The sequence below is a fragment of the Streptomyces sp. NPDC096079 genome, from assembly GCF_040303145.1.
Lineage (GTDB): Bacteria > Actinomycetota > Actinomycetes > Streptomycetales > Streptomycetaceae > Streptomyces.
In genome coordinates this window covers 228,476-282,974 of the sequence record NZ_JBEOST010000008.1, presented here as the reverse complement: position 1 = coordinate 282,974, position 54,499 = coordinate 228,476, and the positions used below count along the sequence as shown (strand labels likewise).

At 73.8% G+C, this 54,499-nt stretch carries 57 protein-coding genes and 1 pseudogene (2 of these 58 cut by a window edge); 26 read left to right on the top strand and 32 right to left on the bottom strand.

Annotated elements, in window-relative coordinates; all coding sequences use genetic code 11:
- Positions 1-830, top strand: partial view of a molybdopterin cofactor-binding domain-containing protein gene (locus ABTY59_RS19120; protein ID WP_352020144.1) — the 3' portion only. Its footprint begins 1,543 nt before the window's first position; 830 of the gene's 2,373 nt are visible here — the last part of the coding sequence; the start codon falls outside the window, past its left edge; its stop codon occupies positions 828-830.
- A 14-nt stretch (positions 831-844) separates the two neighbouring features.
- Positions 845-1,324 carry a (2Fe-2S)-binding protein gene (locus tag ABTY59_RS19115; protein WP_352020143.1) on the top strand — a complete coding sequence of 160 codons (480 nt, stop codon included), beginning with the start codon at positions 845-847 and terminating at the stop codon, positions 1,322-1,324.
- Positions 1,325-1,472: 148 nt separating this feature from the next.
- On the opposite strand, the gene ABTY59_RS19110 is transcribed toward ABTY59_RS19115, so the two are convergent.
- Positions 1,473-2,165 carry a FadR/GntR family transcriptional regulator gene (locus tag ABTY59_RS19110; protein WP_352020142.1) on the bottom strand — a complete coding sequence of 231 codons (693 nt, stop codon included), beginning with the start codon at positions 2,163-2,165 and terminating at the stop codon, positions 1,473-1,475.
- 153 nt (positions 2,166-2,318) lie between these two features.
- Here ABTY59_RS19110 and leuA point away from each other — a divergent pair, with 153 nt between their 5' ends.
- Positions 2,319-4,052, top strand: coding sequence for a 2-isopropylmalate synthase (gene leuA / locus ABTY59_RS19105; protein ID WP_352020141.1), 1,734 nt, complete (start codon positions 2,319-2,321; stop codon positions 4,050-4,052).
- A complete protein-coding gene (locus ABTY59_RS19100) occupies positions 4,049-5,023 on the top strand; it encodes an ABC transporter ATP-binding protein (RefSeq protein WP_352020140.1) in 975 nt (324 codons plus the stop codon). The genes leuA and ABTY59_RS19100 overlap by 4 nt, the downstream gene beginning before the upstream one ends.
- Here the strand turns inward: ABTY59_RS19100 and ABTY59_RS19095 are convergent.
- Entirely contained in the window at positions 4,947-5,327 is a 381-nt protein-coding gene (locus ABTY59_RS19095; protein WP_352020139.1) for a MerR family transcriptional regulator, read from the bottom strand. The two genes, ABTY59_RS19100 and ABTY59_RS19095, sit on opposite strands and share 77 nt — an antisense overlap.
- Positions 5,328-5,390: 63 nt before the next feature.
- Between ABTY59_RS19095 and ABTY59_RS19090 the strand changes: the two genes are divergently transcribed.
- Positions 5,391-6,611: an MFS transporter gene (locus ABTY59_RS19090; RefSeq protein WP_352020138.1), complete on the top strand. Its 1,221-nt coding sequence runs from the start codon at positions 5,391-5,393 to the stop codon at positions 6,609-6,611.
- Between the two features lie 79 nt (positions 6,612-6,690).
- Here ABTY59_RS19090 and ABTY59_RS19085 read toward each other — a convergent pair whose 3' ends face one another.
- From ABTY59_RS19085 to ABTY59_RS19060, 6 genes are all read right to left on the bottom strand, one after another.
- On the bottom strand, positions 6,691-7,518 hold the full coding sequence (locus ABTY59_RS19085) for a hypothetical protein (RefSeq protein ID WP_352020137.1): 828 nt from the start codon (positions 7,516-7,518) through the stop codon (positions 6,691-6,693).
- Entirely contained in the window at positions 7,518-8,792 is a 1,275-nt protein-coding gene (locus ABTY59_RS19080; RefSeq protein ID WP_352020136.1) for a VWA domain-containing protein, read from the bottom strand. The genes ABTY59_RS19085 and ABTY59_RS19080 overlap by 1 nt, the downstream gene beginning before the upstream one ends.
- A 131-nt stretch (positions 8,793-8,923) precedes the next feature.
- The gene (locus ABTY59_RS19075) at positions 8,924-9,481 is read right to left on the bottom strand and encodes a hypothetical protein (protein ID WP_352020135.1); all 558 of its coding nucleotides are present in this window, start codon (positions 9,479-9,481) and stop codon (positions 8,924-8,926) included.
- A gap of 121 nt (positions 9,482-9,602) precedes the next feature.
- The gene (locus tag ABTY59_RS19070) at positions 9,603-10,328 is read right to left on the bottom strand and encodes a flavodoxin family protein (protein ID WP_352020134.1); all 726 of its coding nucleotides are present in this window, start codon (positions 10,326-10,328) and stop codon (positions 9,603-9,605) included.
- A gap of 119 nt (positions 10,329-10,447) precedes the next feature.
- Positions 10,448-10,705, bottom strand: a complete 258-nt coding sequence (locus ABTY59_RS19065; protein ID WP_352020133.1) for a DUF6296 family protein — start codon at positions 10,703-10,705, stop codon at positions 10,448-10,450.
- Between the two features lie 10 nt (positions 10,706-10,715).
- Entirely contained in the window at positions 10,716-11,597 is an 882-nt protein-coding gene (locus tag ABTY59_RS19060; protein WP_352020132.1) for an N-formylglutamate amidohydrolase, read from the bottom strand.
- A gap of 188 nt (positions 11,598-11,785) precedes the next feature.
- Between ABTY59_RS19060 and ABTY59_RS19055 the strand changes: the two genes are divergently transcribed.
- A complete protein-coding gene (locus ABTY59_RS19055; RefSeq protein WP_352020131.1) occupies positions 11,786-12,349 on the top strand; it encodes an HPP family protein in 564 nt (187 codons plus the stop codon).
- On the opposite strand, the gene ABTY59_RS19050 is transcribed toward ABTY59_RS19055, so the two are convergent.
- The 11 genes from ABTY59_RS19050 to ABTY59_RS19000 all read right to left on the bottom strand — a co-directional run bounded on the left by ABTY59_RS19050 (position 12,337) and on the right by ABTY59_RS19000 (position 21,152).
- Entirely contained in the window at positions 12,337-12,798 is a 462-nt protein-coding gene (locus tag ABTY59_RS19050; protein WP_352020130.1) for an ATP-binding protein, read from the bottom strand. The two genes, ABTY59_RS19055 and ABTY59_RS19050, sit on opposite strands and share 13 nt — an antisense overlap.
- A gap of 180 nt (positions 12,799-12,978) precedes the next feature.
- On the bottom strand, positions 12,979-13,815 hold the full coding sequence (ehuA, locus tag ABTY59_RS19045) for an ectoine/hydroxyectoine ABC transporter ATP-binding protein EhuA (protein ID WP_502995385.1): 837 nt from the start codon (positions 13,813-13,815) through the stop codon (positions 12,979-12,981).
- A gap of 13 nt (positions 13,816-13,828) precedes the next feature.
- Positions 13,829-14,464, bottom strand: coding sequence for an ectoine/hydroxyectoine ABC transporter permease subunit EhuD (gene ehuD / locus ABTY59_RS19040; RefSeq protein WP_352020129.1), 636 nt, complete (start codon positions 14,462-14,464; stop codon positions 13,829-13,831).
- Positions 14,464-15,201: an ectoine/hydroxyectoine ABC transporter permease subunit EhuC gene (ehuC, locus tag ABTY59_RS19035; RefSeq protein ID WP_352020128.1), complete on the bottom strand. Its 738-nt coding sequence runs from the start codon at positions 15,199-15,201 to the stop codon at positions 14,464-14,466. Before ehuC ends, ehuD begins: the two co-directional genes overlap by 1 nt.
- 12 nt (positions 15,202-15,213) lie before the next feature.
- Entirely contained in the window at positions 15,214-16,131 is a 918-nt protein-coding gene (gene ehuB / locus ABTY59_RS19030) for an ectoine/hydroxyectoine ABC transporter substrate-binding protein EhuB (protein WP_352020127.1), read from the bottom strand.
- The gene (gene thpD, locus ABTY59_RS19025) at positions 16,128-17,024 is read right to left on the bottom strand and encodes an ectoine hydroxylase (RefSeq protein ID WP_352020126.1); all 897 of its coding nucleotides are present in this window, start codon (positions 17,022-17,024) and stop codon (positions 16,128-16,130) included. Before thpD ends, ehuB begins: the two co-directional genes overlap by 4 nt.
- A gap of 46 nt (positions 17,025-17,070) precedes the next feature.
- On the bottom strand, positions 17,071-17,475 hold the full coding sequence (locus tag ABTY59_RS19020) for an ectoine synthase (RefSeq protein ID WP_352020125.1): 405 nt from the start codon (positions 17,473-17,475) through the stop codon (positions 17,071-17,073).
- Positions 17,476-17,500: 25 nt separating this feature from the next.
- Complete coding sequence (ectB, locus tag ABTY59_RS19015) at positions 17,501-18,784, bottom strand: diaminobutyrate--2-oxoglutarate transaminase (protein WP_352020124.1); 1,284 nt, start codon at positions 18,782-18,784, stop codon at positions 17,501-17,503.
- Between the two features lie 49 nt (positions 18,785-18,833).
- Positions 18,834-19,364 carry a diaminobutyrate acetyltransferase gene (gene ectA / locus ABTY59_RS19010; protein ID WP_352020123.1) on the bottom strand — a complete coding sequence of 177 codons (531 nt, stop codon included), beginning with the start codon at positions 19,362-19,364 and terminating at the stop codon, positions 18,834-18,836.
- Between the two features lie 331 nt (positions 19,365-19,695).
- Positions 19,696-20,499 (bottom strand): endonuclease I family protein, encoded by an 804-nt coding sequence (locus ABTY59_RS19005; RefSeq protein ID WP_352020122.1) that lies wholly within the window; start codon positions 20,497-20,499, stop codon positions 19,696-19,698.
- Positions 20,500-20,687: 188 nt separating this feature from the next.
- Positions 20,688-21,152 (bottom strand): Lrp/AsnC family transcriptional regulator, encoded by a 465-nt coding sequence (locus ABTY59_RS19000; protein ID WP_352020121.1) that lies wholly within the window; start codon positions 21,150-21,152, stop codon positions 20,688-20,690.
- A gap of 118 nt (positions 21,153-21,270) precedes the next feature.
- On the opposite strand from ABTY59_RS19000, the gene ABTY59_RS18995 reads away from it, so the two are divergent.
- The 3 genes from ABTY59_RS18995 (at position 21,271) to ABTY59_RS18985 (ending at position 25,998) form a co-directional block, all read left to right on the top strand.
- Positions 21,271-22,377 carry an asparaginase gene (locus ABTY59_RS18995; RefSeq protein WP_352020120.1) on the top strand — a complete coding sequence of 369 codons (1,107 nt, stop codon included), beginning with the start codon at positions 21,271-21,273 and terminating at the stop codon, positions 22,375-22,377.
- 351 nt (positions 22,378-22,728) lie between these two features.
- Entirely contained in the window at positions 22,729-24,186 is a 1,458-nt protein-coding gene (locus ABTY59_RS18990) for an aspartate ammonia-lyase (protein WP_352020119.1), read from the top strand.
- Positions 24,187-24,348: 162 nt separating this feature from the next.
- Positions 24,349-25,998 carry a GMC oxidoreductase gene (locus ABTY59_RS18985; protein ID WP_352020118.1) on the top strand — a complete coding sequence of 550 codons (1,650 nt, stop codon included), beginning with the start codon at positions 24,349-24,351 and terminating at the stop codon, positions 25,996-25,998.
- A 79-nt stretch (positions 25,999-26,077) separates the two neighbouring features.
- Here the strand turns inward: ABTY59_RS18985 and ABTY59_RS18980 are convergent, their stop codons facing one another.
- From ABTY59_RS18980 to ABTY59_RS18970, 3 genes are all read right to left on the bottom strand, one after another.
- On the bottom strand, positions 26,078-26,566 hold the full coding sequence (locus ABTY59_RS18980) for a carboxymuconolactone decarboxylase family protein (RefSeq protein ID WP_352020117.1): 489 nt from the start codon (positions 26,564-26,566) through the stop codon (positions 26,078-26,080).
- The gene (locus ABTY59_RS18975; RefSeq protein ID WP_352020116.1) at positions 26,563-27,642 is read right to left on the bottom strand and encodes an NAD(P)H-dependent amine dehydrogenase family protein; all 1,080 of its coding nucleotides are present in this window, start codon (positions 27,640-27,642) and stop codon (positions 26,563-26,565) included. Before ABTY59_RS18975 ends, ABTY59_RS18980 begins: the two co-directional genes overlap by 4 nt.
- A 79-nt stretch (positions 27,643-27,721) precedes the next feature.
- Positions 27,722-28,162, bottom strand: coding sequence for a GNAT family N-acetyltransferase (locus ABTY59_RS18970; protein ID WP_352020115.1), 441 nt, complete (start codon positions 28,160-28,162; stop codon positions 27,722-27,724).
- A 155-nt stretch (positions 28,163-28,317) separates the two neighbouring features.
- Between ABTY59_RS18970 and ABTY59_RS18965 the strand changes: the two genes are divergently transcribed.
- On the top strand, positions 28,318-29,124 hold the full coding sequence (locus ABTY59_RS18965) for a hypothetical protein (RefSeq protein ID WP_352020114.1): 807 nt from the start codon (positions 28,318-28,320) through the stop codon (positions 29,122-29,124).
- Between the two features lie 159 nt (positions 29,125-29,283).
- Here ABTY59_RS18965 and ABTY59_RS18960 read toward each other — a convergent pair whose 3' ends face one another.
- Complete coding sequence (locus ABTY59_RS18960) at positions 29,284-30,666, bottom strand: NAD(P)/FAD-dependent oxidoreductase (RefSeq protein ID WP_352020113.1); 1,383 nt, start codon at positions 30,664-30,666, stop codon at positions 29,284-29,286.
- A gap of 124 nt (positions 30,667-30,790) precedes the next feature.
- On the opposite strand from ABTY59_RS18960, the gene ABTY59_RS18955 reads away from it, so the two are divergent.
- The gene (locus tag ABTY59_RS18955) at positions 30,791-31,363 is read left to right on the top strand and encodes an NADPH-dependent FMN reductase (protein ID WP_352020112.1); all 573 of its coding nucleotides are present in this window, start codon (positions 30,791-30,793) and stop codon (positions 31,361-31,363) included.
- A 21-nt stretch (positions 31,364-31,384) separates the two neighbouring features.
- Here ABTY59_RS18955 and ABTY59_RS18950 read toward each other — a convergent pair whose 3' ends face one another.
- The 3 genes from ABTY59_RS18950 to ABTY59_RS18940 form a co-directional block, all read right to left on the bottom strand.
- A complete protein-coding gene (locus ABTY59_RS18950) occupies positions 31,385-32,578 on the bottom strand; it encodes a YncE family protein (RefSeq protein ID WP_352020111.1) in 1,194 nt (397 codons plus the stop codon).
- Between the two features lie 170 nt (positions 32,579-32,748).
- A complete protein-coding gene (locus tag ABTY59_RS18945) occupies positions 32,749-33,330 on the bottom strand; it encodes a dienelactone hydrolase family protein (RefSeq protein WP_352020110.1) in 582 nt (193 codons plus the stop codon).
- Between the two features lie 256 nt (positions 33,331-33,586).
- Positions 33,587-33,913, bottom strand: a complete 327-nt coding sequence (locus ABTY59_RS18940; RefSeq protein WP_352020109.1) for a hypothetical protein — start codon at positions 33,911-33,913, stop codon at positions 33,587-33,589.
- Between the two features lie 192 nt (positions 33,914-34,105).
- On the opposite strand from ABTY59_RS18940, the gene ABTY59_RS18935 reads away from it, so the two are divergent.
- The 6 genes from ABTY59_RS18935 to ABTY59_RS18910 all read left to right on the top strand — a co-directional run bounded on the left by ABTY59_RS18935 (position 34,106) and on the right by ABTY59_RS18910 (position 40,120).
- On the top strand, positions 34,106-35,314 hold the full coding sequence (locus tag ABTY59_RS18935; RefSeq protein WP_352020108.1) for an RNA ligase: 1,209 nt from the start codon (positions 34,106-34,108) through the stop codon (positions 35,312-35,314).
- Between the two features lie 3 nt (positions 35,315-35,317).
- Complete coding sequence (locus tag ABTY59_RS18930) at positions 35,318-36,235, top strand: phosphatase domain-containing protein (protein WP_352020107.1); 918 nt, start codon at positions 35,318-35,320, stop codon at positions 36,233-36,235.
- Between the two features lie 72 nt (positions 36,236-36,307).
- Entirely contained in the window at positions 36,308-37,009 is a 702-nt protein-coding gene (locus tag ABTY59_RS18925; protein WP_352020106.1) for a ribonuclease H family protein, read from the top strand.
- 287 nt (positions 37,010-37,296) lie between these two features.
- Positions 37,297-37,980: a GNAT family N-acetyltransferase gene (locus ABTY59_RS18920; RefSeq protein WP_352020105.1), complete on the top strand. Its 684-nt coding sequence runs from the start codon at positions 37,297-37,299 to the stop codon at positions 37,978-37,980.
- A gap of 125 nt (positions 37,981-38,105) precedes the next feature.
- Positions 38,106-39,200 carry an enoyl-CoA hydratase/isomerase family protein gene (locus ABTY59_RS18915; protein WP_502995381.1) on the top strand — a complete coding sequence of 365 codons (1,095 nt, stop codon included), beginning with the start codon at positions 38,106-38,108 and terminating at the stop codon, positions 39,198-39,200.
- Positions 39,197-40,120, top strand: a complete 924-nt coding sequence (locus ABTY59_RS18910; protein ID WP_352020103.1) for a glutaminase — start codon at positions 39,197-39,199, stop codon at positions 40,118-40,120. Before ABTY59_RS18915 ends, ABTY59_RS18910 begins: the two co-directional genes overlap by 4 nt.
- Positions 40,121-40,154: 34 nt before the next feature.
- On the opposite strand, the gene ABTY59_RS18905 is transcribed toward ABTY59_RS18910, so the two are convergent.
- Positions 40,155-40,763 carry a TetR/AcrR family transcriptional regulator gene (locus ABTY59_RS18905; RefSeq protein WP_352020102.1) on the bottom strand — a complete coding sequence of 203 codons (609 nt, stop codon included), beginning with the start codon at positions 40,761-40,763 and terminating at the stop codon, positions 40,155-40,157.
- A gap of 95 nt (positions 40,764-40,858) precedes the next feature.
- On the opposite strand from ABTY59_RS18905, the gene ABTY59_RS18900 reads away from it, so the two are divergent.
- The gene (locus ABTY59_RS18900) at positions 40,859-41,263 is read left to right on the top strand and encodes a DUF4345 domain-containing protein (RefSeq protein ID WP_352020101.1); all 405 of its coding nucleotides are present in this window, start codon (positions 40,859-40,861) and stop codon (positions 41,261-41,263) included.
- A gap of 10 nt (positions 41,264-41,273) precedes the next feature.
- On the opposite strand, the gene ABTY59_RS18895 is transcribed toward ABTY59_RS18900, so the two are convergent.
- A complete protein-coding gene (locus ABTY59_RS18895) occupies positions 41,274-41,945 on the bottom strand; it encodes a lysophospholipid acyltransferase family protein (RefSeq protein WP_352020100.1) in 672 nt (223 codons plus the stop codon).
- Positions 41,946-42,119: 174 nt separating this feature from the next.
- Here ABTY59_RS18895 and ABTY59_RS18890 point away from each other — a divergent pair, with 174 nt between their 5' ends.
- Both ABTY59_RS18890 and secD read left to right on the top strand, forming a co-directional pair.
- On the top strand, positions 42,120-42,536 hold the full coding sequence (locus tag ABTY59_RS18890; RefSeq protein WP_352020099.1) for a hypothetical protein: 417 nt from the start codon (positions 42,120-42,122) through the stop codon (positions 42,534-42,536).
- Positions 42,537-42,682: 146 nt separating this feature from the next.
- On the top strand, positions 42,683-44,965 hold the full coding sequence (gene secD, locus ABTY59_RS18885; protein ID WP_352020098.1) for a protein translocase subunit SecD: 2,283 nt from the start codon (positions 42,683-42,685) through the stop codon (positions 44,963-44,965).
- Between the two features lie 54 nt (positions 44,966-45,019).
- On the opposite strand, the gene ABTY59_RS18880 is transcribed toward secD, so the two are convergent.
- Together ABTY59_RS18880 and mgt are read right to left on the bottom strand one after the other, a co-directional pair.
- The gene (locus ABTY59_RS18880; protein ID WP_352020097.1) at positions 45,020-45,418 is read right to left on the bottom strand and encodes a nuclear transport factor 2 family protein; all 399 of its coding nucleotides are present in this window, start codon (positions 45,416-45,418) and stop codon (positions 45,020-45,022) included.
- Positions 45,405-46,665: pseudogene (gene mgt / locus ABTY59_RS18875) on the bottom strand (macrolide-inactivating glycosyltransferase); the annotation flags it as partial. The pseudogene mgt and the gene ABTY59_RS18880, both read right to left, overlap by 14 nt.
- A gap of 99 nt (positions 46,666-46,764) precedes the next feature.
- Between mgt and ABTY59_RS18870 the strand changes: the two are divergent.
- The 3 genes from ABTY59_RS18870 to ABTY59_RS18860 all read left to right on the top strand — a co-directional run bounded on the left by ABTY59_RS18870 (position 46,765) and on the right by ABTY59_RS18860 (position 50,175).
- Positions 46,765-47,532, top strand: a complete 768-nt coding sequence (locus tag ABTY59_RS18870; protein ID WP_352020095.1) for an NPP1 family protein — start codon at positions 46,765-46,767, stop codon at positions 47,530-47,532.
- Between the two features lie 239 nt (positions 47,533-47,771).
- Positions 47,772-49,619 (top strand): CASTOR/POLLUX-related putative ion channel, encoded by a 1,848-nt coding sequence (locus tag ABTY59_RS18865; RefSeq protein WP_502995384.1) that lies wholly within the window; start codon positions 47,772-47,774, stop codon positions 49,617-49,619.
- 10 nt (positions 49,620-49,629) lie between these two features.
- Positions 49,630-50,175 (top strand): GNAT family N-acetyltransferase, encoded by a 546-nt coding sequence (locus tag ABTY59_RS18860; protein ID WP_352020093.1) that lies wholly within the window; start codon positions 49,630-49,632, stop codon positions 50,173-50,175.
- Positions 50,176-50,188: 13 nt separating this feature from the next.
- Here the strand turns inward: ABTY59_RS18860 and ABTY59_RS18855 are convergent, their stop codons facing one another.
- Positions 50,189-50,950 carry a class I SAM-dependent methyltransferase gene (locus ABTY59_RS18855; protein ID WP_352020092.1) on the bottom strand — a complete coding sequence of 254 codons (762 nt, stop codon included), beginning with the start codon at positions 50,948-50,950 and terminating at the stop codon, positions 50,189-50,191.
- Positions 50,951-51,021: 71 nt separating this feature from the next.
- Between ABTY59_RS18855 and ABTY59_RS18850 the strand changes: the two genes are divergently transcribed.
- Positions 51,022-52,179, top strand: coding sequence for a helix-turn-helix domain-containing protein (locus ABTY59_RS18850; protein WP_352020091.1), 1,158 nt, complete (start codon positions 51,022-51,024; stop codon positions 52,177-52,179).
- Positions 52,180-52,338: 159 nt separating this feature from the next.
- A complete protein-coding gene (locus ABTY59_RS18845) occupies positions 52,339-53,541 on the top strand; it encodes an alpha-hydroxy-acid oxidizing protein (RefSeq protein WP_352020090.1) in 1,203 nt (400 codons plus the stop codon).
- On the opposite strand, the gene ABTY59_RS18840 is transcribed toward ABTY59_RS18845, so the two are convergent.
- On the bottom strand, positions 53,514-53,942 hold the full coding sequence (locus ABTY59_RS18840; RefSeq protein WP_352020089.1) for a Rieske (2Fe-2S) protein: 429 nt from the start codon (positions 53,940-53,942) through the stop codon (positions 53,514-53,516). The genes ABTY59_RS18845 and ABTY59_RS18840 overlap by 28 nt on opposite strands.
- Before the next feature lie 211 nt (positions 53,943-54,153).
- Here ABTY59_RS18840 and ABTY59_RS18835 point away from each other — a divergent pair, with 211 nt between their 5' ends.
- A protein-coding gene (locus tag ABTY59_RS18835) for a phosphatase PAP2 family protein (protein WP_502995383.1) crosses the window boundary here: on the top strand, positions 54,154-54,499 show its 5' portion. It continues 377 nt past the right edge of the window; the window shows 346 of its 723 coding nt (coding positions 1-346); it begins with the start codon at positions 54,154-54,156; its stop codon lies off the right edge, out of view.

Genomic DNA, 54,499 nt, shown 5'->3' with positions numbered 1-54,499 from the left:
CCACCTTCTCCGAGACGATGTTCCAGCTCACCCAGATCAGCCCGTACCACCTCGGCGTCACCACGCAGCTGCTCGCCGAGACCGACAAGGGCTTCAACACCGGCTCCATGCGGAACATCTACTCGCCCAACGTCCGCTGCGCCCAGGAACTCGTCCTGGACGAGCTGGCGAAGCGGATGGGCCAGGACGGCTACGCGATGCGGCGCCGGCTGCTGAAGGACAAGCGGGCGCGGGCCGTCCTCGACAAGGTCGCCGAAGCGGGGGAGTGGGGCCGGACCATGCCGGCCGGCACGGGCCAGGGCATCGCCGTCCACACCGAGTACCACTCGGCCGTCGCGATCCTCGCCGAGATCGACTGCCGGCCCGAGACCACGGGACGGAAGGTCCCGGGCGCCTACACGGGGCCGCGCGTCACCAGGGTGGTCTGTGCCGTGGACGTCGGTCTCGCGGTCAACCCGCGCGGCCTGGAGGCCCAGATGATGGGCGGCATCGCCGACGGCATCGCCGTCACCCTGACGTCCGGACTCCACCTGCGCGACGGACACTTCCTCGAAGGCAGCTGGGACCAGTACTTCTACACCCGGCAGTGGAACACCCCGCCCGAGCTGGAGATCATCGTGATGCCCCCGAGCGGCGACAAGCCGGGCGGCGCGGGCGAGCTGGCCGTCGCCGGCGCCATGGCGGCCGTCGCCTGCGCCTACGGCCGGGCCACCGGCACGATGCCGACGGTCTTCCCCGTCAACCACGCCGAGCCGCTCGCCTTCACCCCCCTGCCGACCGTTCCGCCCGTCCCGGCCTCGCCCGCCGACGGCCGCGACCGCACCATCTGAGACCTGGAGCCCCCGTGCCGCAGCACACCTTCATCCTGAACGGCAAGGCCGTCACCGCCGACGTCGAGGGCGACGTCCGGCTCCTCTGGGTCCTCCGCGACGTCCTCGGCGTCACCGGCCCGAAGTACGGCTGCGGGGTCGGCGTCTGCCGGGCCTGTACGAGCCACCTGAACGGCAAGGCGTTCACGCCCTGCGCCGTGCGCGTCGACGACGTGGCCCCGTCCGACGAGATCACCACCATCGAGGGTCTCCCGGACACCGTCGGCGCCGCACTCCACCCGATGCAGGAGGCCTGGCTCGACCTCGACGTCGCCCAGTGCGGCTTCTGCCAGCCCGGTCAGATCATGGCCGCGGTCGCCACCGTCCGCCGGGCGCGCGAGGCCGGACGCGAGGTCACCGAGGCCGACCTCGACACCATCCGCAACATCTGCCGGTGCGGCACCTACCACCGCATCCGGCAGGCCGTCCTGGAGGGTGCGCGCCGGATGCGGTGACAGCGGTTCGCACCCCGAAGGCCCACGAGGTGCCGGTGGTCTTCGTCCATCCGGAGTGAGCCGTGCGCCGGGGGCTGCGTGGCGTGCGGGTGAGGCGTGAGCAGGGGCCGGCCGCACCCGTGGTCGGGGCCCGAGCCGCCCCGTGCCGTCAGGGTGTCGACTGCAGCAGGCTCAGCGTGGACTCCAGTTCCCGGCGGGTCAGCCGGGCGGCCTCCGCCGGGTCGCCCGCCTCCACCGCCCGGACCACGTCGGCGTGGGCGTCCTCGCCGTGCCGCAGGTCGGTGCCCCGCAGTCCGAGCAGGTCGAGGAGCTCGATCAGGCCCTCGCGGAGCACCGGCGCGAACTCGCCGAACAGATCCGTGAGGACCGGATTGCGCGCCGCGGCGACGACCGCCGCGTGCAGGGCGATGTCGGCGTCCACGAACCCCGCGTCGTCGAGCGCGGCCGCCGCCACCCGTGCGGCCAGTGCCTCCCGCATCGCCGTCACGTCCTCCTCGGTCCTGCGCTCCGCCGCGAGCCGGGCCGCCTCGACCTCGACCAGCATCCGCACCTCGTACACGTCCGTCACCGCCGCCCGGCGCAGGCGGGCCGGCCAGTCCTCCGTCGGCCGCGTCGCGATCACGAAGACGCCCGCTCCCTGCCGGGGCTGGACGAGGCCCGCGCCCGCCAGGGCCCGCAGCGCCTCGCGGACCGTGGAGCGTCCCACCCCCAGCTCCTTGGCGAGGGTCGTCTCCCCGGGGAGCTTGGTGCCGACCGGCCAGTGGCCCCGGACGATCTGCTCGCGCAGCCGCTCGGCCGCCTGCTCGACCAGGGGGCTGGGACGAAGGGCGCCGAGCGACATGGGGTCACCTGTTTCTCTGAGATCCGGAGCCGCTCCGCCGCTCCGGAGGTGCGGGCGCGTCCCCCGGGTCGCGGGGGGTGCTGCCGGGAATCTACCCGAACTTGTCTGAGGAGCACTTGTCTGAGGAGCTGAGGAGTGGATACGGTACCCGCCATGATCAGCGATCCCCAGCGCCCCGGACCCATGCCGTACCACCGCTATCGCCCCTTCCAGGACCGCGTCCACGTCCCCGAGTTCGACCGCCGCTGGCCCTCCGCCCGCCTGGAGCGCGCCCCGCTCTGGGTGCCGGTCGACCTCCGGGACGGCAACCAGGCCCTCGCCGAGCCCATGGACACCGACCGCAAGCACCGCTTCTTCGACCTGCTCGTCCGCACCGGCTTCAAGGAGATCGAGGTCGGCTACCCCTCCGCCAGCCGCGCCGACTTCGACTTCGTCCGCCACCTCGCCGGACTCGTCGCCACGGGAGCCGTCCCCGAGGACGTCACCCCGGTCGTCTTCACCCCGGCCAGGCCCGAACTCGTCACCCGCACCTTCGAGGCCGTCGACGGCCTGCCCCGTGCCGTCGTCCACCTCTACATCGCGACCTCACCGGTCTGGCGCGAGACCGTCCTCGGCCGCGACCGCGAGGAGGTCCGCCGCACCGTGCACGAGGCGGCCACGCTCATGGCACGGCTCGCCGAGGCCCGTCCCGGCGCCGACATCCGCTTCCAGTTCTCCCCGGAGACCTTCAACCTCACCGAACCGGACTACGTCCTGGAGCTCTGCGACGGCCTCACCGCGCTCTGGGACGCGAGCCCCGACCGGCCCGTCACCCACAACATGCCGGCGACCGTCGAGATCGCCACCCCCAACGTGTACGCGGACCAGATCGAGTACGTGCACCGCCACCTCGCCCGCCGCGACTCCGTGATCCTCTCCGTCCACCCCCACAACGACCGGGGCACCGGAGTGGCCTGCGCCGAACTCGCCGTCCTCGCCGGCGCCCAGCGCGTCGAGGGCTGCCTCTTCGGCAACGGCGAACGCACCGGCAACGTCGACCTCGTGACCCTCGCGCTCAACCTCTACGCCCAGGGCGTCGACCCGATGCTCGACCTCTCCGACATCGACGCCGTCCGCGACGTCGTCGAGTACTGCAACCGGCTCCCGGTCCACCCCCGTCACCCCTACGCCGGCGAGCTCGTCCACACCGCCTTCTCCGGCACCCACCAGGACGCCATCAGCAAGGGGCTCGCCCGGCACGCCAAGGACGCCGCCGAAGCCGGCATCCCGCCGGAGCTGGCCCCCTGGAACGTCCCCTACCTGCCCCTCGACCCCGCCGACCTCGGCCGCGGCTACGAGGCCGTCATCCGCGTCAACTCCCAGTCCGGCAAGGGCGGAGTCGCCCATCTGCTGCGCACCCACCACGGCCTCGACCTGCCGGCGCGGATGCGCCCCGACGTCTCCCGCGCCGTCCAGACGGTGACCGACGACAGCGGCCGCGAGGCCACCCCCGAGGACCTCCACGCGCTCTTCCGCACGACCTACCTGGCACCCGGCCGGGGCGCGGGCCCCGTCGCCCTGGAGTCCTGGACCGCCGACCGCGACGCGACCGACGGTCACCGCTTCACCTGCGTCCTGCGCGTCGGCGACCGCACCGCACCGGCGGAGGGCCGGGGCAACGGCCCCCTCTCCGCCCTGGCCGACGCCCTCACCCGTGCCGGAGTCCCCGTCGACGTCCTCGACTTCGCCGAGCACGCCGTCACCACCGGCAGCGCGGGTGAGGCCGCCGCCTACGCCGAGTGCCGGGTGGGCGACCGCACCGCCTGGGGCGCGGGCGTGGACACCTCCGTCCTCACCGCCTCCGTGCAGGCCGTCGTCTCCGCCGTGAACCGGGCGTACGAGGCATGAGCCGGCCCCCGCTGCCGCCCGCGCCCGCACCCGCGCCGGCACCCGTACGAGCGTCCCCGCACGCGGTGGAACCCCCGCACACGGTGGAGCCCCCGCACCCCGCCGCGCCGCCCGTCCTCCACGCCGAGGCCGTCACCCTCGTCCGGGACGGCAACCCCCTCCTGCGCGACATCACGCTCACCGTCCGGCCCGGCGAGCACTGGGCGCTCCTGGGGGCCAACGGGGCCGGGAAGACCACCCTCCTCGGTCTGCTCGGCGCGCAGACCCATCCGACCCGCGGCCGGGTGGAGGTCCTGGGCCGCCGCCTCGGCCGGGTGGACCTCCGCGAACTGCGCACCGACATCGGGCACGTCACGCCCCGCCACCCGCTGCGCTCCGCCCTCGCCGTCCGCGACGTCGTGCTCACCGGCGCCGTCGGCTCCGTCGAGCGGCCGCCCCGCTGGACCCCGAGCCCCGCACAGGAGGCGCGGGCCGACCGTCTCATCGCCACCCTCGGACTCGCCGGGCGGCACGCCGCCCGCTGGACCACGCTCTCGCAGGGCGAGCGCGGCCGGGCCCTGATCGCCCGCGCCCTCATGCCGGAGCCCCGGCTCCTGCTGCTCGACGAGCCCGCCACCGGACTCGACCTGCCCGGCCGCGAGCAGCTCCTGGACTCGCTGGACGCCCTGGGCGCCGCGCACCCCGACCTCGCCACGGTGCTGGTCACCCATCACCTGGAGGAGCTGCCGTCCGGCACCACCCACGCCCTGCTCCTGCGGGAGGGGCGGGCCCTCGCGCGAGGGCCCGTCGGCGAGGTGCTCACCGGGGACCTGCTCGGTGCCTGCTTCGGCCTGCCGCTCGCCGTGGAGCGGCACGGCGGCCGGTTCGCCGTGCGGACCGTACGGCCCCGGCGGGCTACGCCGGCGACGGTGCCGCAGGCCTCTCCCGTACCACGGCGAGATACTCCGCCACCGCGTCCCGGTTCCGGGTGAGACAGCGGATCCGCTCGGTCATCCGGTCCCGCTCCTCCTCCAGGGTCGCCAGCATCTCCGGGGTCGCGTCGGGGAAGTGGATCACCCGCGGCTTGTCGAGGCAGGGCAGGATCTGCTTGATGATCCGGGTCGGCAGACCGGCGTCGAGCAGGCCCCGGATCTGCAACACCCGGTCCACGTTCGACTCGTCGTAGACGCGGTAGCCGTTCGGCTGCCGGTCCGCGACGATGAGACCCTGCTCCTCGTAGTAGCGCAGGAGCCTGCGCGGTGTCGCGGTGCGCTCGGACAGCTCGCCGATCCGCATGGGAAGCCCCTTCCAGGGAATCGCTTGACCTTCACACCGATGTGAGGGTTCGAGCATACGGACATGAGCCACGACACGACAGCGGCGGCCGGTTCCGTCGCCCCCGCGCAGCCCGAACCCCGCCCCGCCCGAAGCCGGTTGCCCCTCCCGGCGCTCCTCGCCCTCGCCACCGCCGTCTTCGTCACCAGCCTCACCGAGACCCTTCCCGCCGGGGTCCTGCCGGCCATGAGCGGCGACCTCGGCGTGGGCGAGGCCGCCATGGGCCAGTCGGTCACCGGCTACGCCCTGGGGACGGCCCTCACCGCCGTCCCCCTGGCCGCCCGCACCGCCGGCTGGCGCCGCAAGCGCCTGCTGCTCACCGCGACGGCCGGATTCGCCGCCGCCAACACGGTCACGGCGGTCTCCTCCTCGTACGCCCTCACCATGGGCGCGCGGTTCCTCGCCGGGGTCGCCGCGGGCGTCGCCTGGGCCCTCCTCGCCGGCTACGCCCGCCGTCTCGCCCCGGCCCGCCTCCAGGGCCGTGCCGTCGCCGTCGCGATGACCGGCATCCCGCTCGCGCTCTCCCTGGGCGTCCCGGCCGGCACCTTCCTCGGCGACGTCATGGGCTGGCGGGCCGCGTTCACCGCCATGACCGTGATCGCGGTCGTGCTCCTCGGCTGGATCGCGCTCGCCGTCCCCGACCTGCCGGGCGAACCGCGCGGCGGGCGCGCCCCGGTCGCCCGGACCCTGAGGGCCCCCGGTGTCCTCCCGGTCCTCGCCGTCACCTTCACCCTGGTCCTCGGCCACACGGTCCTCTACACCTACGTCGCCGCCTATCTGGACCACCTCGGGCTCGGCGGGTCGACCGGCCTCGTCCTGCTGGTCTTCGGCGCCGCCTCGCTGGCGGGGATCTGGTTCACGGGCCGTCACATCGACCGCCGCCTCCGGGCGCTGACCCTCGCCGGGTCCCTCCTGTTCGCCGTCGCGGCGGCCGCGCTCGCCGTCCCGGCGGCCGGCACGGCCCTGGTGCTCGTGGCGGCGGTGCTGTGGGGCTTCGGCTGGGGAGGCGCGCCGACCCTCCTGCAGACGGCCGTCGCCGAGGCCGGCGGGGACGACGCCGACACCGCGCAGACGATGCTGGTCAGCCTGTGGAACGCGGCCATGGCCGCGGGCGGCATCGCCGGCGGCCTGCTCCTCGACGGGCTCGGCGCCGGAGCCCTGCCCTGGAGCGTCCTCCTGCTGCTCGTGCCGGTGGTGGCCGTCGTGACCGGCGCCCGCGCCCACGGCTTCCCTGCCCGCGGGTGAACCCCGCCCGCCCCGCCCGACGCCCACGCACCGAGGCCCCCACCGCGCACGGTGGGGGCCTCGGTACGTCACGACGGGGTCAGACCGCCGGCGGCACCCGGGACGGGCGGCCCGTGCCGCGCGTCAGGACGTAGCCGCCGATGCCCGCGAGCGCGGCCAGCACACCGCCCGCCAGGGTCCAGAGCCAGCGGTCGGACCACCAGCCCGAGGACCAGCCGTCCTCCGGGGCGGCGGCCTCGACGGCGGTGGTCCGGCCCGCCTCCTCGTCGGCCTCCGCCTGGTCCGCGGTGGTCGCGCCGGGCACCAGCGGCGCGGCGAGCGAGCCGTCCGTGGCGTAGGCGCCGCCCTTGTCCAGGACGTCGGCCCCGATCCGCGCGGTGAACGGCTGCCCGAGGTCCTCCTCCGGCAGGCCGGTGACCGTCAGCCGGACGTAGTAGCTGCCGGGCAGCGGGTCGTTCGCCCAGGCGTCGGCCGAGGCCCGCACCGGGCGCAGCACGCACGCCAGCTCCACGCTCGCGGCCTCCTTCGCCGCCGTGCGGGACTGGGTCCCGTACATGCACGGCTGGCGCCGTCGCAGACCGTCGTACACGTCGACCCGCCAGGTGGCGGGCCCGTGACGCAGGGCCGCGTCGGGCAGCGTGACCGTGGCCCTCACGGTCGGACGCTCCCCGGTGTCCGCGGGGAACACCCAGTACAGGTAGTCGCCGGTGGCGGCCTGCGCCGTGGCCTGCTGCCCCGGGAGGAAGCGGGCGGCGGTACGGAAGGTGGTGCCGGCCTCGGTGGGACCGGCCCCCTCGGAGGGGGAGGCGGAGGCGCTGGGCGAGTCGGCCAGGGCGGCCGGGGCCGCGAGTCCGAGCAGGGCGGCGCCGGTGAGCGCGGCCGTGGCGAGCATCCGTACGGTACGCATCAGTTGGTCCTCCAGACGGCGACGCGCCAGCGGGACAGCCAGCCCCAGAGCAGTCCGGCCACGAAGCCGACGAGCACCAGCGCGCCGAGCAGCCACCAGCCGCGGCCGAGGCCGAACGAGGCGACGTCCGACGCGGTCGACGGGCCGTCGACGACGTCCACGGTCAGCTCGACCGGCATGCCCGGCGTCGTCTTGACCGACGGGGGAGCGGAGAAGGAGTTGCTGACCTGGAGGCAGACCGTCTCGGCGGCCGGCTTGGCGTCCCCGGGGCCGTCGTCGAGGTCCGGCTTCGGGTAGCGCAGCCCGGTCGAGATGACGTCCGTGCGTCCGTCGCCCGCCTCGGAGCCGCGGACGATCTCCCGGCCGTGGAGGGTGACGGCGCGCAGCAGCACGCCGTAGTCGTTGTTGACGGCCCGGTCGGCCGAGACGCTGACGGAGGCGCGGAGTTCCTGGCCGGGCAGCAGGTCGACCCGGTACCAGCGGTGCTCGCCGAAGGACTCGCGGTCCGTGTACAGGCCGGGCTTCAGCTGCGGCGCCTTCTCGCACCGGGCGGCGCCCTGGGTGGCCACGGGGGTGACCACCGGGTCGGCCGCGCGGTCGACGAGCTGCCGCACGCGGCGGGAGAGTTCGTCGGTGCGGTGGATGGAGGTGTAGGTGCCTCCGGTCGCCTCGGCGATGCAGGTGAGCTGCTGCCGGGTCTTGGCGTCCGGCACGAGGCCGAGGGTGTCGATGACGAGGTGGATGCCCTTGGCCGCGATCTCCCGCGCCACCTGGCACGGGTCGAGCGGGGCGCAGGTGTCCTCGCCGTCCGTGATGAGCACGATCCGCTTGGTCGCGCCGTCCTCGCCGAGGTCGTCGGCCGCGCCGAGCAGCGCGGGGCCGATCGGGGTCCAGCCCGTCGGGGCCAGGGTGGCCACCGCGGTCTTGGCCTCGGTCCGGTCGAGCGGGCCGACCGGGTAGAGCTGCCGGGTGTCCTTGCAGCCCCGCCCGCGGTCCTGCCCCGGGTAGTCGGCGCCCAGGGTGCGGATGCCGAGCCGCACCTCCTCGGGAACCGCGTCCAGGACCTCGTTGAAGGCCTCCTTGGCGGCGGACATGCGGGACTTGCCGTCGATGTCCTTGGCCCGCATGGAGCCGCTGACGTCGAGGACCAGCTCGACCTTGGGGGATTCCTTCGCCGCCGGCTCGTCGGCGGCCGCGCCCGTCGGCAGGAGCGCGACGCTCAGGGCGGCGAGCAGCGCGCAGGCCCCGGTCGCCAGCCGTTTTCTCGTGATCATCGCCGGATCGTATTGATGATCGTGCGACAAACCAAAACGGGGGTGGGGGCCGGGGCCTGAGAGCCGGTCAGGACGGGCGGAACCGGGTCACGCGCCCGCCTGCTCGGCCGCTCGGGACGGCCGGAACCGGGTCACGCCCCCTGGCTGTTCAGGAAGCCGATGAGGCAGGCGCCCCACCAGCCGGTCTGGCTCACGGTCGCGGCCAGGCCCGAGCGGACGAGGAGGCGGCGCGGGACGGGTCCGTCGCGGTGGGTCTCCAGGAGCTGGCCGAGCCGGTGCGCCCAGAGGCCGTTGAGGGTGACGGCGACGACGAGTCCCAGCTTGACCAGGGTCAGGGGGGAGTGGAGGTCGGGGCGGAGGAAGAGGCCGGAGACGACGAGGCCGCCGAGGCCGGCCCAGATCGGGGTCTGGAGGGCGACGGCCGTGTCGAGGACGGCGGCGAGCGGTCGCTTCCCGGAAAGCCACAGCGCGGCGAGCCAGTCGACGGCGAGCACCGAACCGAGCCCGACGACGAGGAAGGCGACGTGGAAGAAGCGGGCCACCGTCAGCAGGGAGGGGTCCGCGTGGACGTGTCCGGCGGTCCAGCACGCGGCCGCGATCCCGGCGGTGGCGACGCACCCGAGGGCGGCGAGGACCCAGGACGGGGTGAGCTCCTGCGCGGGTCTGAGCTCGTGCGCGGTTCGGGACATGAGTTGATCTTCCGGACGTATGGGCGACGTAAATTAGGTAAGGCGAAGCTAAGTGCCTCCTGTGTGCACGTCAAGCCGGTGTGGCCCATGTCCCAGCCCTCGGAAACCCCGCGCCTGCGGCTCAGCGGTGCTCCGGGTTCGGGAACTCCGGCTTGCACCCGGCGTCCCAGGCCGACCGCTGGTTGCCGTGGGCCGGGATGCCGCCCGCCCGCTTCAGGAGCCCGGCCACGTGCATCAGGTTCCAGGCCATGAACGTCGTGTTCCGGTTGGTGAAGTCGTTCTCGGGCCCGCCCGAACCCCGATCCAGGTACGAGGGCCCCGGACCCGCCTCGCCGATCCATCCCGCGTCCGCCTGTGGCGGCACCGTGTACCCCAGGTGCTGGAGGCTGTAGAGGACGTTCATCGCGCAGTGCTTCACACCGTCCTCGTTGCCCGTGATCAGACAGCCCCCGGCCCGGCCGTAGTACGCGTACTGCCCCGCCTCGTTCAACAGGCTCGAACAGGCGTAGAGCCGCTCGATCACCCGCTTCATCACGGAGCTGTTGTCCCCGAGCCAGATCGGCCCGCACAGGACCAGGATGTCCGCCGCCATCACCCGCTCGTACAGCTCGGGCCAGGCGTCCGACGCCCACCCGTGCTCCGTCATGTCGGGCCACACCCCGGTCGCGATGTCCAGGTCCACCGCCCGCACCAGCGAGGTCGAGACCCCCTGCGCCTCCATCACCGACCGGCTGCGCTCGACCAGCCCCTCGGTGTTGCTGACCTCGGGCGAGCGCTTGAGCGTGCAGTTGACGTACAGCGCGCTGAGGTCGTCGTACCGGTACGGGGGTGCTGCGGGCGCGGCCATCGGCGGGGTCTCCTCGCTCCGGGGTACGGCCCCACCCGGGGCCCGCCTCCAGCCTGGGCACGCCGCGCACCCCCGGCCAGTCCGGAGCGACCGAACGCGTGAGGGGTCCGGGGCGAGCCCTAGGGTGCGGCGGGATCCGCCGGATCGGCGTCGGGGAGCGGGCGAGCCCGCACGGTCTGGGCGGGTTCCTGGTGGCCGCCCGAGGCGAGGACGCGCACCTCGTCCTGGTCGCTGATCTCGGCCCGGATGATGCCGGTGGCGTCGGTGTAGACCGGATGGCCCCCGGACCCCGTGAGCTGCGTGCGCTCCACGATCACGACGTCCTGGGCCGAGCCCGTGCTGTCGGAGAACACCAGCTCGTAACGGAGTGGGTTCATCTCCCTGATTTTACGCTGATCGGACACGGTCACCCGTCGGGGCCACCGCGTCGACCAGAGCGGCCAGCGCCTCCCCGAGCGCCCGGACACCCGGACCCGCGGGACCGCCCGGCTCGCTCATGTAGAGGTCGCGGCGGATCTCCACCATCAGCGCGCCGACCCGCGGATCACGGCCGTAGTGCTCCAGCGGCACGTACGTCCCCGCGAAGGGGCTGTCCGTCCCGACGCCGCCGAACCCGCCGAACGCCTCCCGGGCCGCGTCGAGCAGCGCCGGCGGTGTGTGGAACGCGTCCGTGCCCAGGCAGACGGGCGGTCGCGGGCCGTCGCCGTGCAGCTCGTACGGCAGCGGCTCGGTCGGGTACGAGTGGACGTCGACGATCACCACCCGGCCGGCCACGGCCAGCCGCTCGGCCACCGCCTCCGTCATCGCCCGCGCGTACGGGGCGAAGTACCGGTCGAGCAGGGGCCCGGCGTCGAAGCCGTCGGGCCGCAGCGCCGCCCGATGGGTGGTGCGGGTGTACACCGCGCCCATCCCGACGGACAGCATCTCCTCGCGCTCGTCCGGGAAGCGCTCCGGGTCGACGACGAGCCGGGAGAGCCCGTTGACGAACCGCCAGGGCGCCGTGCCGGCCGCCGCCGCGGCGACGGCGGCGATCTCCGCCGTGTGGGCGTCCGTGATGTGGTCCAGCTCACGGGCCAGTTCCGCGTCGCCGAGCAGGATCCCCTCGCGCACGTCCGGCGGCACCAGGCGCGAGGAGTGCGGCACGTGCAGGAGGACGGGGGAGTCCGGTGCGCCGGGGATCAGCCGGAAGGACGGCGCGGAGCCGGCCGTGGCGTCGGAGGGGAGCGCGGAGTCGCTCGTGGGCCGGGAGGAGGGCACGGAGTCGGTCATGAGGCGATCTTGCCTCCGACCCCGCCCGCGCCGTGCGGAAACCGCTGGTTAGAGTGGTGCGAGGTCGCGCCGCCGCACCAGGACCAGGCGTGAGACCGGGCCGACTGTCGACCACAGGGACCCGTACGACCGCCCTCCCGTCCCCGTCCCGCCCGGCCCACGGCCGCCTGCCCCGGAATCCGCATCCCATGAGCACCGACGTCGCACCGCGTCCCGACACCGTCTCCGACACCGCCGCCCGCCGGGCGCGACGCCTGCCGTGGATCGCCGGCCGCGCCCCGGCCCGTCCCGCGCCCGGCGCCGCCGTCCACAACGTGAGCGCCGCGACCGCCGCCCTCCTCGGGCTCGTCGCCATCGGTGCCGTCATCCACGAGCCGGTGCTGATACCCCCGCTCGCCGCCAGCGCCGCGCTCGTGCACTGCGCCCCCGCCCTGCCCCTGGCCCAGCCCCGCAGCGTGGTCGTCGGCCATCTGCTCGGCGCCGCCGCCGGATACGCCGTGGCGGCCGTCGCCGCGCACGGCAGCGCCTGGGCCGCGGCGCTCGCCGCCGGAGTCACCCTGGCGCTGACGACCCTGGCCCGCACCCCGCACTCCCCGGCCTGTGCGACCGCCGTCGTCATCGTGCTCCAGGCCCCCGCGCCCGGCCGGTTCGTCCCCCTGCTGTTCGGTGCCACGGTGCTGCTCGTCCTCACCGCGTACGCCGCCTCCCGCATCCGCCGCTCCGCCCCCAGGTATCCCGCCTACTGGTGGTGAACGCCGGAGTCCGGCTCCGCTCGGCGGTGGACCGCCACCGCCGCGTGGACGGTCTTGCCGTCGGGCCGGGTGTCCACCGTCACCTCGCGGCACAGGCGCAGCACGATCGGCCACCCGTAGCCGCCGGGGCGCAGCCCCTCCCGGGGCTCGTGGCGCGGCGGCTCGCCGCTGGAGTCGGCCACGGAGACGGTGACCCGGTCGCCGCCGACGGCGATCCCGAACGAGGTGACCCCGCCGCCGTGCCGGTGGGCGTTCGTGACCAGTTCCGAGGTGACGAGCAACAGGTCGTCGACCTGGGAGGCCCGCACGGGCCCGAGGGCCGTGAGCGTGCGGCGCACCAGCTGCCGTGCCTGCGCCGGCGTGAGCAGCGACGACGGTCCGGCCCGCACGCCGGCGGCCCGGGGTGCAGCGACGGACGGACGGGCCCTGGTTTCGCTCCGGCTGTTCATCGAGGTCCCTTTCTTCCCGAAGTGTCGGAAGTCGATGGGGCCCGCATGCCCGGTCCGGCCGCACTGATGCCTGCTCCCGGGGGCCGAGCGCGCGACGACGCGGCGCTCGCCGGCCTCATCGACGGGCAGGACCCGGCGCCGGAACCCTCCGAGGCCCCCCTCCCGGTGGCCGGGCCGGTCTCACCGGACCGAGCCGAGGAACGCGCGCGTGCGGTCGTGCGCGGGCGACTCCAGGAGCTCGTCGGCCGGGCCGGACTCCACCACCCGGCCCCGGTCGAACATCAGGATCCGGTCGGAGACGTCCCGCGCGAAGCCCATCTCGTGCGTGACGCACAGCAGCGTGATGTCGGTGGACCGCGCGACGTCCCGCAGCACGTCGAGCACCTCCGCCACCAGCTCCGGATCGAGCGCGGACGTCACCTCGTCGAGCAGCAGGATCTCCGGCCGCATCGCGAGGGCCCGGGCGATGGCCACGCGCTGCTGCTGACCGCCCGAGAGCCGGGTCGGCCGCGCGTCGGCCCGGTCGCCGAGCCCGACGAGGTCGAGCAGCCCCCGCGCCCTGTGGTCCGCCTCCTCCCGGCTCTCTCCGAGCACGTGGACGGGCGCCTCGACGACGTTCTCCAGGACGCTCATGTGCGGGAAGAGGTTGAACTGCTGGAAGACCATCCCGATCCGCCGCCGGCGTGCCGCCAGATGGCGTTCGTCCGCCGGCACGAGCTTCCCGTCCGCGCCTCGCGGCATGTGGGAGAAGGGTTCGCCGTCCACGAGGATCAGGCCTTCGGTGACCCTTTCGAGGGTCATCAGGAGCCGCAGGATCGTGGTCTTCCCCGAGCCGCTCGGCCCGATCAGCGTCACCCGCTCGCCACGCCCGACCTCCAGGTCGAGTCCGTCGAGCACCGTGTGGTCCCCGTACCGCTTGGTGACCCGCTCGAAGCGGACCGCGGGGACGACGGGGGCCGCCGTGGCCGGGGAGGCCGCCGGGGCCACGGGGGCCGCCGTGGCCGTCTTCACGGTGATTTCTTCCCGGTCCTCAGTGGCCAAGGCGTGCCTCCAGGCGTCGTACGAGCACGGACGTCGGCCAGCTCGCGAGCAGGAACACCGCGGCGGCCAGGGTGAAGCTCTCCAGATAGGCGAAGTGCGTGCTGCCGAAGGTGTTCGCCTCGTGGACCATCTCGTGCACGGTGATGACCGAGAGCAGCGGTGTCTCCTTGAACATGGAGACCGCGTAGTTGCCGAGGGGCGGCAGCACGTTCCGTACGGCCTGCGGCAGCACCACCGCCCGCCACACGCGCCGGCGCGGCAGCGACAGCGCCGTACACGCCTCCCACTGGCCCTTCGGTACGGCGTCGATGCCCGTCCGGTACACCTCGGAGAGGTACGTGGCGTAGTGCGTGCCGAGGACCAGGACACCGAGCACCGGAGCGTCCAGCGAGGGCACGAGCACCCAGGCGGCGAACAGCTGCACCAGGAGCGGTGTCGAGCGGACGAACGCGGCCGCCGCCCGCACCGGCAGCGCCAGCCACGCGGGCCCGGCCCGGTGGACGACGGCGAGCGCGAGCCCGAGGACCACGGCGACGGCGAACGCCGGGACGGTCGCCAGGACCGTGACGCCGAAGCCCTCCAGCACGGCGGGCAGTGCGGCCCAGGCCGCCTCTCCGTCCCACATCAGGCACCGCCCTCCTGCCCGAGCCGGGCCTTCGCCGCCCGCTCCAGGGCGTTCATGAGGAGGCTCAGCACGACGGCCATGCCGAAGTAGAGCCCGAGGAGCAGCAGGTACGAGGCGGCCGTCGCGCCCGTCGCCGAGCGCAACTGGTCGATCTGGAAGGTGAGGTCGGGGACCGTCACCAGCGAGAGCAGCGGCGTCGCCTTGAGGAGCTGCACGAGCAGGTTCTTGAAGGGCGCGACCATCAGGGCGTGCGCCTGCGGCAGGACGACGCGCCGCAGCCGCAGGCCCGCCCCCATGCCGAGGGCGATCGCCGCCTCGGTCTGGGAGCGGGGGACCGCCGCCACCGCGCCCCGCACCACCTCGGCCCCGTAGGCCCCGTAGTTGAGGCCGAGCGCGAGCACCGCGCAGGCGAGCGGTTCCAGCCGGAATCCGACCATCGGCAGCGCGAAGAACAGCCAGAACAGCTGCACGTACAGCGAGGTGCCCCGGAAGAACTCGACGACGACCCGCGCCGCGCCCCGCACCGGCAGCCGCGCCGACCGCGAGAGCAGCCCGAGGGCGTACGCCAGGAGCAGGGCGAGCACGGCGCCGAGCACCGTGGCCTCCACCGTGACCAGGAGTCCCTCGCCGAGCCGGGGCAGCGCGCGCCGGAACGCGGGCAGGAAGCCGGCGGCGAGGGGCGGGAAGTCGCCCGCGACCGGCTGGAGACCGGATACGGGGGGCGGGAAGTCAGTCATGCCGTGCGCCCCTCACCCGGCACAGAGGTCGGCGGTCCGCAGCGAGCGGGGCGGCACCTCGCGCGCGGTGAAGCCGTACTTCCCGACGAGCCCGACGAAGCGCTCGGGGGAGCCGGTGATCTTCCGGAGCTCCCGGTCGAAGGCGTCCCGGAGCCCGTCCGCTCCCGGCCGGAACACCGCCCCGCCCGCGCCGAGCTGCCGCACGCCGCCCACGACCGGGACGAACGCACCGCCGACCGCCACCGGCGCGCCCGCGTTCGTCCGGGCGAGCCACCGCAGCGAGATGGCGGTCAGCGCGAAGGCGTCGATCCGGCCGGCCACCAGGGCGTCGAGACCGTCCTGCTGCTTGGCCAGCGTCTTCACCGATCCGTCGGGGACGCCCGCCGCCTTCGCGTAGGAGGCCTCCACGGCCGCGGTCAGCACCCCGACGGTGGCGCCCTTGGCCGCGCAGGACTCCAGGTCGCTCAGCCCCTTGGGGTTGCCCTCGCGGACCATGAGCGCGGTCGGGGAGACGAACTCCGGCTCGGAGAAGATGACCTTCGCGCAGCGCTCCGGCGTGATCGACATGCCCGCGCTCACCACGTCGAACCGGCCGGCGAGCAGTCCGGGGATCAGCGCGCCGAACTCCGTGAGCGTCGGACGCAGTTCGCGCACGCCGAGCGCGGTGAAGACCTCGCGGTGCAGCGTCGGGGCCTCGCCGGCGAGTGCGCCGCCGTCCTGGAAGCCGTACGGTGCCTCACCGGCGAAGCCCACGCGCACGAAGCCCTGTTCGCGCAGGTGCGCGAGGAGCTTCCCGTCGTCCCCGGACGCCCCCGTCCCCGGCTGGGTCCGGGTGCAGGCGGTCAGCGGTCCGGCGGCCAGGGCGAGGCCGCCGAGCAGCGACGCCCGGGTGAGGAAGCGGCGGCGGCCGAACGGCGCGGCACCGGTCACGAACGCTCCCCCGGGCGGGCGGCGATGAAGGAGGGGCGGCGGATCGGGGCGGCGAACGGGGCCTCGGGTTCGTTCTCGACGCTGTTGAAGACGAGGAACACATTGCTGCGGGGGTACGGGGTGATGTTGTCGCCCGAGCCGTGCAGGGCGTTGCAGTCGAACCAGGTGGCCGATCCCGCCGGACCGGTGAACTGCCGTATGCCGCAGGCGTCGGCGAAGGTGGTGAGCGCCTCGTGGGACGGCGTCCCGGCGTCCTGCATCCGCAGCGACTGCTTGTAGTTGTCCTTCGGCGTCTCCCCGGCGCAGCCCAGGAAGGTGCGGTGCGAGCCCGGCATGATCATCAGGCTGCCGTTGGTGGCGTGGTTAGGGGTCAGCGCGATCGACACCGAGACGGTCCGCATCCGGGGCAGGCCGTCCTCGGCGTGCCAGGTCTCGAAGTCGGAGTGCCAGTAGAAGCCGCTGGCACCGAAGCCGGGCTTGACGTTGACCCTCGACTGGTGGACGTAGACGTCGGAGCCGAGGATCTGACGGGCCCGCCCGACGATCCGGGGGTCCTCGGCCAGGCGGCGGAAGACCTCGCTGGTCCGGTGTACCTCGAAGACGGAGCGGATCTCCTGGGAGCGGGGCTCGACCACGGCCCGCTCGTCCGCCCGTACGACGGGGTCGGTGACGAGCCGGTCCAACTCGGCGCGGAGCTCGTCGACCTCGTCCGGGGTGACGAGTTCGTCCACCGTGACGAAGCCGTCCCGGTCGTACTCCTCCAGCTCCCGGGCCCAGAAGGGTCCCGGCGTGCCGGGCTCGGACCACACGACCGGGTCCTTGCGGCCGATCAGCTCCTCGCGGGAGCCGCGGGTGGGGTAGAGGTCGACGGGGCGGGTGGGTGCGGAGACCATGGGGGGATGCCTTCCTTCGCGCGTACGGATCGGGTGGGGGCGGCCGTCAGGCCTGACCGGGCTCGGTCAGGAGCGGGTAGACGCCGTTCTCGTCGTGGTCCTCGCGGCCGGTGACGGGCGGGTTGAAGACGCACAGGCAGCGGAAGTCCTGCTTGACCTTGAGCGTGTGGCGTTCGTGTCCGTCGAGCAGGTACATGGTTCCGGGCAGGATCGTGTACGTGCGCCCGGACTCGTGGTCGGTGAGCTCGGCCTCGCCGGCGGTGCAGACGACGGCCTCGACGTGGTGGGCGTACCACATGGAGGTCTCGGTCCCGGCGTAGAGCACGGTCTCGTGGAGGGAGAACCCGACCTGCTCGCGGGCGAGGACGATGCGCTTGCTCTCCCAGGTCCCGGACGCGGCCCGCACGTGCCGGTCGGTGTTCTCGAGTTCGTCGAAGGAACGGACGATCATGGTCTGAGGCCTTTCCGTGGGGTGATCAGGCGGCGCGGCGGCCGGCGGTGTGGCGGACGGAGCGGGCCAGGATCCCGAGGCCCTCGTCGAGTTCGTCGTCCGTCGCGGTCAGCGGGGGCAGCAGCTTGACCACCTCGCCGCGGGGCCCGGAGGTCTCCAGGAGCAGACCGGTCTCGAAGGCCCGGCGGCACACGGCCGCGGCGCGCTCGCCGTCGGTGAACTCCAGGCCCCAGACGAGGCCGCGGCCGCGCACGGCCAGGCCGGTGCCCTCGTCGTCGCCGCACAGGTCGAGCAGGGCGCGCTCCACCCGGTCGGCGCGGCCGAGGGTGCGCTCGCGCAGGGCCCCGTCGCGCCAGTAGGCGTCGAGGGCGGCGGTGGCGGTGACGAAGGCGGGGTTGTTGCCGCGGAAGGTGCCGTTGTGCTCGCCGGGCTCCCAGACGTCGAGCTCGGGACGGAACAGGCAGAGGGACATGGGCAGTCCGTAGCCGCTGATCGACTTGGACAGGGTGACGATGTCGGGCGTGATGCCCGCCTCCTCGAAGGAGAAGAAGTCGCCGGTGCGTCCGCAGCCCATCTGGATGTCGTCGACGATGAGGAGCATCCCGTGCCGGCGGCAGAGCTCCGCCAGCGCGCGCAGCCACTCGGCGCGTGCGACGTTGATGCCGCCCTCGCCCTGGACGGTCTCCACGATCACGGCCGCCGGGTGGTCGAGGCCGGAGCCGGCGTCGTCCAGGAGCCGCTCGAACCAGAGGAAGTCGGTGACCTGCCCGTCCAGGTAGTCGTCGAAGGGCATCCGTGCGGCGTGGTGCAGGGGGACGCCCGCCCCGGCGCGCTTCGCGGCGTTCCCGGTGACGGCCAGCGAGCCGAGCGACATGCCGTGGAAGGCGTTGGTGAAGGAGACGACCGTCTGGCGTCCCGTGACCTTGCGGGCGAGTTTGAGGGCGGCCTCCACGGCGTTGGTGCCGGTGGGGCCGGGGAACATCACCTTGTAGCGCAGGGCGCGCGGCTCCAGGACGGTCGTGCGGAAGGTCTCCAGGAAGGCGCGCTTGGCGGTCGTCGACATGTCGAGGCCGTGGGTGATGCCGTCGTCGGCCAGGTAGTCGAGGAGGGCGCGCTTGAGCACCGGGTTGTTGTGGCCGTAGTTGAGCGAGCCCGCCCCGGCGAAGAAGTCGAGGTACGGACGTCCCTGCTCGTCGTACAGCCGGCTCCCACTGGCGCGCTCGAAGACGACCGGCCAGGCGCGGCAGTAGCTGCGGACCTCGGACTCGACGGTCTCGAAGACGGAGGGGGCCATGTAGGTCAGGGTCACGGAGTCTCTTCTCCAGGGGTGTGGTGCGGGGGAGTGGGCGGGGCTCGGCTCAGGACGCCGGGAGTGCGAGGGGGCCGATGCCGTACAGCACCTCGGCCTCGTGCCCGGACACCGGGAACGAGGCGGAGGGAAAGAGGACGTCGCGCGTCACATCCGCGCCGTGCCGGCGGGCGTAGGACCGGAAGAGCCGGTCGGACGCCTGGTTCCCCGGTGTGACGGTCGCCTCCACCCGGTCGAGTCCGTGCTCGGCCGCCACTCGGGCGGACAGAGCGTCGAGCAGGGTCCCGGCTACCCCGGTTCCACGGTGCGAATCCTCGACGGCGACCTGCCAGACGAAGAGCGTCCCGGGCGCGTCGGGGCGCAGGTAGCCGGTGACGAAGCCGACGGGCCGTCCGGAGGCGTCACGGGCGACGGCGGTGGTGTCGGCGAAGTCACGGCACCACAGCAGGTAGCTGTACGGCGAGTTGAGGTCGAGTTCTCCCGAGCCGCGTGCGATCCGCCAGAGCTCGGCGCCGTCCGCGATCTCGGCCGGGCCGACGGTGACGTCGCTGGTCGGGGATGTCAGAGGGGCAGTGGTCATGGGCGCCGAAGCTACCGAGCCGTTCGGGGAACGTCCTGGGGCGATGGGGTTGTCTGCGCACGAGTGGACGTGATAGGTGCGCCGACGTCCCGCGTGACCGGAATGCGTGCTCGACCGGGTGGCAAACGGGAGTAAAGGCGATCAAAATGACCGTTTATAACGGACACATAACGCCTCGGGGTTGTCGCGGTCCGTCCATCAAAAACGTGAGACGATCTGCGATTTCGCGTTTGAAGGCGCCGGAAGCGGTCAGGTGCAGAGGCCGACATGGCGAGAGCCGGGCCGGGTGCGTCGCACCCGGCCCGGCTCCGTCACTTCCGCCGCGCCCGGACTACCAGATCGCCTCGACCCACTCGGGGTGGTCGATGAAGGGGTTCCGGTTGCCCTGGTACGTCGAGTAGATGACGTCGTTGCGACGCTCCTCGAAGGCGCTCGGCGGGTCCTGCTCGTTCCACTGCTTCAGGATCGAGAGGCGGCCGTGGAAGGGGACGCTGCCGTTCGTGGACGACTCGTTGGGCTCCAGGTCGGGGAAGCCGTCACCGCCCTCGTAGCGGACGGCCATGTAGAGGATCATGCGGGCCACGTCGCCCTTGTCGGCGTCGCGCGGCTCGAAGGAGTTGCTGTCCGTGTAGCTGCCCGGCGCGCCGCTGACCGGGCTGCCGCCGTTGTCCCAGTCCTTGTTGCCGCGGGTGCTGTTGACCTGGACGTCGGCGGCCCGCAGGTGGTGCAGGTCGGTGCCGGGGCCGGCGGAGGTGCCGAAGTTGCCGTGCGACTGCGCCCAGGTGTGCTCGCGGTTCCAGTTGCCCACGGCGCCGCCGTTGAGGGACTTGCTGCGCGAGACGCCGCTGTAGAGCAGGATCACGTTGTTGGTGTTGTTCGGGTCCTGGTCGGTGTTCTTCAGCGCGTTCCAGACCGCGTCGTACGAGATCTTGCTCTGGCTGCTGATGATGGTGTGCAGCGAGGACTTGAGGCTCGTACCGGTCTTGCCGATCGCGTCCTTGTAGTACGTGGTGTCGTACGCGGTGGTCGTGGCGCTCGCGGGAGTCGCGGTGACCGCGGGGAGCGTGACGCCGACGAGGGCGGCGGCGACGGCCGTCGCCCACACCTTCCATCTGCCGATCCGCACAACGGACATGGGGGGCCCTTTCCCGGGGACGGTACGCGGCGGACAGCGGGCGCCGGCTCAACGGAACCGCTGTCTACGCGTGTTGACTTCGTGTCATCGGGAGGGTGGCACACGTCAGGTACCTGTCATGTAACGAGGAGGAGGCTGTTCCATGACGTTCTCGCATATGGCGGAACCGCATCCGTCATCCGGGGCCCTCAGATGCCCCGGACGTCCACCGGCATCCCCTTCGGCTCCTTGATCCGCTTCATGATGATCTGCGAGTTGACCTCGGTGACCCCCGCCAGCGTCGTCAGCCGCTCGATCCACAGCCGCTCGTACGCCGCCAGGTCCGCCACCGCGATCCGCAGCAGGCAGCCGGGGCTCCCGAACAGCCGGTACGCCTCGATCACGTCCGGCACGTCCTGGAGCGCCTCCTCGAAGGCCTCCACCGTCTCCCGGTCCCGGCGCACCTCCACCGAGACGAGGACCTCGAAGCCGCGCCCCACCGCCTCCGGGTCGATGATCGCCCGGTAGCCCTGGATCACCCCGTCCTGCTCCAGCTGGCGCACCCGGCGCAGACAGGGGGAGGGGCTGAGTCCGACCCGCTGGGCCAGCTCCTGGTTGCTCAGCCGGCCGTCGCTCTGGAGCTCGCGCAAGATATGGAGATCGATTCGGTCCATGGCGCAATTGTCTACCACGATGAAACAAAGCACGGGCTGATTTCGCAATCGTCTTGCGCACTCCCTGTCCTATCGTTGCGATCGCAGGAGAAATGGGTACGGAGTAAGGACGGCAGGCATGAAGCGGACGAACGACGGGGGAGCGCGCCGGATCGTCGTCATCAGCACCGGGGGCACGATCGCCAGCCGCTGGCAGGGCACCGGATACGCGGCCGACGCCTCGGGCGACGACGTCCTGGCCACCGCGCCGCTTCCCGAGGGCGTCACCGTCGAGGTGGTCGACCTGTTCAACGTGAACAGCTCCCGCATGACCTCGGCCCACCAGCTCGCCCTCCTGCGGACCGTCCACGAGACCCTCGCCGACCCCGGCGTCGACGGCATCGTCGTCACCCACGGCACCGACACCCTGGAGGAGACCGCGTTCCTCCTGGACCTGCACCACGCCGACTCCCGCCCCGTCGTCCTCACCGGCGCCCAGCGGCCCTTCGGCACCGGTGACGGCGACGGACCGGGCAACCTCTACGACGCCCTCCAGGTCGCCTCCTCCGTCCGTGACCTCGGCGTCCTCGTCGTCTTCGACGGACGCGTCCACGCGGCGCGCGGCACCGTGAAGTCCCAGACCCTCGCCGCCGACGCCTTCTCCGACCCGTCCGCCGAGCGCCTCGGCCGCGTCGGGTTCTCCCGCGTCGACATCGAGCGGCAGCCGGAGCGCCCCGCCCCGCTGGCGCTGCCGGCCGCCGCGCGGACCGCGGACCCCGGGGTCACCGGCTCCGACGCCACCCCGCTGCCCCGGGTCGACATCATCACGCACCACTCCGACGGCGACGCCTTCCTCCTGAACGCCGCGATCTCCGCGGGCGCCCGCGGCATCGTCCTCGTCGCCACCGGAGCGGGCAACGCCACCCCCGAGATCGCCGCCGCCGTGGCGGACGCGGTGGCCCAGGGCGTCCTCGTCGCCGTGACCACCCGCGTCCCCGCCGGACCGCTCGCCGAGATATACACCGGCGGCGGCGCGGTCGACCTCGTCGCCGCCGGGGCCCTGCTGACCGGCACCCTCCGGGCCGGTCAGGCGCGCATCGCCCTCCTCGCGACGCTCCTCGCCGAGGGCGACCCCGTGCGCGGCACCGTCCTCCTGCGCCGCCTCCTCGAAGGGCCCGTCCGCGCCGAACCGGCGCTGGCCACCGGCGGCTCCCGCTCGGCCTCGGCCGTGGCCGCCCGCGTCTGACGACGCCCCGGAACCCCGGCTCGCGGACGGAGCACCCCCCGCCCGCCCGCGAGCCGGAATCAACCTCCCCTCACCGGCGCACCGAGCCGCCGCGCCCGCCCGCACCGCACGGTGGCCGCGGCGTGCCCGAAACCGGCGACGGGCACGCGCGCGCGTGAAGCCCTCCGGGCCGCGGACGGCGCGGGCCGCGCCAAGGCCCCCGCGCCCGGGGGTCCCGGGATCCCGCCGTGCCCTGCGCGCGGGGCAGCCGTCGGCTCCCGCACGCGCTCGCGTGGACCGCCGCGAGCGCCTCGGGCCCTCCCCGTACACCTCCCTCCCCACCCTCCCCACCTTCCTCAAGGACGGCCCCTGATGGTTCCCGTACCGGCCCCGCACGACCGCCCCGTCCGGCGCGAGCACGATCTGCTCGGCGACCGGGACGTGCCCGCCGACGCCTACTGGGGCGTCCACACGCTGCGCGCCACCGAGAACTTCGCGATCACCGGTACGCCCATCTCGGTGTACCCCCTCCTGATCGACGCGCTCGCGGCGGTCAAGGAGGCCGCCGCCCGCGCCAACGAGGAGCTCGGCCTGCTCCCCTCCGACAAGGCCGCCGCCATCGCCGGGGCCTGCCGGGAGATCCGTACGGGACGGCTCCACGACCAGTTCGTCGTGGACGTCGTCCAGGGCGGGGCCGGCACCTCCACCAACATGAACGCCAACGAGGTCGTCGCCAACCGGGCCCTGGAGCTCCTCGGCCACGCCAAGGGCGACTACGCGCACCTCCACCCGAACGAGGACGTCAACCTCGGCCAGTCGACCAACGACGTCTACCCGACGGCGATCCGCATCGCGGCGATCGGCGCGGCCCGTGAGCTCCTGAAGGCCATGGCCGTCCTCCAGGACGCCTTCGCCGCCAAGGCCCTGGAGTTCCGCGAGGTCGTGAAGATGGGCCGCACCCAGCTCCAGGACGCGGTGCCCATGACGCTGGGCCAGGAGTTCTCCACGTACGCCGTGATGCTGGAGGAGGACCGCGGCCGCCTCGCCGAGGCGATCGAGCTCATCCACGAGATCAACCTCGGGGCCACCGCGATCGGCACCGGCCTCAACGCCGCCCCCGGCTACGCGGAGACCGCCCGCCGCCGGCTCGCCGGGCTGACCGGTCTGCCGCTCGTGACCTCCGCCAACCTCATCGAGGCCACCCAGGACTGCGGCGCCTTCGTCCAGCTCTCCGGAGTCCTCAAGCGGATCGCGGTGAAGCTCTCCAAGACCTGCAACGACCTGCGGCTGCTCTCCTCGGGGCCGCGCGCCGGCCTCGGCGAGATCAACCTGCCGCCGGTACAGGCCGGTTCGAGCATCATGCCCGGGAAGGTCAACCCGGTGATCCCCGAGGTCGTCAACCAGGTGGCCTTCGAGGTGATCGGCAACGACATCACCATCACCATGGCCGCCGAGGGGGGACAGCTCCAGCTCAACGCCTTCGAGCCGGTCATCTTCCACGCGCTCTCCAAGAGCCTGCTCTCCCTCCGTGCCGCCTGTCTGACCCTCGCCGAGCGCTGTGTCAGCGGGATCACCGCCAACACCGAGGCGCTCCGCGCGGCCGTGGAGAACTCCATCGGCCTCGCCACCGCGCTCAACCCCCACCTCGGCTACACCGCCGCCACCGCCATCGCCCAGGAGGCGCTCGCCACCGGCCGCGGGGTCGTCGAACTCACCGTGGAGAAGGGCCTGCTGCCCGCCGACCGCCTCGCCGAGCTCCTCACCCCCGAGCGCCTCACCGGCGCCCCGGGCCCCGCCCTCGCCGACCTCCCGGGTCCCGCCCTCGCCTGACCCCCGGCCCCCGGCCGCTCCGGTGCGGTGACGCGCCCCTGTGCCCGTCACCCACCAGGAGTGGGGCCTTTCCGGCCCGAAGTTACCGGGCAGTTTCTCGTGACTTCCTCGGCGCACGGTCGTAGAACGTGTTCCCATTCACTCGCGAGTGAGGAAGATCACATGAGTGAACACCCCCTGTCCGCCCAGGGAGATCCCCGCTTCAACCGCCGCAGATTCCTCGCGGGAACAGGTTCTGTTCTCGGCGCCGCCGCCCTCGCCGGAACGATCACCACGCCCGCCCGCGCGGAGGTCCCCGGCCTGAACTGCACCCCCATCCCCGACGGCGCCCAGGTGCGCGCCCTCGTCATCGGCACCGGCTACGGCGGCTCCGTCGCCGCGCTGCGGCTCGCCCGCGCCGGTGTCGACGTCCACATGATCGAGATGGGCATGGCCTGGGACACCCCCGGGCCGGACGGCAAGATCTTCGCCAACACCACCAAGCCGGACTACCGGTCCTTCTGGCTGCGCACCCGCACCAAGCAGCCGCTGAGCCAGTTCCTCGGCTTCCCCCTCGACAAGGACGTGCCGGTCCACACCGGCATCCTCGACGCCGAGGACTTCGCCGGCATCACCGTCTACCAGGGGCGCGGGGTCGGCGGCGGCTCCCTCGTCAACGGCGGCATGGCCGTCACCCCGCTCCGGGAGCGCTTCGGGGAGATCCTCCCGACCGTCGACCCGGCCGAGATGTACGCCACCTACTACCCGCGCGCCAACGCGGGCCTGGGCGTCAGCTCGGTGGACGTCAACTGGTGGGAGAACCAGGACTGCTACCAGTACGCCCGGGTCGGCCGCAAGCACGCCCAGCGCTCCGGCTTCCCCTTCGTCTTCGTGCCCAACGTCTACGACTGGGACTACATGAAGCAGGAGGCCGCCGGGGCCGTCCAGAAGTCCGCCCTGGAGGGCGAGGTCATCTACGGCAACAACGCCGGCAAGAAGAGCCTCCAGAAGACCTACCTCGCCCAGGCCGCCGCCACCGGCCGCGTGAACGTCTCGCCGCTCCACCGGGTGACCTCCGTCAGCCCGGCGGCCACGGGCGGCTACACCGTCGTCATCGACCAGATCGACACCACCGGCGCCACCCTCGTCACCAAGACCGTCCGCGCCGACCGGGTCTTCTTCGCGGCCGGCAGCGTCGGCACCAGCAAGCTCCTCACCCGGCTGAAGGCCACCGGCGCCCTGCCCGCGCTGAACGAGCACATCGGCAAGGGCTGGGGCGACAACGGCAACGTCATGTGCGGCCGCGCCAACCACATGTGGGACCCCACCGGAAAGCTCCAGTCGTCCATGCCCACCGCCGGCATCGACAACTGGAACGCCGGCGGCGCCTTCGCCGAGGTCGCCCCGCTGCCCACCGGCATCGAGACCTACGCCTCGTTCTACCTCTCCATCACCCGCACCCCGCGCCGCGCCGAGTTCAGCTGGAACCCGGCCACCGGGAGGGTCGACCTGAGCTGGGACCGGGCCTGGAAGCAGACGTCCATCGACATGGCCAAGTCCATCTTCGACAAGATCAACAGCAAGGAGGGGACGATCTACCGGACCGACCTCTTCGGGGCGTACAAGATCTGGGGCGACCACCTCACCTACCACCCGCTCGGCGGCGCCGTCCTCGACCGGGCCACCGACAACCACGGGCGTCTCCACGGCTACCAGGGCCTCTACGCCATCGACGGCTCGCTCATCCCCGGCAACACCAGCGTCAACCCGTTCGTCACCATCACCGCCCTCGCCGAGCGCAACATCGAGCGCATCATCGCCGAGGACTTCTGACCGCCGTCACGCGAGAGAGGGGCGCCCCCCACGCGAGAGAGGGGCCGGCCGGATCACCGGCCGGCCCCTCTCCGCGCCCTCAGTGCGTCGGCAGCACGCACACCGTGTCGAGGCCGAGCACCCGGTTGAGCCGGCCGAACGCCAGCCAGGACCCCAGACTCATCGTCAGCTCCACGATCTCCGCCTGGCTGTACCGCGCCGTCATCCGCGCCCAGAACTCCTCGTCGAGTCCGTGGTGGTCGAGCGCATAGCGCTCCGCGTACTCGGCCGCGAGCCGCGTCCGCTCGTCGAAGGCCTCCGAGACCTCCGTCTCGCGCCAGGCCGCGACGAGCGCGTCGAAGCCCTCCTCGACCTTCACCCCGTCCCGGTCCGTACGCCAGTCCAGACAGAACCCGCAGCCGTTGATCTGCGCGATCCTCAGCCGGGCCGCCTCGAACTCGCGCAGCCCCAGGGTCGTGTGCGCGTACACCGACAGCGAGAAGTTCGCCGCCGCCGTCCCGATCTCCGGGACCATGTCGCCCCACACGTACCCGATCGGTTCCTGCCCCTCGGGAATGTCGATGATCACCGTGGTCTCCTTCCCAGCTTCCCGACCGCCGGCCGCAGCGGCACGTCCAGCGCGTCGTACAGTCCCGGCTCCGCCGCCGCCAGCCACTCGATCGCCCCGACGAGCCGGCCCACGGCCGTGGCGTTCCCGCCCGCCGAGCGGTTCTCGCCCTCGTCGGTCGCCGCCACCGTCACCTCGATCCGGGGACTGCCCTCGACGATCACCCGGTGCGCGCCCGCCCCGTCCGGCGGCACCGGCCAGTCCGGCGCGCACGAGGGATGGATCCGGGTGACGTGCTCGATCACGATGCGGGGCTCCCCGCCGACGATCCCCTGGACCTCGAAGCGGACCGCGCCCTGCGTCCCGGCCTCGAAGACGCCCATCGTCCGTGTCTTCACCGAGGACTCCAGCGGACGCCGCTCCAGCGTCTCCCGGATCTCGTCGACCTCGGCCCCGAGCGCGCGGGCCATCAGGCGTATCTGCCCGCCCCAGATCATGGTCGGCACCGAGGGCCACAGCATGGGCGGCTCGTACTCCAGCGGCTTGCCCATCCCGACCAGCTCCCGGACCGACTCCTCCTGCTCGTACGTCGAGTAGTCGAAGATCTCCTGACAGCGGATCACGTCCACCGTGGCGGCGAGGCCGCTCACCAGGAGCGGCAGCACGTCGTTGCCCCAGCCCGGGTCGACGCCCGACACGAAGAGCGACCCGCCGCCCCCGGCGACCGCCGCGAGCACCGGGTCCCGGAACTCGGGCGGCGCGTTGCGCTGGTCGTACAACGGATACAGGGCGGGCGTCACCACCACCGCGCCCGCCGCCACCGCCCGAGCCACGTCGGCGAGCGCCCCGTCGGGCCGGGTGTCGCCGGAGGCCGCGTACACCACCGCCCCCGGCCGCCCGTCCAGGATGGCGCCGACGTCGTCGACGGCCGCCACTCCGAGATCGCGTCCGAGCCCCGCGAGCCGGCCCGCGTCCCGGCCGACCTTGGCCGGGTCGGACACGAGCACGGCCGCGAGTTCGAGACCCGGATGGGCGTCCACGGCACGGATGGCCGCCCGCCCGACGTTTCCGGTACCCCACACCACCGTACGAATCATGCGCGGAGGGTAGCGCCGGGCACCGAAGGTTCCCAGACCCGCGACACCATGTTCTGACGGAACGTCAGAAAGTCGTCCGTCAGGCCAGCCGCAGCGCCACGAAGGGAATCGTGTCACCCGGCAGCACGTACCGCTCCACCTCCACGAAGCCGCGCGCGAGCGCGAACCGCAGCCCCTCCTCGTTCGAGGCGAGGACCACCGTCTCCACGCCCTCCTCGCTCAGCGTCCGCGCGTGCGCGAGCCCCCGCTCGTACAGCGCGGTCCCGAAACCCCGTCCCCGGTAGTCCGGCAGCGTCCGCGCGATCACGGTCGCCGCCGGGGTCTCCCCGTCCGGCGGACGCACCGTCGAGCACCCCACCGCCACGCCCCCGAGGTAGGCGACGTCCAGCCGGTTGCGACCCGCACGCTCCCGCACCTCCTCCGGGGAGAGCACCGCCGTCGGAATGATCGTGTTGTGCACGGCCCGCCAGTCGGCGAGCTGCTCCTCGGTCCGCGCCCGTTCGATACGAAGATCACTCATCCCCGCAGAAAAGCCTGCCGGAACCCGGCGGTCAAGCCCTTTCCGGAGCACGGCCCACACGTCCGTACGGGTGAGGGCGCGGTCACGAGGGCAGCGCGGCCCGCCGAACGGGTACGGATCGCCTGCACTGCCCCCGGCCAGGAGGATGCCGTCCCATGCCCGTCCGCAAGGGCGCCCCCGCGCTGCTGAGCGCAGGCACACTGTGCGCGGCCCTGTCGCTCACCGGCTGCCTGCTCACCGGCTGCGCGAGCCCCACCCCCGCACCCGCCGCCCCCACCCCCTCGTCCTCGCCCGCACAGGGCGACAGCAGGCCCGCCCCGGGCCCACCCGGCACGGCGGCGAACGACCTCGCCTCCGCCCCGGTCCCGGCGCCCCGGATCCCCGGCCTCGGCCCCACCACCCAGGCCCTCGTGCCCGACGGCACCACCCAGGCCTTCGTCGTCACCGGCTCCACCGCCGACTCCCACACGGCCACCGCCACGCTGTACCGGCGCGACCCGTCCGGCCGGTGGACCGAGGCGGCCGGACCGTGGCCCGCGCACAACGCCCTCGAAGGGTGGACCGAGGACCACAACGCCGGTGACCTGCGCACCCCCATCGGCGTCTTCGGCCTCGGCGACGCCGGAGGTCTGCTGCCCGATCCCGGCGCCCGGCTCCCGTACGACCAGGACGAGGAGTTCGCCATCAGCGGCACCGGCTTCGAGGGCGAACCCCTCGAAGGCTCCTTCGACCACGTGATCGCCATCGACTACAACCGGGTGTCCGGCCGCACCCCCCTCGACAAGGAACGCCCCCTCGGCGAGGAGAAGGGCGGCGGCGTCTGGATCCACGTCGACCACGGCGGACCCACCCAGGCCTGCATCGCCCTGGACCGGGAGGCGCTGCGCACCCTCCTGCGGGCCCTCGACCCGGCGGCGGACCCCGTCGTCGTCATGGGCCCGGTGTCGGCACTGGCCCGCTGACGGACCCGCGCGGCGCCGGGGCACGGGAGCCCGGCGCCGCGCCCCGCCGGTTCCGCGCCGGCGCCCGCGCCTCCGTCGGTTCCCGCGCCGGCCGCGCCCCGTCGGTTCCCGCGCCGGCGCCCGCGCCCCGTCGGTTCCCGCGCCGGCGCCCGCGCCCCGTCAGTTCCCGCCGCCCGACCCGACCGCCCCCCGGAACGAGCCCGTGTGCAGACGGACCTGCTCCGGCGTCAGATACGCGTCCGTGTACTCGAAGTCCCGCAGCGTCCCCGCCTTCGAGGCCAGGAACCCGGTCCGTACGTAGTCGTCGCCCGCGACCGCGTTGAGCAGCCAGTTCGTCATCACCCGGGCCTTGGCCACATTGGTCCGCAGCGCCGCCCAGTGGTAACCGCGCGCCACGGCCTGGGCGGGTGCCCCGTGCAGCTCCACGCCGAGCGGCTTCGACACCCCGTCCATCCCGCCCAGGTCCACCACGAGCCCGAGGTCCTTGTGCGTGTACGGATGCGTCCGTTCGCCCCGCAGCGTCGCGACGAGGTTGTCGGCGACGGCCTTGCCCTGCCGCATCGCGTGCTGCGCCGTCGGCGGGCAGATCGCCCCCTCCTCGCCCTTCGCGAGATCGGGGACCGCCGCCGCGTCACCGAGCGCCCACACCCCGTCGAGCCCCGGCACGTCCATCTCGGCCGAGACGACGAGCCGGTCCCTGAGGGTCTCCGCGCCGAGCGTGCCGATCAGCGGGCTCGCGGCCACGCCCGCCGTCCAGATCAGCGTCCGGCTCGGCAGCACCCGTCCGTCGGTGAGCGTCACCGCCTCGTCGTCCACCGAGGCGACCGACACCCCGAGGGACACCTCGATGCCGCGCTTCGTCAGGATGTCCAGGGCGGCGGCGCCCAGCTTGTCGCCCAGCTCCGGCATCAGCCTCGGCGCGATGTCCACCAGGTGCCACTTGATGAGATCGGGGTCGAGCCGGGGGTACCGCTTGACCGCGTTGGCCGTGAGCAGCTGGAGGCAGGCCGCCGTCTCCGTGCCCGCGTAACCGCCGCCGACCACGACGAACCGCAGCCGCGCTGCCCGCTCCGCGTCGTCGTTGCTCGCGTCCGCGAGGTCGAGCTGGGCGATGACGTGGTCCCGGATGTACACGGCCTCGGCGAGCGTCTTCATCCCGCGCGCGTGGTCGGCGAGTCCGGGGATGTCGAAGCTGCGGGTGACGCTGCCGGGCGCGAGCACCACGTGGTCGTACGGCTCCGTCACGAACTCGCCGGAGATCGTCCGCACCACGCAGGCCTTCGCCGCCGTGTCGATCCCGACGACACCGCCCGGGACGATCCGGGTCCGGTGCCGCTGGCTGCGTCGCAGCGACAGGGCGACCGACTGCGGGGTCAGGACGCCCGCCGCCACCTGGGGGAGCAGCGGCAGGTACAGCTGGTAGGAGAAGGGCGACAGGAGCGTGATCTGCGCTTCCCGCTCGGCGAGCCGCCGTTCGAGCCGCCGTACGCAGCCCACTCCGGCGAAACCGGCGCCCACCACGAGGATCTTCGGTCGCGTCACCCTGTCCGCCCTTCCGTATGACCGTCGTTTCACCCTTTCTATCGTGATTGGTGACGTATCGCTCCTCGGGTTACGTTTCCGCAGGAGACCGCACGGGCCCGCAACGGAAGGCGGAACAGCGCGCATGACCACGTACAAGGTCGGCTACTTCGTCGGCAGCCTGTCCGAGAAGTCCATCAACAGGATCCTGTCCCGCGCGCTGCTGCGCGTGGCGCCTCCAGGCATGGAGTTCGAGGAGATCCCCATCAAGGACCTCCCGCTGTACAACCACGACTTCGACGCCGACTACCCGCCGGAGGGCAGGGCGCTCAAGGAGGCCATCGCGGCCGTCGACGCGGTCCTCTTCGTCACCCCCGAGTACAACCGGTCCATCCCCGGCGGTCTCAAGAACGCCATCGACTGGGCCAGCCGCCCCTGGGGCACGAACTCCTTCACCCACAAGCCGTCCGCCGTCATCGGCACCTCGCCCGGAAAGATCGGGACGGCCGTCGCCCAGCAGAGCCTCCGCTCGGTGCTCAGCTTCTGCAACTCCCCGCAGATGAACGCCCCGGAGGCGTACATCCAGTTCACCCCGGGGCTGTTCGGCGAGGACGGCGAGGTCACCGACCCGACGACCCAGCAGTTCCTCACCGACTTCATGGCCGACTTCAAGGCCTTCGTGGAGCGCGTCCTCACGGTCCTGCCGCCCCAGCGCTGAGGCGCCCCGCCCCGGCGGCCGTCAGAGGACCGCGATGCCCAGCGGCCGCGAGCCCGCCGGGAGCCGACGGGTGTCGCCCGAGCCCAGGTCGACCACCGTCAGTCCGTCCCAGTACCCGTCACGGGTGAAGCCGCCCGTCACATAGGCGGTACGGCCGTCCGCGGACACCGCCACGTCCTCGTGCGGGCCCTCCAGCGGGTAGACCCGCTCGGCCCCGTCCGGCGTGCGCACCGTCAGGGACGGCCCCGCGTCCGCGTCCGGGTCGATCGGCCCCGTGCCCACGGTCAGCAGCGTCCCGTCCGCCGTCACGGTGGCTCCGTGCTGATGGGTGTTCGCGGTCATCGGCTCGATCGCCGTCCGGCCCGTCCTCGGGTCGACCACCGCGAGCCGCTCACCCTCGAAGGGCAGCAGCAGCTTCCCGTCCGAGGGCCGCACCGCCGCGTAGTGCGGCTTGAGCCAGGAGCCGATGCCGCCCTCCGTGCCGTACGGGGCGACCTCGATCCGGCGCGTCTCCAGCGTCCCCGCCGACACGACCGTGACGTCGAAGGAGTCGTGGTTCGTCGCGTACACCTCGGCACCGTCCCGCGACACGTCGACGTCGAAGGGGCGCCGGCCGACCGGGACGACGTCCGTCACCTTCAGCGTCGCCGTGTCGACGACCTCCAGGGTGCCGTTCCCGCCGGGCACGTTCACCCCCACGTACACCCGCCGCCCGTCCGGGGCGAGCGCGATGCCCATGCCCCCGCCCCGGTACTCGCCCGTGGTCACCGGCCCGGTGTCCGTCCGGTACGGGATCAGGGCGAGGCGCTCCCGGCTCGCCGTGTCCACCACGGCCACGCCCTCGGCGGTCGCCACCCAGGCCCGCCCGTCCGCGCCGACGACCAGCCCGTACGGAGCGGTGCCGGCCTTCACCGAGCCGGTGGCGCCCCGCGCGGGATCGACGAACGTGACCGAGTCGGAGCCGAAGTCGGCGACGAGCAGCGTCCCCGGCACGGCCGCGCCGCCCGGACCCGGGGTCACGGTGACGGGGGAACCGGGGGCCGGCGAAGCCGGGGCCGGTGATCCGCCCGTGGAGGAGGTCCCGGACGGAACCGTCGTCCCGGTGGCGGCCGCCGTCCCTCCGGAGCCCTGGGCGCAGCCCGCGAGCAGGACCACGGCCACCGCGCCGGGCAGCAGCACCCGGGCGGCCCGGGACGGACGGCGGAACTTCTGCATGACGGACTCCTCGGTGCGGCGACCGCGCGGACGGCCCCGCCGGGGGTCCGCGCCCTGCCCCGATCCTCCGCCCGGGCCCGCCGCACCCCGGTCGGCCGCACGGCCCCTCCCGGGCGGCGGGACGGCCGACACCGGGGTCCACCGATCGGCTGACCCGGAGCCGTGGGGGATCACCGTCCGAGGGCGTCCAGGAAGCACAGCACCCGCTCGGCGCAGAGCGCCGTCGCCTCAGGAGCGTGGTCGGGGGTGCCGCGCTCGGCGAACAGATGGGCCGACCCCGGGTACAGGAACAGCGTCCGGTCGTCCGCGCCCGCCACCAGCTCGCGCGCCGCCGCCAGGTCCCCCTCGTCGACGAAGAACGGATCGGCGTCCATGCCGTGCACCTGCGCGGGCACGCCCTCCGGCCAGGCCGTGCCGAACTCGGTCACCGGCACACAGGCGCTGAACAGCAGCGCGCCGAGGGCCCCCGGCCGGGTCTGCGCCAGCTTCTGCGCCGGCAGCACCCCGAGCGAGAAACCGGCGTACACGAGCGCGTCGGGCAGGCCCTCGGCCGCCTCCTCGCCCCGCGCCAGGACCGTTTCGAAGCCGGTCTCCTGGGCGAAGCCGACGCCGGCCTCCAGGTCCGTGAAGGTACGCCCCTCGTACAGGTCGGGCACGTGGACCGTGTGCCCGGCCCGCCGCAGCCCGTCGGCGAACGCGTGAACGCCCTCCGTCAGCCCGAGCGCGTGGTGGAACAGCAGTACCTCGGCCATGTCGTCATCCCCTGTGTCTCCGCACGAGACCCGTCCGCCGCACGGCACGGGCCGCTTCGGAAGGCAGCATGACGCAGACCACTGACAACGCCCGCAGGCCCGCTTCCCGGGGGAGGGGGACGGAGTGGAGCGCCGCCCGGTGCGGGACGCAGGCGCTTGTGGAGACGGTCAGAGAGCCGCCCGGTGCGGGACGCACGCGCTTGTGGAGACGGTCAGAGAGCCGCCCGGTGCGGGACGCAGGCGCTTGTGGAGACGGTCAGCGCATCGGCCGGTGCGGGACGACGGCGCCCGCCTGGCCCACGATGCCCGCGGGACCGCCGACACCCATCGGACCGCCGACCCCCATCGGAGCGCCGCCCCCCATCGGACCGCCGACCCCCATCGGAGCGCCGACGCCGGGATGCCCCGCTCCGGCGTGCACGACGGCGCCCTGCGGCCCGGGGACCCCCTGCGGAGGCATCTGGATCACACGGCTCAGGTCCCGCATGACCTCCTCGGCGACCTGACGGACGTCACCGGGAACGTCCCCCCGCTCCCGTATGAGCTCGGCGTAGATCGGTGCCGTGCCGTCCGCGTGGTTCATGGGGCTCGCTTCCTCTGTCTGCGCCGGATCCGTCACCGACGGGCAGACCGGGAGTCTACGGGGCACCACCGACACGCCCGGGGTCGGGCGCCGCATCGGCACCCCCGACGGCGGGCGGCCCCGGGAAAATCGGTGTTCCGCCCGGCCTCCCCGCCCGAGAATGGATCAACGCGACACACGGGAGGGACCCCCATGAGCCAGGCGACCCTGACTCTGCACGACCTGATGCCGTCCGACGAGCTCGCCGCGGCACTCGCGGACGGGCACGTCACGCGCAAGCACCACCCCGAGCTGCCGCTGTCGATCTACACGTACACGCGCGCGTGCCAGTACGCCCAGCACTGGAACAGCGCCACCACGCGCTGCCGAGGGCTCGTCGCCGACGACACCACCGGGCGGATCGTGGCGCTCCCCCTCCCCAAGTTCTTCAACCTCTCCGAGCACCACGGCGGACGCCCCTACGCGCCGCCGCTGCCCGACGAACCCTTCGAGGTCTACGACAAGGTCGACGGCAGCCTCGCCGTGCTCTTCCACTACGCCGACCGCTGGCACGTCGCCTCCAAGGGCTCCTTCACCAGCGGCCAGGCCACCTGGGCCCAGCGCCGGCTGGACGCCGCCGACACCACCGGCCTGACCCCCGGCGTCACGTACCTCGCCGAGATGCTCTACCCCGGCAACCGCATCGTCGTGAACTACGGCGAGCGCCGCGACCTCGTGCTGCTGGCCGCCTTCCGCGCGGACGGCACGGAACTGCCCCTCGCCGAGGCCGGCGAGGGCTGGGAGCCCCTGGGCTCCGTCGTGCGCACCTGGCCCGCCATGGGCGTGGACGAGCTGGTCGCCCTGACCGAGTCCAACACCCTCCCCGGCGGCACCCCGGCCACCGGTACCGACGCCGAGGGCTTCGTCCTGCGCTTCGCCTCCGGCCTGCGTGCCAAGGCCAAGCTCAGCGAGTACGTGCGCCTGCACAAGGTCCTCACCGGGGTCACCGAGCGGGACATCTGGCGCGGCCACGGCATCCAGCGCTTCGCCGGCCTCCCGGCCGGCGAGGTCGCCAAGGGCCTCGGCTGCGCCGTCACCGACGTCGAGGCCTCCGGCGGAAAGCCCCTGGACGCCCTCCTCGAACAGGTCCCGGACGAGTTCGACGCCTGGGTGCGGGCGGTGATCACCCGGCTGGAGACGGCCGCGGCGGACCGCGAGCGGGCCGTGGACGAGGCCTACGCCCGCGTGGCGCACCTCGCCGGCGACCGGGCGGCCTTCGCCCGCGCCGCGGCGGGCCTCACCGACCGGGCCCTGCGCGCCCTGCTCTTCCTGCGCCTCGACGGGCGCCCGACCGAACTCCTCGTCTGGCGACAGCTGCGCCCCGAGGCCACCGACCCCTTCGCCCACGACCAGGAGAACTGAACCGTGCCCGTCGTCCACCTCATGACCGGGCTCCCGGCCTCCGGGAAGACCACCGCCGCCCGCGCCCTCCAGGCCGCCGCCGAGGGCCGGGTGCGGCGCGTGAACCTCGACGACCTCCGCTCCATGCTCGACGTCCCCGCGCCGGACCGCGGCCGGTCCCACCGGCACGAGCAGACCGTGCTCGGCATCCAGGACGCCGCGGTCCGCGCCGCCGTCGACGACGGCTTCGACGTCGTCGTCGACAACACGCATCTGACCCCGCACATCCCGAAGCGGCTGAAGGCCGCCGTGGGCGGCCTGGCCACCTTCGCCGTCCACGACTTCACCGACGTCCCCGTCGACGAGTGCGTCCGCCGCGACGCCGCGAGGGACCGGCCCGTCGGCGAGGAGATCATCCGCATCCTGGCCGACAAGCACGCCAAGGCCACCCGGGGCGGCTGGCGGCTCACCGCCGACTGGCTCAACGACCGCCCCGCCGTCGGAGAGCCGTACGTCCCCGACCCGGCGCTGCCCACCGCCGTCATGTGCGACATCGACGGCACGCTCGCGCTGCGCGTGGACCGGGGCCCGTACGACTTCTCCCGCTGCGACCGCGACCTGATCAACGCCTCCGTGCGCGACGCCCTGCGGGCCTTCCGGCACAGCGAGAGCGACCGGATCGTGCTGCTCTCCGGGCGCAGCGAGGACCACCGGGCCCTCACCGAGAGCTGGCTCGCCCGCCACGAGGTGCCGTACGACGAGCTGTGGATGCGCGCCTCGGGCGACGGCCGGGGCGACGACCTGGTGAAGGCGGAGCTCTTCGACGCCCATGTGCGCCACCGGTACGCGGTCCGGGTCTCCCTGGACGACCGCGACCGCGTCGTCGCCCTCTGGCGCCGGATGGGCCTGCCCACCTGGCAGGTCAACTACGGCGCCTTCTGACCGGCCGCCCCGGTCGTGTCCGGCCGACGGGGGTGGGACCGCCCACCCCCGTCGCCGTGTCAGGATCGTGGGATGGTGGAGAAGATCATCGCGGCGTGCGACGGCGCGTCGAAGGGAAACCCCGGGCCCGCGGCCTGGGCATGGGTCATCGGCCGCGCCGACGGGGCGGTCGACCGCTGGGAGGCGGGCCCGCTCGGCCGGGCGACCAACAACGTGGCCGAACTCACGGCCCTGGAGCGCCTCCTGGAGGCTCTGGACCCCGGCGTGCCCGCCGAGGTCCGCATGGACTCGCAGTACGCCATGAAGGCCGTCACGACCTGGCTCCCCGGCTGGCGCCGCAAGGGCTGGAAGACCGCCGCGGGCACCCCGGTGGCCAACAAGGACCTGGTCGTGCGCATCGACGCGCTGCTCACCGGCCGGGACGTGGACTTCGTGTACGTCCCGGCGCACCAGGTCGACGGCGACCCCCTCAACGACGCCGCGGACCGCGCGGCCAGCCACTCCGCGCGGACGCAGGAGCCCCTGGCCTCGGCGGCCGGCTCCGAGCTGCCTCCGGCGGAGCCCGCCGCACGCGCCTCCACGCCCCGGGCGCGCTCCTCTGCGCCCCGTGCGGGCTCCGCGAGTTCCGGTGGGGGTTCCGCCCGCAGGACTCGCCCGTCCGGCGGCACCCTGAACGCGAAATTCCCGGGCCGTTGCCGCTGTGGTCGTGCCTACGACAAGGGCGAGACCATCGCGAAGAACTCCGACGGCTGGGGCCATCCCACCTGCGTCTGAGCCGACGGGCCGTCCGACTGGCGGGCGGCCCCGTCCGGCCCGTGAGACCGTCCGGGCCGGGCGTACGGCAGGCTTCACCCCCGCGTGGACGCGGGTTCTCCCGGGGTTCTGTTCTCGGAGCGGTTGTGGCTGCATACTGATCCTCCTCGCACCCGGTGGCGAACCGTTTTACCTGCTCATTTGTCGTTCTCACGACACCTTCGGCACCGGACGAGAACCCCCTCCTGCTGCCGCCGCGGCCTCTCCGTGGTGGTGGTCGTCCCTGCCCGTGAAAGACCCGAGGACCCGTGCCAGTACCTGTTCTCCTGACCGGGCGCTCCGTGCGCCTGGAGCCGCTGGCGATGCGGCACGCCGAAGCCCTCGCCCGGGCCGGCGGGGCGGACCGATCGGCCTACGCCTTCACCCCCGTACCCGACGGCCTCGAATCGGCCCTCGACTACATCGCCCGCGCCCTCGCCGATCAGGCGGCAGGCCGATGCCTGCCCTTCGCCCTGGTCAGTACGGCCGACGAACGAGTCATCGGCTCGACCCGCTTCCTCGAACTCGACTACTGGCGGGGACCGCTGGTCTGGCCGCCCGTTCCCGGCATGCCCCACGGCGATCCGCTGACCGCCGTCCCGGACGCCGCCGAGATCGGCAACACCTGGATCGCCGGCGACGCCCGGGGCACCGGGATCAACACCGAGGCCAAGTACCTCATGCTCCGGCACGCCTTCGAGGCCTGGGGCGTCCGCCGCATCACGATGCGCGCCGACGCCCGCAACACCCGGTCCAGAATCGCCATCGAACGCCTCGGGGCGACCTGCGAAGGCATCCGCCGGGCCCACTCCCGGGGCCTCGACGGCGCCGTCCGCGACACGGCCTTCTACTCGATCCTCGACGAGGAATGGCCCACCGTCCGGGACATCATCGAACTGCGCCTGTCCACCCCCCGGCAGGTCCGGATCCCGCAGGACCTCCTGCCCGCCTGAGGCCGGACAAGGGACGTGGTCACACCGTGACCACGTCCCCCTCCACCCCGTCCCGGAGGGACGCGGCACGTCCCGGTACGGTGGCCGGGACACAGAGCCGTGCCACCCGAAGGGACCGAGTGATCGTGCCGACCGGAACCCCCGACGTGCTCCTCCGGACGGAGGGACGCGCCGGGTTCATCACCCTGAACCGGCCCCGCGCCATCAACGCGCTCACCCACGCCATGGTCCTCGCCGTCGACGGCGCGCTCACGGACTGGGAGCACGATCCGGACGTCACCACCGTCGTCGTCGAAGGCGCCGGGGAGCGCGGACTCTGCGCAGGCGGCGACATCCGCGCCATCCACGACGACGCACGCGCCGGCGGTTCCGCCTCCGCCGCCTTCTGGCGGGACGAGTACCGCCTCAACGCCCGCATCGCCCGCTACCCGAAGCCCTATGTCGCCCTCATGGACGGCATCGTGATGGGCGGCGGCGTCGGCGTCTCCGCCCACGGCTCCGTCCGCGTCGTCACCGAACGCTCCCGGGTCGCCATGCCCGAGACCGGCATCGGGTTCGTGCCCGACGTCGGGGGCACGTACCTCCTCGGCCGCGCCCCCGGTGAACTCGGCACCCACCTCGCCCTCACCGGCACGCCCGTCGGCGCCGCCGACGCCCTCCTCGCGGGCCTCGCCGACGCCTGCGTGCCCTCGGCCGAACTGCCCTCCCTGGCCCGGGCCCTGACGGTTCTGCCGGCCGCGCAGGCCGTCGACCGGTACGCCGTCGCCCCGCCGCCGGGCGTCCTCGCCGAGCAGCGCGCATGGATCGACGCCTGCTACGGCGCCCCCACCGTCGAGGAGATCGTCGAGCGCCTCTTCGAGAGCGGGGCGCCCGCCGCCAAGGAGACGGCCGAGACCCTCCTCGGGCGGTCCCCGGCCGCCCTCAAGGCGACCCTGGCCACCCTGCTCCGCTCCCGCGCGCTCACCACCCTGGAGGAGGTCCTCGACCTCGAGTACCGCGTCTCCTGCGCGGCCCTCACCACCCCCGACCTGGTCGAGGGCATCCGCGCCCAGGTCGTCGACAAGGACCGCGACCCCCACTGGACCCCGGCCACCCTCGCCGAGGTCACGGAGGCCGACACCGCCCGCTACTTCGCCGTGCCGTCCGGCGGCGACCTCGGCCTGGGCTCGGCCTCCCCGGCCGCCCAGGCCGCCGACCGGGGAGCGCGTGAGGGCGCGTGACGGCGAACACCTCCTTCCAGCCCGTCCTCGACCGCATCGCCGAGGAGCTCGCGGAGCTCACCGACCGGGGCACTCCGGCCGACTACATCCCGGCCCTCGCGGCGGGCGACCCGCACGACTTCGGCATGGCCGTGGCCGAACTCGACGGGACGGTGTACGGAGTGGGGGACTGGCGCCGCCCCTTCTCCACGCAGTCCGTCACCAAGGTCTTCACCCTCGCGCTGGCCCTCGCCGGAGAGGGCGACGCGCTCTGGGCGCACGTCGGCAGGGAACCCTCCGGCGACCCGTTCAACTCCCTCGTCCAGCTGGAGTACGAGCACGGCATCCCGCGCAACCCGTTCATCAACGCCGGCGCCCTCGTCGTCACCGACCGCCTGCACCGTCTCACCGGCGACGCCTCCGGCGCCCTGCTCTCCTTCCTGCGCGCCGAGAGCGGCAATCCCGGCCTCGCGTTCGACACCGGCGTCGCCGCCTCCGAGGCCGCCCACGGCGACCGCAACGCGGCCCTCGCCCACTTCATGGCCTCGTACGGCAACATCACGGGCCCCGTCCCCGACCTGCTCGACGAGTACTTCCGGCAGTGCTCCCTGGAGGCGTCCTGCGCCGACCTCGCCCTCGCCACCGGCTTCCTGGCCCGGCACGGGCTCCGCGCCGACGGCAGCCGCCTGCTGACCCGCAGTCAGGCCAAGCAGGTCAACGCCGTGATGCTGACCTGCGGCACGTACGACGCCGCCGGTGACTTCGCCTACCGCGTCGGGCTCCCCGGCAAGAGCGGTGTCGGCGGGGCGGTCGTCGCGGTCGTCCCCGGCCGCTGCACCCTCTGTGTCTGGAGCCCCGGCCTGGACAGCCGGGGCAACTCGGTGGCGGGCGTGGCCGCCCTGGACCGCTTCACGACCATCACGGGCCTCTCGGTCTTCTGAGCCGCCTGCGGACCGGGTCGCCGGACCCGGTGGGTCAGCGCGGCCAGTCGGGGGCCGGGTCTTCGTCGAGGAGGGGCCGGAGGGCGCCCACGACCGCGCCGACGCAGACGTCGCGGAGTTCGGCGCGCGTGCACGTCTCGTGGGTCAGCCAGTCCACGCAGAGCACCCGCACGAAGACCAGCCAGCTCGTCAGGACGCCCGGCACGGCGGACCTCGCCCGGTCGTCGGCGAGCGGCAGCACCCCGAGCAACCGCTCGCGCAGGGCGTCGAGTTCGCCGGTGATGATCGTCTGGATCACGAGGTCGCCGGCCAGGACGCGGTTCGCCGCGAGGACGGTGTGGCGGTTCGCCGCGAAGTACCCGATGTGCGTGTCCAGGCCCTGCCGCAGCTGTTCGACCAGGGTGGCGTCGGGATCGAGGCGCGTCTTCGCGAGGAGCTGGTCGGCGGCCTCCTGGTACAGCGCGGCGAAGAGATCGCGCTTGCCGGGGAAGTGCTGGTAGAGCAGGGCGCGGGAGACCCCGGCCCGCTCCGCGACCTCCTCCATCAGCACCTCGTCGTACGGCAGGGCCGCGAAGAGCCCGGCGGCGACGTCCAGGAGCTGGGCGCGGCGTTCGGCGGGGCTGAGGCGTCTTCGGGGAGGCACGCCGCCATGTTACTTGACATGTGTCCAGTAAGTGGCCGTACGCTGGCACGCGCGCCACTACTGGACGCGTGTCTACTCGATGGGGGTCGCCGGACATGACCAGAGCCAAGGCACTGCAGGGGCTCGCCCTCGCCATGGGGTACGCCTGCGTGGCGATCGGACTCCTCCACGTCCTGCTCGGCAACGCCGCGATCCCGGGCGCCGAATCGGCCGGGCCCACGATCGACAGCCTCGGCCGGTTCCTCGGCGCGGCCTTCGCCGGATACGGGCTGGCCTGGCTCTGGGCGGCGCGCCAGGCACCCGTACCCGCCGGGGTGGTGCGCTGGCTCACCGCCGTGTTCCTGCTGGGGGCGCTGGGGCGGCTCCTCTCCCTCGCGGTCGAGGGACGGCCGCACGGCTTCCAGCTGGCACTGGGCGCCCTCGAACTCGTCCTGTCCCCGCTGCTGTTCTGGCTGGCCGACGCGGACGTGCGGGAGCGGGCCGAGGCCCAGCCGGTCTGACCTGCGGCACTCAGCCGCCGACGGTCAGGGCCGCCGGCTCGCCCAGGGCACCGGCCGCCGTCCGCCAGGCCTCCGTCACCGCGCCGTGCGCCAGCACCGTCGCGGCCGCCACGTCGTCCGGCAGCAGCAGCGGCGTGCCGATGTGGACGTGCAGGCCCGGCCTGCGGACCGGCGCGGTGAGCACACCGGCGAGCTGCTTCGCCCGCCCGCCCGAGGTGATCCGCCGAGCCCCGGCCTGCCCGATCGGCACGACCGGCGCCCCCGTCGCCCGGGCCAGCCGCGCCAGGCCGGTGCGGAACATCTCCGGCGGGTTCTCGGCGGCGTCCCTGCGCGGCGGGATGCGGCCCTCCGCGTACAGCATCACGTGTCTTCCCGAGGCCAGCGCGACCGCTGCCTGGTCCAGGGCCGCGGCGGCGCGCGCCGTGTGGCGGTGCACCGGTACGTGGCCCTCGCGGGTCAGCGCCCGGCCGAGGACCGGGACCCGCCACAGTCCGGACGTGGCCAGCAGGACGGGCTCGACGGCCAGCCGCCGGCGGAGTGCGGCGAGCACGAGCGCCGGGTCGGCGAGCGAGGTGTGATTGACCACGAGGATGCTGCCCGGCTCGACCCGGGCCCCGGGATCCGAGGTGACGGTCAGCCGCCCGAGGAACGGGACGACATGGGCGGCGATACGGCTGAGCACGGCGGGCCCCCTGGAGCCGAGGCGGAACGGTGACGGAACCATCGTCCGGGGGCCCGGCGGACCGGACATGAGCATCCGTACTCAACCCTCGTACCCACCCGGTGCACAGGTCTCCCGCCCCCCGTCTAGGCTGAGGCCGCACAGGCGTTCACGAGCGGGGGAGGGGCGGTGGCGGTGAGCTCCGCGCGACGGCTCGCGACCCTCCTGCCGGTGATGCTCTGCGCACTCTGGTCCCTGCTCCTCGTCCCGGTGTCCGGCGCACCCGCGCCCGGGCCGTCGGCCGTGGGCGCGGCACCCGCGCGGGGCCTGCCGCACGGGAGCGCCGATCACCGAACCGGCCCCCACGCCGTTCCCCGGGCCACCGCGCAGGAGCAACAGCTCGCGGCCGTCGCCGTGGTGGGCCTCCCGGCCGCCGTCGAGCACCCCTCGCGTTTCCCGGCGGCGCCCGGAGCCCCGGCGGGCGCGCTCCCCGACCTCTCCGCACCCGCGCGCGGCCTCCTCGCGGGCGACCCGCGCCGCGAAAGAGCGCCGCCCGGCGACCCCCACGGACCGCACGCACCGCGCGGCCCACCCTCCACCCGGCACAGCTGACGTCCCCCCGCGTCGCCGTCCGGGCCATCGGCATGTCCACGGCCCGGCGCCCGACGCGCATCCGACCGAACGCCCCGCACGGACAGCGGGCGCCGCCTCCCCGAGGCCGCGCCCCGACGCGCCGTGCGCCCGCCCGTGGAGAACCCATGTCCTCTCGTGCCTCGTTCCGGCGCGCGCTCCTCGCGCTCGCCGTCGTCGCGCTCTCCCTCTGGATCACCCTGACCACCCCGCCGCGCCTCGGACTCGACCTCCGCGGCGGCACCCGCATCGTCCTGCAGACCGAGGACGGACCCACCACCCGCGCCGACGCCGCCGCCACCGACCGCGCCCTCGAAGTGCTCCGCAAGCGCGTCGACGGACTCGGCGTCGCCGAGCCCTCCCTCGCCCGCTCCGGCGAGCGCCGCATCGTCGTCGAACTGCCCGGCCTGCGCGACCCGCGCCGGGCCGCCGAGACGATCGGCCGCACGGCGCAGCTCACCTTCCACGCCGTCACCGGAGCCTCCCCGGGACCGGCCGGACCGGCCGCCGCCGACGGGACGCGCGTCCTGGCCGACCCGGACGCCCCCGGGAGCTTCCTCGCCCTCGCCGCGCCCGCCCTCACCGGAGACGGCGTCAAGGGCGCCGAGGCCGTCCTCGACACCACCACCGCCCGCGGCTGGACCGTCGACCTGTCCTTCCGCGACCGCGCCGCCGACAGCTGGGCGCGGTTGACCGGCGACGCCGCCTGCGCCGCCCCCGCGGACCCGGCGCGCCGCGTCGCGATCGTCCTCGACGGCCGGATCGTCTCCGCCCCCGGCATGCAGGCGGGCGTTCCCTGCGGGGCGGGCATCGGCGGCGGCTCCGCGCAGATCACCGGAGGGTTCTCCGCGGGGGAGGCACGCGACCTCGCGGCGCTCGTCGAGGGCGGCGCGCTGCCCGTGCCGGTGACGACGGTCGAGCAGAGCACGGTGGGCCCGACGCTCGGCGCCGAGGCGATCCGGGCCAGCGCCCTGGCCGCCGTCATCGGCCTGGCCTGCACGGGCCTCTTCGTGATGGTGGTCTACCGGCTCCTCGGCGTCCTCGCCACCATCGCGCTCCTGCTGTACGGACTGATCTCGTACGCCGCGGTCGTCGCCGTGGGCGCCACCCTCACCCTGCCGGGGCTCGCCGGTTTCGTCCTCGCCATCGGGATCGCCGTCGACGCGAACGTCCTGGTCTTCGAGCGGGCCAGGGAGGAGTACGCGCTGCTCGGGCGTACCGCCGGACGGGATCTGCGCAGGCCGGTCGCGACGGCCTTCGGCAAGGTGTGGAGCGCCGTCGCGGACTCCCACGTCACCACGCTGCTCGCGGCCGGTCTGCTGTTCGTCTTCGCCACCGGACCCGTCAAGGGCTTCGGCGTGACGCTCGCGATCGGCGTCCTCACCTCGCTGATCACCGCCATGGTGATCACCCGGCTCCTCGCCGACCTGACGCTCGGCCTGCCCGCCGTCCGCCGGAGGCCGCAGGTGACCGGCATGGCCGCGCTCGGCCGGCTGCGGACCCGGCTCACCCGGCGCGTGCCGCGCCTCATGGCCCACCGGCGCCGCTGGCTCACCGGCTGCGCCGGGCTGCTCCTCGTGGCCCTCGCGGGGATCGGCGTCCGCGGCGTGGAGTTCGGGGTCGAGTTCACCGGCGGCCGGGTCGTCCAGTACACGGCAGGGCGGCCGGTGGACGCCGACGCCGCGCGGGCGGCCGTCACGGCCGCCGGGTTCCCGCACGCCGTCGTGCAGACGACCGGCGACGGCGACGTCTCGGTGCGCGTCGGGGAGACCGGGGACGGCGAGCAGCGGGAGATCAGGGAGGCGCTCACCGAGGTCGCGGGCCCGGTGGCGGTGGAGCGGGACGACCTGATCGGCCCGAGCCTGGGCGGGGAGCTGCGCACCCACGCCCTGCTCGCGCTCGGCCTGGCCGTGGCGGCGCAACTCCTTTACCTCACGGTCCGGTTCCGCTGGACGTACGCGACGGCCGCGGTGGCGGCGATGGCGCAGGACGTGCTGCTCGTGATCGGCCTGTTCGCCTGGCTGGGCAAGCCGGTGGACAGTGTCTTCCTGGCCGCGCTGCTGACCGTCGTCGGCTACTCGGTCAACGACTCCGTGGTCGTCCTCGACCGGCTGCGCGAACTGCGGCGGCGGGGCGGGGGCGTGCCGCTCGCGGACCTCGCCGACCGAGCCGTCGCCCAGACCCTGCCCCGTACGGTCAACACCGGCATGGGCGCGCTGTTCGTCCTGGTGGCGCTCGCGGTGCTGGGCGGGGACTCGCTCACCGACTTCTCGGTGGCGCTGCTCGCGGGCGTCGTCCTCGGGATGGCGTCGACGGTGTTCACGGCGATGCCGCTGGCCGTCGCCCTGGAGACCCGCCACCCGGCTCCGGCCGTCACCGCGCCGCGCCGGCGTGCGGGGGCGGTGGTCTGACGGAGCCGGCCCGTCGCCCGTCTCGTACGGGAGGGCGACGGGCCGGCGTCCCGGTCAGGGGTGGTCGAACCAGGAGAGGGCCGCGATGCGCCAGCCGTCCGGAGTCCGCACGAACTGGAGCGTCTTGGCGCCCTCGCCCTCGTACGGCTTCCCGTCGAGGATCCCGGACTTGCGGTAGGTCCCGAACCGCGACGCGATGTCCCCCTCGACCCGGGTCTCCTCGGAGGTCTCCCACTCGGAGAACTCGACGAGCCGCCCGTCGGCGAGGAGCCGCTCGCGCGGCTCCACGAACTCCTCGACGGAATACGTGGTGAAGGCGGGGGCGGTGCAGACGATGACGCCCTGGGGCAGGACGAGCCGCCGGATCCGGTCCACGTCGGCGGCCCGGCCGCCCCGGTTGTCGAACGCGCCGTAGAACTCGGCGGTCACCCGGTCGATCTCAGTCTTGGACATGACGGGACTCTACGCCTCGGGCGAGCTCCGCCTCGATCAGGTCGGCGGCCCGGACGGTGCCGCCCTCGCGGGCCATCGACGCCTGGATCTCCCGTGCGCGGCGGGCCACCTCGGGGTCGTCGAGGAGTCCGGTGACGGCCTCCCGGAGGCGCTCGGGCGTGACCTCGTCCATGGGCAGGTGCCGTGCCACGCCCAGGGACTGGAGCATGTCGGCGTTCCCGAACTGGTCGACGGCCTGCGGCACGGCGACCATGGGGGTGGCGGTGGCCAGCCCCTCCTGGCTGCCGCCCGCGCCCGCGTGGGTCACGAAGGCGTCGGCCTGACGCAGGATCGCCAGCTGGGGGACCCAGGAGCGCACTTCGACGTTCGGCGGGAGCGCGCCGAGCTCGGCGGGGTCGACGAACCGGCCGATCTGGAGGACGACGTGCCAGCCCGGCAGGCCGGCGAAGGCGGCCACGCAGTCGCGGTAGAAGCCGGGCTGCTTGGTGAAGGAGGAGCCGAGCGAGACCAGGACGACCTTCTCCGCCCCCTCGGGCCGCTGCCACGTGCCCTGTTCGGCGCGGGCGCCCTGGCAGGCGCCGACGAAGGTGTACACGGACTCGTCGACCCGGTCGGCGTGCGGCTGGAGGGCCCGGGGGATGAGGACGACCGCGCGGCGCGGCCGGGCGACGAACCGGTCGGGGTGGGTGCGGATCCCGTGCGCGGCCAGCCACTCCTCGAAGCGCGCGTAGTAGGCCCTGCCGCGCGGCGAGGCCTTCAGCTCGGCGGACATCGGCTCGGCGACCTCCTCCTCGTACCCCTCCCACGGCACCAGGTTCGGCCACAGGGAGACGGCGGGCACGCCCCAGGCGTGGGCGAGGACGGGGGCGGGGTACGAGGTGATGTCGTGGAGGACGAGGTCCGGGCGGTCGTCCTCGAAGGCCCCGGCGAGCTGCGGCAGTGCCTGCGTGGCGTCGGCGAGGAAGGGTTCGAGGTTGTCGATCAGCTCGGTGCCCCAGGCGTCCGGGTCGTCGTCGGTCGGCAGCGTCGAGGTGTAGACGACGGGCGTGGCCCCCGTCTCCGCGACCTTCTCGGCGAAGGACGCGGGGACGGCGTAGCTGACGCGGTGTCCCCGGGCGACGAGCTCTCGGATGACTTCCAGGCTCGGGTTCACGTGTCCGTGGGCGGCGATGGAGAACATGGCGATGTGCGCGGGGGATGCGGTGGTCATGACGATCACTGTAAGCGAGACGATACGTATCGTCTAGTCGCGAGGGAGTTCTCCCGGGTGCTCAGGCGCCCTCGCGCACATGGGGTGTGCATGTCAAGATGCGGTTCGGTCCACGCCCACCGACCCAGGGGACGCAGTGAAGACACCCGCGTACGCCACCAGGGGCGCCCTCGCCCTCTCCGGCGCCCTCGCGCTGATCATCGCCCTGCCGAGCAGCGCGCTCGCCGCACCGCCCACCGCCCTGCCCGCCCGCGCCGACGGCCTGGAACAGACCTTCCAGCCGGCCTTCGACTACGACACGGACGGCTGCTACTCCACCCCCGCCATCGGCCCCGACGGCACGCTCAACGGCGGTCTCAACCCCTCCGGCGCCCTCAACGGCCAGTGCCGTGACGCCTCGGACCTCACCAACACCAACGGATACGCGCGCGCCAAGTGCAACAACGGCTGGTGCGCGATCATCTACGGCCTCTACTTCGAGAAGGACCAGGCGGTGGCGGGCAGCGGTCTCGGCGGCCACCGGCACGACTGGGAGCACGTCGTGGTCTGGGTGCAGAACGACCAGGCCCAGTACGTCTCCACCTCCGCCCACGGCAACTTCGACACCTACGGCCGCGACCGGATCCGCTGGGACGGCACCCACCCGAAGGTCGTCTACCACAAGGACGGCATCGGCACCCACTGCTTCCGCCCGGCGAACTCCAACGACGAACCGCCCGAGAACCACCAGCACACCTGGCAGTACCCGAGCCTCGTCGGCTGGAACGGCTACCCGGCGGGCATCCGAGAGAAGCTCTCCCAGGCCGACTTCGGCAGCGCGGTCTTCGGCCTCAAGGACGGGAACTTCGCGGCCCACCTGGCCAAGGCGAAGCCGGCCGGCATCCCCTTCGATCCGTACGCGTGATCACGAAGGGATGAACATGCCCCGATGCCGCCCCGCCGTCACCGGCGGGGCGGCACCCTGCTGACGTGCGAAAAGAAGACAAAAAGGTAGTTCCCGGGCAGCGTGGTGCCGCACCCGGCTCCGGCCGGACCGGGCATTCCCCGACTCCCGATCGGGTCCCCACGGACCGGAGGCATCACCGGACCCCTTCCCCCGGGGAACGCCTCCGCTACTGGTTCGACACCACCCTCACGCGCGGCATCGCCGCGCTCTGCGGCTGGCTGGCCCTCGTCTGCCTGGCGCTCGTCGTCCCCGTCAGCACCGTCCTCGCCTGGACCGACCAGCGCACCCCCGCCTCCCTGGGCTCCAGGATCGCGGCGGTGTGGCGCAACACCGGCCAGACCATGCGCCTGGGCGGCGAGGTCGGCCCCCCGCTGCGCGTCGCCCTGTCGGTCCTCCTCGCCCTGATCGCGCTCTTCTACGTCTCCACCCTGGTCAGCCTCATCACCACCGGCCTCACCGACCGGCTGATCGCCCTCAACCGGGGCCGCGGCAGCATCCTGGAGCACGGACACACCGTCGTGCTCGGCTGGTCCGAGCAGATCCCGACCGTCGTCTCCGAACTCGTCGCCGCCCGCACCGACCGGCGCCGCCGGGTCGTCGCGGTCCTCGCCGACCGCGACAAACCCGCCATGGAGGAGGACCTCCACGCCACCGTCGGCAACACGGGCCCCACCAGGATCGTCTGTCGCACCGGCCGGCCCACCGATCCCGCCGCACTCGCGCGCGTGAGCCCGGCGACGGCGGACAGCGTCCTCGTCCTGCCCCGCGACGACCCCCGTGACGACGCCGAGGTCGTCAAGACCCTGCTGTCCCTCTCGGCCGCCGTCGGCGAGACGGCTCCCGTGCGGATCGTCGCCGCCGTGCGCGACGACCGGCACCTCGGCGCGGCCCGCCTCGCCGGCGGTCCCCTGGCCACCGTTCTCGACATGGACGACCTCGCGGCGCGGCTCCTCGTCGACTGCGCGCGCCAGCCCGGACTCTCCCTCGTCCACCAGGAACTCCTCGACTTCGCCGGACACGAGTTCCACACGGTCCCCGCGCCCGCGGCACCCGGCCGGACCTTCGCCGAGGCAGCCCGCGCCTGCCCCGTGTCGACCGCCGTCGGCCTCGTCCACGCCGACGGCACGATCGCCCTCAACCCGCCCCGCTCCACCCCCCTCCGCGCCGACGACACCCTCCTCGTCATCGCCGAGAACGAACGCTCGACCCGCCTGACGGTCACCCCCGCACCCCACGACCCGACCGCGTTCGCGCAGACACCGGACGCGAGCCCACCGCGCCCCGAGCGCTTCCTCCTCCTCGGCTGGAACCGCCGCGCGCCCCGGATCGCCGCCCACCTGGCGCGCCGCACACCCCCCGGCTCCACCCTCGACGTCGTGGCCGAGCCGCGCACCGCCACCCGCACCGGGATCCGGGCCGTCGTCGCGGCCGCCGGCACGCGTCTGACCGTGCGCCACCGGCCCGGCGACCCCACGCTCCGGGAGACCACGGACGCGCTGGAACTCGCCGGCTACGACGCCGTCATCGTCCTCGGCCCCGACCACCGGCCCGGCCGGCCCCACTCGGACGACCTGACGCTCGTCACGCTCCTCCACCTGAGGGAACGGGAGCGGGCGAGCGGCCTCCGCGTCCCCGTCGTCACCGAGATGACCGACGACCGGAACCGGCTCATCGCGCCGCGGGCCCCCGGCGCCGACTTCGTCGTCAGCGGCAGGCTCATCGGACTCCTGATGACCCAGATCTCCCAGAACCCGCACCTCGCCGCCGTGTTCGAGGAACTCCTCGCCCCCGACGGCAACGGCCTCCACCTCCGCCCGGCGGCCGAGTACATCAGGACCGGACGCACCGCGTCCTTCGCCTCCGTCGCCGCGTCCGCGGCCCGCCGCGGCGCCTGCGCCATCGGCTACCTCACCCGCCCCGGTGCCCCGCCCGGCCACGGCCTGCACGTCAACCCGCCCAAGGCGGAGGTCCGTCACTGGCACCCCGAGGACCGGATCGTCGTCATCACCGGCACCACGCCCCCGGCTCCCGCGGAGGTCCAGTAGGTTGCCCGGCATGACCGAACGAAAGACCGTCAGCTGGCCGCCCGCCCCGATACGCACCGAACGGCTCGTGCTCCGTGAGTCCGGACCCCAGGACCGTGCCGCGTTCATCGACCTGTTCGCCTCACCCGAGGTCGGCACCTACGTCGGCGGCGCCCGCTCCCGCGAGGAGCTGGACTCGATGCCCGAGGTTCCCGGCCGTCGCTTCGGCGTCTTCGTGATCGAACGCGACGGGGCGATGATCGGCATGGTCACGCTGGACCGCCGCGCCGCGGAGCGCCCCGGACACGTCCGGCCGGACGGCGACGAGAGGGAGCTCGGCTACCTGCTCCTGCCGCAGGCATGGGGACAGGGGTACGCGGCCGAGGCGTGCGCCGCCGCACTGGACTGGTTCTCCGGCACGCACCCCGGCGAACCCGTGGTGCTGGCCACGCAGACGGCCAACGACCGCGCGCTGCGCCTGGCCGGGAAGCTCGGGTTCACCGAGGTCGAACGGTTCGAGGAGTACGGCGCCGAGCAGTGGTTCGGCGTCCGCACCCCGGTCACGCCGTCCGCCTGAGACCGACGGCCCCTCAGACGGCGGGCTTCCGCGCCTCGATCAGCGTCCGCGCGGAGTGGGCCACGAACGGCCCCTCCGCGCGGATCCGCGCGTCCAGCTCCCGCAACCGGGGCAGCTGCCCCTCGACCGTGAACCCCGGCACGATCCAGATGACCTTGCGCAGGAACCAGATGACGGCCCCGACGTCGCGGAACTCCATGCGCAGCCGTTCGGCGCGCACGTCCACGACGTCGAGCCCGGCCGCCCGCGCCGCGCTGGTCTCGTCGTCGGGATGGCGGTGCAGCGCTGCCTCGGGCTGCGGCCCGAGGAACCACTCGACCAGCTCCCAGACGCTGGCCGGCCCGACGTGCTGGGCGAAGTAGGTGCCGCCCGGCCGCAGGACGCGGGCGATCTCCGCCCACCAGACGGTGGCCGGGTGACGGCTGCTCACGAGGTCGAAGGCGGCGTCGCCGAAGGGCAGCGGCGGCTCGTCGGGATCGGCCACGACGACCACCCCCCGGGGGTGGAGCAGCGCGGTGGCCCGCGCGACGTTCGGCGGCCACGACTCGGTCGCCGCCATCGTCGGCGGGAGCACCGGGACGCCGCCCAGGACCTCCCCGCCGCCCGTCTGCACGTCGAGCCCGGCCGAGACGGCCGCGAGCCGCTCGCCGAGCAGCCGCTGGAAGCCCCAGGAGGGCCGCTCCTCGCTCGCCCGGCCGTCGAGCCAGGAGAAGTCCCAGCCGTCGACGGAGGCGGCGGACGCCTCCGCGACGAGATCGTCGAAACCACGTGTCATGCCTTCATGATCGCGGTAGCGGCACGACCCCTGTGCCCCGCCGCCCCTCCCGGCCGGTGACAATGGCCCGCATGGACGAGGAGCACCGGGACGCGCGGGGCCGGCTCCTGGCCGGGCTGCGGCTCGACCGGGTGGCGGCGGAGGCGGCCGCCACGGTCGGCGGGCTGCCCGCCTACCGGGTCCTGGACGAGACGCAGGCGGTCGGGGAACTCCTCGCCGTGATGGAGACCGCGCTCGCCGCGCTCGCCGAGGGCCGCGCCCCCACCGGCCGGGAGCGCGCGGCGTTCAGGGAGTTCGGCGCCCGCAGGGCCGAGCAGGGCGTCCCCCTCGAACCGCTCCTCGAAGCGTTCCGGCTCACCTCCCGCCACGCCTTCGACGCCCTGTACGCGGCGGCCGGACCGTCCGGCGAGTCCGCCGCGGCCCTCGCGCTGACGCGGGACTTCTGGCTCTGCTGCGACCACGTCTCGGCGGCGGTGATCGAAGGCCACCGGCGGTGCGGGACGGAGCGGCCCCGGGACGTCCGGGAGCAGCAGGCGCGCGTACTGGGCCGGTTGCTGAACGGTGAACTCCCGCCCGACCGGCTGCCGTCGGCCCACCGCCTGCTCGGCCTCGACCCGGCGGGGGAGTACGTCGCCTTCCACGCCGGTCCGCTCCCCGAGGCCGAGCGGGCGGCCGTCGAGGGCGCCCTCCGCGCGCACGCGGCCGCGCTGCGCGCCGACCCCGCGTCCGGGTGCGTCGCCGGGCTCGCCGAACCCGGCGCCCTCTCCCCGGTGCGCGCCCCGGTCGGCCTCGGCCCCGCCGTGCCGCCGGCCCGGGCGCACGAGTCCTACCCGGGGGCGCGCCGGGCCGCCGGGCTCGCCGCCGTCTTCGGTCTCCGCCGGCCCGTCGCCGACGGCGAGCTGCCGCTGCACGCCGCCGTCCTCGCCCTCCCGGCGACCGGCGCACGGCTGGTGGACCGCTGCTTCGGCCACACCGGCGGAAACCGCCGCGCGACGCTCGTCCGCAGCCTGGACGCCTACCTCGCCTGCGACGCGAACGCCGAGGCGGCCGCCGCCGTCCTGTACGTCCACCCGAACACGCTCCGGTACCGGCTCCGCGCCTTCTCCCGCGACACCGGACTCGACCTCGGGCGGCCCGAGGACACGATGAGCGTCTGGTGGGCGCTGCGCCACCTGGAGGCCGTGGCCCGGCCCCGGGGAGCGGACGGCGGCGCGCAGACGGCGGGCTGACCCGTACGCCACCGTGGTTCTTGTCGGCGGCGACAATTCCCGGCGACCCGCTCTTGGCGGCCGCGCCATCGCCCCGCGCGCGGGGGACGGGCACGGTGGTGGGTACCAGCGGGGACGCGCCGAGCACCCCGGAGAGGAACCGGAAGGGACGACGCCCCGATGCCACAGAACTACGGCGACTACCAGAACGAGATCTACTTCGACGGGCTGTTCGGCACCGTCCCCACCCTGCCGATGACCTTCGCCGACCTGGAGGCCAGGGCACGCGCCGCGCTGCCGCCCTCGATCTGGTCCTATGTGGCGGGCGGCGCGGGCGACGAGCACACCCAGGAGGCCAACGTCGCGGCCTTCCGGCGCTGGGGTCTCGTCCCGCGCATGATGGTCGGCGCCGCCGAACGCGACCTGTCCGTCGACCTGTTCGGCATGCGGCTGCCCTCCCCGCTGTTCATGGCACCGGTCGGGGTGATCGGGCTCTGCGCCCAGGACGGGCACGGCGACCTCGCCACGGCCCGCGCCGCCGCCCGTACCGGAGTCCCCATGATCGCCTCCACGCTCAGCGTCGACCCGATGGAGGAGGTCGCCTCCGCGTACGGCGACACGCCCGGCTTCTTCCAGCTGTACACGCCCACCGACCGCGCCCTCGCGGAGAGCCTGGTGCACCGTGCCGAGGCCGCCGGATTCCGGGCCCTCGTCGTCACCCTCGACACCTGGGTCACCGGGTGGCGCCCCCGCGACCTCGCCACGAGCAACTTCCCCCAGCTGCGCGGACACTGCCTGGCCAACTACACCTCGGACCCGGTCTTCCGGGCCCGCCTCGCCAAGGCGCCCGAGGAGGACCGGGGCGCCGTCGTGGCGGAGTGGGCGGGGGTCTTCGGCAAGCCGCTCGTCTGGGACGACCTCGCCTGGCTGCGCTCCCTCACCGACCTGCCGATCCTCCTCAAGGGCATCTGCCACCCGGAGGACGTCCGCCGCGCCAGGGACGGAGGCGTCGACGGCATCTACTGCTCGAACCACGGCGGACGCCAGGCGAACGGCGGGCTTCCGGCCCTCGACGCGCTCCCCGGCGTCGTCGCCGCCGCCGACGGCCTGCCCGTGCTCTTCGACTCGGGCGTCCGGACCGGGGCCGACGTCGTGAAGGCCCTCGCCCTCGGCGCCACGGCCGTCGGCGTCGGCCGCCCGTACGCGTACGGGCTCGCGCTCGGCGGTGAGGACGGCATCGTGCACGTCCTGCGTTCCCTGCTCGCCGAGACCGACCTCATCCTGGCCGTCGACGGGTATCCGACCCTGGACTCCCTCCGCGTGGAGGGCGCCCTGCGGGCCGTCCCGCCGCTCGTTCAGCCGGTGGGGGTGAGCACCACGTAGGTGACCGGGGTCCCGTCGTCCATCGTGCCCCTGAAGAACTGCTCGTTCAGCAGGGGTGAGGTGGTGAGCACCGAGGCCAGGACGCCGGCCGCGGCGGCGAGGAACTCCAGGACCGCGGGCGCCCCTTGGAAGAGCGCGTCCTCGATCGCCTTCTGCCCGGCCTCCGAGAGGACGTCGGTGAGGAAGTCGTCGAACTCGCCCGGCGCGTCGGGCGGACCGTTGAAGATCTGCACGTAGTAGCCGCGCTCCTGGCGAGGGCTGACGGTGATCCGGGCGTCGTCGCGGACGGGCCTGCCCTGCGGTGCCTCGGACGGGATCGGAACGAGGGTGCCGTCGGGATCGGGAGCGGCTTCGAACCGGGTCGTGCTGTCGCTCGCCGGGTTGGGAAGTGTCTCTGCCATGTCGAACCTTCCAGCGGGCACGCTGTGCGCTCCCTTCGAGGCTACACCCGAGGGGTGATCCCCGCAGGTCGGCGCGGGGCTACCCGGCGGGTGAACGCCCGCTCCCGGCATTCGAGTTGCGGCGGTGTGTCGCGCCCGGGCGTCCGTTAGGGTCGGGAGCGTCGGACATGACGAGGGCGTCGGACGTCACGGGGGGCTCGCCTTGGATCGCCTGGCCGAAGCGGAAGTGGAAGCGGGCCCGGCCCGGCGTGCGACCGGGCGGGCGGCGCCCGAGGTGCTGCCCGCGTCGCTGCGCGGGTGGCTCGGCCCGGTCGCGGCCCTCGCCGCACTCGCGGTCGTCGCGCTCGGGGTCCTGTACGCCGGGCACGGCGGGCCGGGGAAGGCGGACCGGTGGATCCAGCCGATGCCGGACGACGTGGATCCGCGCTGGTGGGACCTCGCCCACGCCGTCGACTTCCTGGGCGAACCGGCCGGCGCGGCGAGCCTGGTCGCCGCCGCCGTGGCGCTCTGCCTGCTGCTCCGAAGCCCCCGCGCGGCGGTGCTCGTCGTCGCAGGCG

Excerpts from the sequence above, each read along its gene's own strand:
- ABTY59_RS18880 (WP_352020097.1), bottom strand. The coding sequence starts at position 45,418 with ATGTCCAAGACTGAGATCGACCGGGTGACCGCCGAGTTCTACGGCGCG.
- ABTY59_RS19110 (WP_352020142.1), bottom strand. The coding sequence starts at position 2,165 with ATGTCGCTCGGCGCCCTTCGTCCCAGCCCCCTGGTCGAGCAGGCGGCC.
- ABTY59_RS18840 (WP_352020089.1), bottom strand. The coding sequence starts at position 53,942 with ATGGCAGAGACACTTCCCAACCCGGCGAGCGACAGCACGACCCGGTTC.
- ABTY59_RS18975 (WP_352020116.1), bottom strand. The coding sequence starts at position 27,642 with ATGATTCGTACGGTGGTGTGGGGTACCGGAAACGTCGGGCGGGCGGCC.
- ABTY59_RS18945 (WP_352020110.1), bottom strand. The coding sequence starts at position 33,330 with ATGGCCGAGGTACTGCTGTTCCACCACGCGCTCGGGCTGACGGAGGGC.
- ABTY59_RS18855 (WP_352020092.1), bottom strand. The coding sequence starts at position 50,950 with ATGACACGTGGTTTCGACGATCTCGTCGCGGAGGCGTCCGCCGCCTCC.
- ABTY59_RS18900 (WP_352020101.1), top strand. The coding sequence starts at position 40,859 with ATGACCAGAGCCAAGGCACTGCAGGGGCTCGCCCTCGCCATGGGGTAC.
- ABTY59_RS18860 (WP_352020093.1), top strand. The coding sequence starts at position 49,630 with ATGACCGAACGAAAGACCGTCAGCTGGCCGCCCGCCCCGATACGCACC.
- ABTY59_RS18965 (WP_352020114.1), top strand. The coding sequence starts at position 28,318 with ATGCCCGTCCGCAAGGGCGCCCCCGCGCTGCTGAGCGCAGGCACACTG.
- ABTY59_RS18850 (WP_352020091.1), top strand. The coding sequence starts at position 51,022 with ATGGACGAGGAGCACCGGGACGCGCGGGGCCGGCTCCTGGCCGGGCTG.
- ABTY59_RS18990 (WP_352020119.1), top strand. The coding sequence starts at position 22,729 with ATGGTTCCCGTACCGGCCCCGCACGACCGCCCCGTCCGGCGCGAGCAC.
- ABTY59_RS18955 (WP_352020112.1), top strand. The coding sequence starts at position 30,791 with ATGACCACGTACAAGGTCGGCTACTTCGTCGGCAGCCTGTCCGAGAAG.
- ABTY59_RS19100 (WP_352020140.1), top strand. The coding sequence starts at position 4,049 with ATGAGCCGGCCCCCGCTGCCGCCCGCGCCCGCACCCGCGCCGGCACCC.
- ABTY59_RS19070 (WP_352020134.1), bottom strand. The coding sequence starts at position 10,328 with ATGGCCGCGCCCGCAGCACCCCCGTACCGGTACGACGACCTCAGCGCG.
- ABTY59_RS18970 (WP_352020115.1), bottom strand. The coding sequence starts at position 28,162 with ATGAGTGATCTTCGTATCGAACGGGCGCGGACCGAGGAGCAGCTCGCC.
- thpD (WP_352020126.1), bottom strand. The coding sequence starts at position 17,024 with ATGGTCTCCGCACCCACCCGCCCCGTCGACCTCTACCCCACCCGCGGC.
- ectA (WP_352020123.1), bottom strand. The coding sequence starts at position 19,364 with ATGACCACTGCCCCTCTGACATCCCCGACCAGCGACGTCACCGTCGGC.
- ABTY59_RS19050 (WP_352020130.1), bottom strand. The coding sequence starts at position 12,798 with ATGAACAGCCGGAGCGAAACCAGGGCCCGTCCGTCCGTCGCTGCACCC.
- ABTY59_RS18950 (WP_352020111.1), bottom strand. The coding sequence starts at position 32,578 with ATGCAGAAGTTCCGCCGTCCGTCCCGGGCCGCCCGGGTGCTGCTGCCC.
- ABTY59_RS19075 (WP_352020135.1), bottom strand. The coding sequence starts at position 9,481 with ATGTCCCGAACCGCGCACGAGCTCAGACCCGCGCAGGAGCTCACCCCG.
- secD (WP_352020098.1), top strand. The coding sequence starts at position 42,683 with ATGTCCTCTCGTGCCTCGTTCCGGCGCGCGCTCCTCGCGCTCGCCGTC.
- ABTY59_RS19065 (WP_352020133.1), bottom strand. The coding sequence starts at position 10,705 with ATGAACCCACTCCGTTACGAGCTGGTGTTCTCCGACAGCACGGGCTCG.
- ABTY59_RS18935 (WP_352020108.1), top strand. The coding sequence starts at position 34,106 with ATGAGCCAGGCGACCCTGACTCTGCACGACCTGATGCCGTCCGACGAG.
- ABTY59_RS19095 (WP_352020139.1), bottom strand. The coding sequence starts at position 5,327 with ATGCGGATCGGCGAGCTGTCCGAGCGCACCGCGACACCGCGCAGGCTC.
- ABTY59_RS19060 (WP_352020132.1), bottom strand. The coding sequence starts at position 11,597 with ATGACCGACTCCGTGCCCTCCTCCCGGCCCACGAGCGACTCCGCGCTC.
- ABTY59_RS19085 (WP_352020137.1), bottom strand. The coding sequence starts at position 7,518 with ATGCGTACCGTACGGATGCTCGCCACGGCCGCGCTCACCGGCGCCGCC.
- leuA (WP_352020141.1), top strand. The coding sequence starts at position 2,319 with ATGATCAGCGATCCCCAGCGCCCCGGACCCATGCCGTACCACCGCTAT.
- ABTY59_RS19080 (WP_352020136.1), bottom strand. The coding sequence starts at position 8,792 with ATGATCACGAGAAAACGGCTGGCGACCGGGGCCTGCGCGCTGCTCGCC.
- ABTY59_RS19055 (WP_352020131.1), top strand. The coding sequence starts at position 11,786 with ATGAGCACCGACGTCGCACCGCGTCCCGACACCGTCTCCGACACCGCC.
- ABTY59_RS18845 (WP_352020090.1), top strand. The coding sequence starts at position 52,339 with ATGCCACAGAACTACGGCGACTACCAGAACGAGATCTACTTCGACGGG.
- ABTY59_RS18985 (WP_352020118.1), top strand. The coding sequence starts at position 24,349 with ATGAGTGAACACCCCCTGTCCGCCCAGGGAGATCCCCGCTTCAACCGC.
- ABTY59_RS19020 (WP_352020125.1), bottom strand. The coding sequence starts at position 17,475 with ATGATCGTCCGTTCCTTCGACGAACTCGAGAACACCGACCGGCACGTG.
- ABTY59_RS19005 (WP_352020122.1), bottom strand. The coding sequence starts at position 20,499 with ATGTCCGTTGTGCGGATCGGCAGATGGAAGGTGTGGGCGACGGCCGTC.
- ABTY59_RS19090 (WP_352020138.1), top strand. The coding sequence starts at position 5,391 with ATGAGCCACGACACGACAGCGGCGGCCGGTTCCGTCGCCCCCGCGCAG.
- ABTY59_RS18925 (WP_352020106.1), top strand. The coding sequence starts at position 36,308 with ATGGTGGAGAAGATCATCGCGGCGTGCGACGGCGCGTCGAAGGGAAAC.
- ehuC (WP_352020128.1), bottom strand. The coding sequence starts at position 15,201 with ATGACTGACTTCCCGCCCCCCGTATCCGGTCTCCAGCCGGTCGCGGGC.
- ABTY59_RS18995 (WP_352020120.1), top strand. The coding sequence starts at position 21,271 with ATGAAGCGGACGAACGACGGGGGAGCGCGCCGGATCGTCGTCATCAGC.
- ABTY59_RS19000 (WP_352020121.1), bottom strand. The coding sequence starts at position 21,152 with ATGGACCGAATCGATCTCCATATCTTGCGCGAGCTCCAGAGCGACGGC.
- ABTY59_RS18940 (WP_352020109.1), bottom strand. The coding sequence starts at position 33,913 with ATGAACCACGCGGACGGCACGGCACCGATCTACGCCGAGCTCATACGG.
- ehuD (WP_352020129.1), bottom strand. The coding sequence starts at position 14,464 with ATGTGGGACGGAGAGGCGGCCTGGGCCGCACTGCCCGCCGTGCTGGAG.